Source organism: Dietzia massiliensis (genome assembly GCF_018390595.1).
Classification (GTDB): domain Bacteria; phylum Actinomycetota; class Actinomycetes; order Mycobacteriales; family Mycobacteriaceae; genus Dietzia; species Dietzia massiliensis.
Window position 1 is genome coordinate 1 of sequence record NZ_JAHBAV010000029.1, and the last position, 41,858, is coordinate 41,858.

At 70.5% G+C, this 41,858-nt stretch carries 28 protein-coding genes, 1 tRNA gene and 3 pseudogenes; 17 read left to right on the top strand and 15 right to left on the bottom strand.

Annotated features, from left to right (window positions below; all coding sequences use genetic code 11):
- Positions 1–312: 312 nt before the first annotated feature.
- From KHA85_RS18615 to KHA85_RS09575, 3 genes and pseudogenes are all read right to left on the bottom strand, one after another.
- Complete coding sequence (locus KHA85_RS18615) at positions 313–810, bottom strand: catalase-related domain-containing protein (RefSeq protein WP_368858497.1); 498 nt, start codon at positions 808–810, stop codon at positions 313–315.
- Positions 805–1,952 (bottom strand): annotated as a pseudogene (locus tag KHA85_RS18620) (catalase); the annotation flags it as partial. The gene KHA85_RS18615 and the pseudogene KHA85_RS18620, both read right to left, overlap by 6 nt.
- 210 nt (positions 1,953–2,162) lie before the next feature.
- Entirely contained in the window at positions 2,163–4,001 is a 1,839-nt protein-coding gene (locus KHA85_RS09575; protein ID WP_213185616.1) for an acyl-CoA dehydrogenase, read from the bottom strand.
- 242 nt (positions 4,002–4,243) lie between these two features.
- Here KHA85_RS09575 and KHA85_RS09580 point away from each other — a divergent pair, with 242 nt between their 5' ends.
- Positions 4,244–5,221, top strand: a complete 978-nt coding sequence (locus KHA85_RS09580) for a methyl-accepting chemotaxis protein (protein WP_213185617.1) — start codon at positions 4,244–4,246, stop codon at positions 5,219–5,221.
- 69 nt (positions 5,222–5,290) lie between these two features.
- On the opposite strand, the gene KHA85_RS09585 is transcribed toward KHA85_RS09580, so the two are convergent.
- The 6 genes from KHA85_RS09585 to KHA85_RS09610 all read right to left on the bottom strand — a co-directional run bounded on the left by KHA85_RS09585 (position 5,291) and on the right by KHA85_RS09610 (position 12,129).
- On the bottom strand, positions 5,291–6,586 hold the full coding sequence (locus KHA85_RS09585) for a PucR family transcriptional regulator (RefSeq protein ID WP_213185618.1): 1,296 nt from the start codon (positions 6,584–6,586) through the stop codon (positions 5,291–5,293).
- Between the two features lie 59 nt (positions 6,587–6,645).
- Positions 6,646–8,064 (bottom strand): phytoene desaturase family protein, encoded by a 1,419-nt coding sequence (locus KHA85_RS09590; RefSeq protein ID WP_213185619.1) that lies wholly within the window; start codon positions 8,062–8,064, stop codon positions 6,646–6,648.
- Between the two features lie 4 nt (positions 8,065–8,068).
- On the bottom strand, positions 8,069–9,949 hold the full coding sequence (locus KHA85_RS09595; RefSeq protein WP_213185620.1) for a DUF3556 domain-containing protein: 1,881 nt from the start codon (positions 9,947–9,949) through the stop codon (positions 8,069–8,071).
- An 80-nt stretch (positions 9,950–10,029) separates the two neighbouring features.
- On the bottom strand, positions 10,030–11,487 hold the full coding sequence (locus tag KHA85_RS09600) for a class I adenylate-forming enzyme family protein (protein WP_213185621.1): 1,458 nt from the start codon (positions 11,485–11,487) through the stop codon (positions 10,030–10,032).
- Between the two features lie 253 nt (positions 11,488–11,740).
- Positions 11,741–11,811, bottom strand: a tRNA-Gly gene (locus KHA85_RS09605).
- Between the two features lie 60 nt (positions 11,812–11,871).
- The gene (locus tag KHA85_RS09610) at positions 11,872–12,129 is read right to left on the bottom strand and encodes a hypothetical protein (protein WP_213185622.1); all 258 of its coding nucleotides are present in this window, start codon (positions 12,127–12,129) and stop codon (positions 11,872–11,874) included.
- A 255-nt stretch (positions 12,130–12,384) separates the two neighbouring features.
- Here KHA85_RS09610 and KHA85_RS09615 point away from each other — a divergent pair, with 255 nt between their 5' ends.
- The 4 genes and pseudogenes from KHA85_RS09615 to KHA85_RS09630 form a co-directional block, all read left to right on the top strand.
- Complete coding sequence (locus KHA85_RS09615) at positions 12,385–12,822, top strand: DUF2470 domain-containing protein (protein ID WP_213185623.1); 438 nt, start codon at positions 12,385–12,387, stop codon at positions 12,820–12,822.
- Positions 12,823–12,983: 161 nt separating this feature from the next.
- A complete protein-coding gene (locus tag KHA85_RS09620) occupies positions 12,984–13,748 on the top strand; it encodes a hypothetical protein (protein WP_213185624.1) in 765 nt (254 codons plus the stop codon).
- Positions 13,729–14,292 carry a dCTP deaminase gene (dcd, locus tag KHA85_RS09625; RefSeq protein ID WP_213185625.1) on the top strand — a complete coding sequence of 188 codons (564 nt, stop codon included), beginning with the start codon at positions 13,729–13,731 and terminating at the stop codon, positions 14,290–14,292. Before KHA85_RS09620 ends, dcd begins: the two co-directional genes overlap by 20 nt.
- Positions 14,293–14,410: 118 nt before the next feature.
- Positions 14,411–15,742, top strand: a pseudogene (locus tag KHA85_RS09630) (UDP-glucose dehydrogenase family protein); the annotation flags it as partial.
- A 240-nt stretch (positions 15,743–15,982) separates the two neighbouring features.
- Here the strand turns inward: KHA85_RS09630 and KHA85_RS09635 are convergent.
- Positions 15,983–17,236, bottom strand: coding sequence for a pyridoxal phosphate-dependent aminotransferase (locus KHA85_RS09635; protein ID WP_213185626.1), 1,254 nt, complete (start codon positions 17,234–17,236; stop codon positions 15,983–15,985).
- 89 nt (positions 17,237–17,325) lie between these two features.
- Entirely contained in the window at positions 17,326–18,408 is a 1,083-nt protein-coding gene (locus KHA85_RS09640; protein WP_213185627.1) for a helix-turn-helix domain-containing protein, read from the bottom strand.
- Between the two features lie 69 nt (positions 18,409–18,477).
- On the opposite strand from KHA85_RS09640, the gene KHA85_RS09645 reads away from it, so the two are divergent.
- Positions 18,478–20,295, top strand: a complete 1,818-nt coding sequence (locus KHA85_RS09645; RefSeq protein WP_213185628.1) for an NAD(P)/FAD-dependent oxidoreductase — start codon at positions 18,478–18,480, stop codon at positions 20,293–20,295.
- Between the two features lie 90 nt (positions 20,296–20,385).
- On the opposite strand, the gene KHA85_RS09650 is transcribed toward KHA85_RS09645, so the two are convergent.
- Both KHA85_RS09650 and KHA85_RS09655 read right to left on the bottom strand, forming a co-directional pair.
- Positions 20,386–23,700 carry a (Fe-S)-binding protein gene (locus KHA85_RS09650; protein ID WP_213185629.1) on the bottom strand — a complete coding sequence of 1,105 codons (3,315 nt, stop codon included), beginning with the start codon at positions 23,698–23,700 and terminating at the stop codon, positions 20,386–20,388.
- 175 nt (positions 23,701–23,875) lie between these two features.
- The gene (locus tag KHA85_RS09655; RefSeq protein ID WP_213185630.1) at positions 23,876–25,516 is read right to left on the bottom strand and encodes a S1 family peptidase; all 1,641 of its coding nucleotides are present in this window, start codon (positions 25,514–25,516) and stop codon (positions 23,876–23,878) included.
- Positions 25,517–25,756: 240 nt separating this feature from the next.
- Here KHA85_RS09655 and gdhA point away from each other — a divergent pair, with 240 nt between their 5' ends.
- From gdhA to KHA85_RS09710, 11 genes are all read left to right on the top strand, one after another.
- Complete coding sequence (gdhA, locus tag KHA85_RS09660; RefSeq protein WP_063973830.1) at positions 25,757–27,103, top strand: NADP-specific glutamate dehydrogenase; 1,347 nt, start codon at positions 25,757–25,759, stop codon at positions 27,101–27,103.
- A 377-nt stretch (positions 27,104–27,480) separates the two neighbouring features.
- On the top strand, positions 27,481–29,346 hold the full coding sequence (gene dnaK, locus KHA85_RS09665) for a molecular chaperone DnaK (protein WP_213185631.1): 1,866 nt from the start codon (positions 27,481–27,483) through the stop codon (positions 29,344–29,346).
- Positions 29,343–30,011 carry a nucleotide exchange factor GrpE gene (gene grpE, locus KHA85_RS09670; protein WP_213185632.1) on the top strand — a complete coding sequence of 223 codons (669 nt, stop codon included), beginning with the start codon at positions 29,343–29,345 and terminating at the stop codon, positions 30,009–30,011. The genes dnaK and grpE overlap by 4 nt, the downstream gene beginning before the upstream one ends.
- Positions 30,012–30,144: 133 nt before the next feature.
- Positions 30,145–31,317 carry a molecular chaperone DnaJ gene (gene dnaJ / locus KHA85_RS09675; RefSeq protein WP_213185633.1) on the top strand — a complete coding sequence of 391 codons (1,173 nt, stop codon included), beginning with the start codon at positions 30,145–30,147 and terminating at the stop codon, positions 31,315–31,317.
- Positions 31,314–31,745 carry a heat shock protein transcriptional repressor HspR gene (locus tag KHA85_RS09680; protein ID WP_213185634.1) on the top strand — a complete coding sequence of 144 codons (432 nt, stop codon included), beginning with the start codon at positions 31,314–31,316 and terminating at the stop codon, positions 31,743–31,745. Before dnaJ ends, KHA85_RS09680 begins: the two co-directional genes overlap by 4 nt.
- 140 nt (positions 31,746–31,885) lie before the next feature.
- Complete coding sequence (locus KHA85_RS09685; RefSeq protein WP_213185635.1) at positions 31,886–32,860, top strand: iron ABC transporter substrate-binding protein; 975 nt, start codon at positions 31,886–31,888, stop codon at positions 32,858–32,860.
- A gap of 148 nt (positions 32,861–33,008) precedes the next feature.
- Positions 33,009–34,484, top strand: coding sequence for an ABC transporter permease (locus tag KHA85_RS09690; RefSeq protein WP_213185636.1), 1,476 nt, complete (start codon positions 33,009–33,011; stop codon positions 34,482–34,484).
- Positions 34,481–35,530, top strand: a complete 1,050-nt coding sequence (locus tag KHA85_RS09695; RefSeq protein WP_213185637.1) for an ABC transporter ATP-binding protein — start codon at positions 34,481–34,483, stop codon at positions 35,528–35,530. The genes KHA85_RS09690 and KHA85_RS09695 overlap by 4 nt, the downstream gene beginning before the upstream one ends.
- The gene (locus tag KHA85_RS09700; protein WP_213185638.1) at positions 35,527–38,205 is read left to right on the top strand and encodes an AMP-binding protein; all 2,679 of its coding nucleotides are present in this window, start codon (positions 35,527–35,529) and stop codon (positions 38,203–38,205) included. The genes KHA85_RS09695 and KHA85_RS09700 overlap by 4 nt, the downstream gene beginning before the upstream one ends.
- A gap of 16 nt (positions 38,206–38,221) precedes the next feature.
- Positions 38,222–39,061, top strand: a complete 840-nt coding sequence (locus KHA85_RS09705; RefSeq protein WP_213185639.1) for a carbon-nitrogen hydrolase family protein — start codon at positions 38,222–38,224, stop codon at positions 39,059–39,061.
- A complete protein-coding gene (locus tag KHA85_RS09710; RefSeq protein ID WP_213185640.1) occupies positions 39,058–39,996 on the top strand; it encodes a hypothetical protein in 939 nt (312 codons plus the stop codon). The genes KHA85_RS09705 and KHA85_RS09710 overlap by 4 nt, the downstream gene beginning before the upstream one ends.
- 37 nt (positions 39,997–40,033) lie before the next feature.
- Here the strand turns inward: KHA85_RS09710 and KHA85_RS18030 are convergent, their stop codons facing one another.
- Positions 40,034–41,338 (bottom strand): FAD-binding oxidoreductase, encoded by a 1,305-nt coding sequence (locus KHA85_RS18030; protein ID WP_213185641.1) that lies wholly within the window; start codon positions 41,336–41,338, stop codon positions 40,034–40,036.
- A 60-nt stretch (positions 41,339–41,398) separates the two neighbouring features.
- A pseudogene (locus tag KHA85_RS09720) lies at positions 41,399–41,858 on the bottom strand (hypothetical protein); the annotation flags it as partial.

Below are 41,858 nucleotides of genomic sequence, written 5' to 3' on the forward strand. Positions count from 1 at the left end.
GCCGCCGCCCGGCCCGGGACCGATCCGCATCCCGGGCCTGCCGGAGATCCGCATCCCCGGCCTGCCCGGCAACTGACCGCCGCCCGCCGGGCCGCCCGCACGCACGGCGCCGCCCGCACGCACGGCGCCGCCCGCACGCACGGCGCCGCCCGCACGAACAAAATCCGCTACCCTCCGCCCGGATCCGCTACTCCCACAGGGGTAGCGGATCCAGATTCCGGGTAGCGGATTTCGGTGGGGTGGCCCGGCCGGTGGGGGCCGGCCGGGCCGGTGCCCGACCGTCAGCGCGGGCGCCGGCGGTCGGTGCGACCGTCAGCGCTCGACGACGACCCGCTCGTTGGGCACGCAGTGCGTCATCGTCAGGCCCTCCACGTTGCGGGGGCCGTTCTTGCCGAGATTGGCCATGCGCTCGCGCTCCTCGTCGGTGAGCCGCTGCTTGGGCAGCGGCTCGAGGTGACGGACGTCGTCGGCCGAGATGCCCAGACCGTCGCCGACGCGCTGGCCGAGCTCGTCCTCGCACATGAACAGGTGCCAGACCATACGCTCCTGCACCTCGCGGGTGGCCTGCCCGATGTTGTCGATGAAGTTCTTCACGAGGTCGTCGCGCTCCCAGTCCTCCATGAGGCGGAAGCGCTGGCCCGCCTGCACGTAGTCGTTGGTGCGGGGGTACTCGCTGCGCGTGAGGCGACCCCGCAGCTCGGGACCCACCTCCTCCTCGCCTGTCGGCTCGGACTCGCGCAGGCCGTTCATCGTGGACGGCTCGTAGTTGACGTGGGGGTTCTGCCCCTGCAGATCCACTCCGTACGACATCGAGCCGCCGCGCTGGTTCGTGGCGACCGTGGCGTTCTTGGCGCTGTTGACGGGCAGCTGCAGGTAGTTGGCGCCGACGCGGTAGCGCTGGGTGTCGCTGTAGGAGAACGTGCGGCCGACCAGCATCTTGTCGTCGGAGAACTCCAGGCCGTCGACCAGGACGCCGGTACCGAACGCGATCTGCTCGTTCTCGTTGTGGTGATCGGTGACGTTGCGGTTGAGCGTCAGGGTGCCGACCAGCTTCGGCTCGAAGTCGTTCTCCGGCCACGTCTTGGTGTCGTCCAGCGGGTCGAAGTCCAGCTCGGGATGGTCGTCATCCGACATCATCTGCACGACCAGATCCCACTTGGGGTAGTCGCCGTTCTCGATGGCCTCGTACAGATCCTTTGAGGCGTGACCGGTGTCGTTCGCCTGGATGTTCGCCGCGTCCTCCTCGGTGAGGCTCTTGACGCCCTGGTGGGGCAGCCAGTGGTACTTCACCAGGTGGCTCTCGCCCTCGGCGTTGACCCAGCGGTAGGTGTTCACGCCGAAGCCCTGCATGTGCCGGTAGTCGGCCGGGATGCCGCGGGGGCTGAAGAGGTTGACCAGCATGTGCATCGACTCCGGCGACTGCGACATGAAGTCGTAGATCCGGGCGGGTCCTGGCGGAACGTGATGGGGTCGGGCTTGAGGGAGTGGATGACGTCCGGGAACTTGATGGCGTCGCGGATGAAGAAGACGCCGAGGTTGTTGCCGACGAGGTCCCAGTTGCCGTCCTCCGTGTAGAACTTCACCGCGAAGCCGCGGGGCTCCCGCGCCACATCGGAGGAGTCCCGGCCGCCGATCACCGTTGAGAAGCGGATGGCGACGTCGGTCTTCTTGCCCGCCTCCTGGAACAGCTTGGCCCTGGTGTACTTCGAGATGGGCTCGTCGCCCCACTTCCCGGTCGCCTCGAACTCGCCGTACGCGACGAAGCCGCGCGCGTGCACGACCCGCTCCGGGATCCGCTCGCGGTCGAAGTGGCTGATCTTCTCCAGGAACTGGTAGTTCTCCAGCGTCGCCGGGCCGCGGGCGCCGACGGTGCGGGTGTTCTGATTGTCGTGAACCGGGTGTCCCTGGCGGGTGGTCAGAATGGGGTCGTCGTGCCTGCGCTCCTCGGACATCGATTCGCCTCGGGTAGAAGGCTTCGCCCGTCCGGTGGGGCTGGTCGTGGCCCCGACCCTAGGACTCGGGCCTTCCCGATACCACCGTTCGCGCAGATACGAAATCCGCTCCCGGCCTCCGGATCCGCTACCCGTGGAGAGGGAGCGGATTCGGAGCCGGAGTAGCGGATTCGTCTAGCGGTCGGGGTGGGCCCGCCCGTCAGAGGTGCGTCAGAAGGCGGCCTCGTCCAGCTCCATGAGCTCGTTGCCTAGCCCCGAGACGATTCCCCGGGTGGCGGTGAGGAGGGGCAGTTCGTTCTTCGCGAACCACCGGGCGGCGGCGATCTTGCCGTTGTAGAAGGCCTTGTCGTCGTCAGACGCGCCGTCCACCTTGCCCAGGGCGACCTCGGCGCCGACGAGCAGACGCCAGCCCATCATGAGGTCACCGAACGCCATGAGCACGCGCACCGAGGCGAGCCCGATCGTGTACAGGCGCTTCGGCTCGTCCTGGGAGCCCATGAGGTGCTCGAAGCACGTGCCGATCATGGCCTCGACGTCGGCCAGCGCGGTGGCCAGCAGCTCGCGCTCGGCGGCCAGCTTCCCGCCGCAGGCGTCGTTCTCCAAGAAGTGCTTGATCTGCGCCGAGATGTGGCCGACGGCGGTGCCGCGGTCCCGGGCGATCTTGCGGAAGAAGAAGTCCTGCGCCTGGATGGCCGTCGTGCCCTCGTAGAGGGAGTCGATCTTGGCGTCGCGGATGTACTGCTCGATCGGGTAGTCCTGCAGGAAGCCCGACCCGCCGAACGTCTGCAGCGACTCGGTCAGCAGCTCGTAGGCACGCTCGGAGCCCACGCCCTTGACGATCGGGAGCAGCAGGTCGTTGACGCGGTGGGCCAGCTCGGCGTCCGCGCCCGACGCGCGTACGGCCGTCTCGGGATCCTGGTGAGCGGCGGTGTACATGTACACCGCGCGCAGGCCCTCGGCGAACGCCTTCTGGCGGATGAGTGCCCGACGCACGTCCGGGTGGTGGGTGATCGTCACGCGCGGCGCCGTCTTATCGGCCATCTCGGTCATGTCGCCGCCCTGGACGCGCTCCTTGGCGAACTCGAGGGCGTTGAGGTAACCGGTCGACAGGGTCGAGATGGCCTTGGTGCCGACCATCATGCGAGCGTGTTCGATGATGTCGAACATCTGACGGATGCCCTGGTTCAGCTCGTCGCCGCCGACCATCCAGCCCTTGGCGGGCACACCGTGGCCACCGAAGGTGAGCTCACAGGTGGTCGAGGCCTTGATGCCCATCTTGTGCTCGACGCCCGTGACGAACACGCCGTTGCGCTCACCCAGCTCGCCGGACTCGAAGTCGAAGTGGAACTTCGGCACGAAGAACAGGGACAGGCCCTTGGTGCCCGGCCCGGCGCCCTCGGGGCGCGCCAGAACCAGGTGGAAGATGTTCTCGAACATATCGTCCGAGTCGGCCGAGGTGATGAACCGCTTGACGCCCTCGATGTGCCAGGAGCCGTCGTCCTGCTTGACGGCCTTGGTCCGGCCGGCGCCGACGTCCGAACCGGCGTCGGGCTCGGTGAGGACCATGGTGGCGCCCCAGCCACGCTCGACGCAGGTGGCGGCCCACTTCTTCTGTTCCTCGGTACCGTTCTCATAGAGGACGGCGGCGAAGGCCGGGCCGGCCGAGTACATGAACGCGGGGGCGTTGGAGCCGAGCATCATCTCGCCGACGGCCCACACCATGGCGCGGGGGGCGGGCATGCCGCCGATCTCGTCGGGCAGGCCCATCGACCAGTAGCCGGCGTCGAACCACGCCTTGAACGACTTCTTGAAGTCCTCGGGGATGGAGACCGAGTGGGTCTCCGGGTCGAACACCGGCGGGTTGCGGTCGGCGGAGGCGAAGGACTCGGCAACCGGGCCCTCCGCCAGGGTGGAGACCTCGTCGAGGATGCCCTTGGCGGTCTCGGTGTCCATGTCGCCGAACTCGCCGGCGTCGAGTGCCTCGTTCATGCCAAGGACCTCGAACATGTTGAACTCGAGATCCCGGACGTTGCTCTTGTAGTGACCCATTACGGTCTTCTCCGATCGGAGTGCGTGTCATGGAATTGGTCGCGCCCCGAAGAGTCGGTGCTGCTCGCCCACGGGGCCACTGGAACCTACTCGTCGGTAACAACGCCGATGCTAATGCGTTGTCCGCGAACAGTCCAAGGTGAGGGAAGGCTCTGATTCCGCAGGCCGCGTCCCTCCGCGGGTTCCCGGGCGGGCTCGTCGCGGCGCCCACGGTGAGGGAGACGGTGGGGCAGAATCACCTCATGGCAGAGATCCAGCGGCGGGCGCCCTCCGCCGTCTCCGTGGTGGGGGCGGCGTTCCGTGTGGTCGAGTGGCAACTCGGGCTGGCCAGGGAGCTGATCCTCCTGCCCGCTCGGGTACTCGCGCTGCTCGACGACGTCGAGGTGGTGGTCGAGCGGATCCAGGACCTGCTCGACGAGGTGAACCGGACCGTGCGGGCGATCGACGGGATCGTCGCCTCCGCGACCAGCACTGTCGACGACGTCCGAACCACCGTTGCCAGGGCCGACCGGATGATCGACCAGGTGGCCGGCACGGTGACCGACGCGGAGGGTGTGGTGCGTCGGGTGGACGGCACCATCGATTCGGCCGAGGGTGTGGTGCGTCGGGTGGACGCCACGATCGACTCAGCGGAGGGCGTGGTGCATCGGGTGGACGCCACGATCGACTCGGCGGAGGGCGTGGTGCGTCGGGTGGACGCGACGATCGACTCGGCGGAGGGCGTGGTCTCCCGCGTCGGCGCGACCGTGGACACCGCGGACGAACTGGTCCTCGACGCGGGCACGCTCGTCGAGCGCGTCGTGCCGCTCATCGACTTCGCGGACTCCGCGCTGGCCCCCGTCAAACCTGTTGTCGAGGCGCTCCTCGTCGACGCCGAGCTCGACCCCGGGGTCGCGCGCCGCGTCGCGACGCGCCTCACCGAGGTGCTCGTGTGGGCGGACAAGACCGTCTCGCTGCTGGAGCCGATCGCCGACGAGGTCCTCGAGTCGGTCGACCCGGAGGAGATCAAGGCGGTCGTGAAGTTCATCGACCACCTGCCCGCGCTGGGCGAGAGCCTGGAGACCGACATCATGCCGGTGCTGGCCTCGATGGACACCGTCGCACCGGAAGTCCACCAGATCCTCGAGGTCGCGCAGCAGTGTCTCGAGGCGGTGGCCGGCATCCCGGGCTTCCAACTCCTGCGGCGCCGAGGCGGCGAGAACGGCAGAACCCCGACCTGAACGGCCCCCGCGGTCCTCGGCCCGCGAGTCCACCGAGCCCGGACTTCGTGGCCGCTGGACCGGCTGTGTCTACCGCACGGGACGTGTGCTGTCGGTGGGCGTGAGGACAACGTCTCCCAATACCTCGCAGGTGGCCAGGGCCAACTGGGTGTCCAGCCGTCTGTCCCCAGGTCGACGTCCGAGTTCGTGCTCGGCTTTGGTCAACCGGTATTTGACCGTGTTCCGGTGCAGGAGCAGCCGGGACGCGGTGTCCGAGTAGTTCTCCGCGGAATCGAGGAACACGCGCACCGTCTCGCGCTGGCGTGCGGCGTCCTCGGTGTCCGCGGCGAGGTCGCCGAGCACCTCGCGGACCCATCTCCGCGTGGTGGTGATGTCCTCGGCCAGGCGCGCGATGACGGGTATCCCGTCGTCCGAGTAGGAGACGACGTGCGCCTCGCCGGTGGTGGAGGTCTGGGCGACCGGCACGACCTGTCCTGCCTGCGTCCGGGTGGTACGGAACCCGTCCACCCCGCGACCGGGCGCGCCGAACGTGACACGGGCCCCGCGGGTCGCCGCCACCACCGACGCGACGCGCCGCGTATCGACGGCGTCGGTGCGGACCCCTCGGCCGAACCATGCTTCGGCGGTCGCGCGGCCGGTGGCGACCGTCAACGGCGCCCGGCTCACGTCGAGTGCGCGCCCGAGCTGATCCACGAGGTTGGCCAGTAGCCGGGCCTGATCGGCGACGGCGCCGTAGTCGTCGATCCACACCCGGCAGCCGACGTGGACCTGTCCCAGGCGGTACTTCGTCACCCCTTCAAACTCGGCAGCGTCGACGCTCTCTCCGTTGAGGACGCGATTCACCATCGAGTTGATGGAGCGCGCCGCCTGGCTGTGTGAGTAGCGCACCTCCTCCTCGTGGGCGGCGATGACGGTCCGGGTGATCTCGTCGACGTATTGATAGAGCCATCCGGCGAGGTGGTGGTAGAGGGGGAGCTTCTCGTGGTCGGCGCAGTCGACCTCCTGCACCTGATCGAAGACGTGCGCGAGAAGGCGGTCGGAACCGACGTGATAGGCGCGGCGCAACGCGGCGCTGGACACGTTCCGCCGGGCGAGCGCCACGGCGTAGTGCATCGCGTCGGGGAGCGGAGGCAGGTCGTGTGCGTCCTTGGTGTGGGAGAGCAGGTCGATGATCACCTCCACGTTGTTCGCGACGCTGGCGTGGAGCGCGGCCCGCATGTCCTCGTCGGTGAGCTCGCCGATGGCGTGCTCGATGGCGGCGGTCATACTGACGGCGATGGCGTCGGTCTCGAAGCTGAGCCGCAGACCGATCCGTCGGGTCAGTTCGCGGAGTCGCTCCGGATTCTGTGGCGTGGTGCTGAGCATGAGTGAGGGTGGGTCCGTGTCCCTACGGGACCGATCCGTGCCGTGTCCTTCCTGCGGGATCACCGTCCGGCCAGGTAGGCCAGAGCGGAGCGTGCCGCGTTCCATCCGGCCATCCCGTGGGCCCCGGCGCCGGGTGGGGTGGCGGCCGAGCAGATGTAGACGCCCGGCACCCCGGTCGAGTAGGGATCGAGAGCGACTCTGGGGCGGAAGACCAACTGTCGGGGGTTGTTGGCGCCTGTGACGATATCGCCACCCACGTAGTTGGGGTTGTGTTCTGCGATCTCTCGGGCCGAGCGTGTGTGGACGTGGTGGATGCGGTCGCGGAAGCCGGGCGCGAATCGTTCGATCTGGCTAATGATGGTCTGGGTGGCATCCCCCGTCCATCCCGCCGGTACGTGGGCGTAGGCGTCGACGGGGTGGACACCGTTGCTGGCCCTGCCCGGGTCGGCGACCGACTGCTGACCGACGAGGATGAACGGTCGCTCCGGCATCTCGCCGCGGACGACCTGCCGTTCGGCGGCCGCGATCTCCGCGAGCGTCCCGCCGACGTGGACGGTGCCCGAGCGGCGCGACGGCTCGTACGACCACGGGATCCCGCCCTCCACCGCGAACGCGACCTGGAACGCGGCCGGACCGTGTCGGAAGCGCTGATAGGCCCGCTCGACCCTGCGCGGCAGGGCCCCGGCGAGTATCCCGGCGGCCGCGGACGGGGAGGTGTCGAGCATGACGATGTCCGGGTGGCCCAGTTCGCGATGGTCGCGGACCGTGATGCCGGTCTCGATCCGCCCGCCGCGCGAGAGCAGCATCTTCGCCATGGTGGACGCGATCGACACCGATCCGCCGACGGCGACCGGCCAGCCGTACCGGTGGGCCGCCGTGCCGAGCGCGACTCCGATGGCGGAGGACATGAGCGACCCCAGGGGACGCAAGGCGTGAGCGGCGACGCCGGCGAACAGGGCCCGCGCCTCGTCGGTCCGCCATCGGCGGGCCAGCACTCCGGCGGGCAGGGCGGCGTACGTGCCGAACCGCGCCAGCGCCAGGGGATGCTCCGGGAAGTGGAGCAGGGGTTGGAGGAAATCCTCGGCGATCTGAGGGAACCTCGCGGTGAGGGGGCCGAAGATCCGCTCATAGGACGCGGCGTCCGACCCGAGGTCCGCGGCTGTCCGCTCGACCGACTGCCACACCGCGGCTCCTCGACCGCCGTCCATCGGATGCGAGTACTGCACCTCGGGCAGGGCCCACCGCAGGCCGTTCGACTCGAGGTCGAACTGGCGGCTGAATCCGGTGTCGAGCGCCAGGGGGTGGAAGCCCGAGCACTGGTCGTGCAGCAGGCCGGGAGTGGTCAACTCGCCGGAGCGGGTGCCGCCGCCGACGGCGTCGGATGCTTCCAGAACGGTCACATCGACTCCGTCGGCGGCGAGTGTCAACGCGGCGGCGAGTCCGTTGGGCCCGCTGCCCACGATGATCGCTGTCGGCATGAACTCAGCTCATCTCGACTGTGGACTCGTCGCGTCCCGCGGCGGCGGGGGCGATGGACAGCTCGCCCTCGGCTCCCGGTGACGACGGCACCTCCGCCGAGGCGCGCTCCGCGGCCGGCAGGTATTCCGGGTGACGCCAGGTCACCGTGTACGGGATGGGACCGTCGGGCAGCCACGGTTGTTGCTTCACCACGTCGCGGACGTCGTAGCGCCCCCGCTCGACGACGCCGAGGGCGGCGTCGATCACCCGGTACTCGATGGTCTTCTTGTGCAGTGGCTGGGACTCGGTCCACACGCTGAGGAACTCGCCCGGCGCGAAGTTACAGCGCTTCTGCACAGCGGCGATCGTCCGCTCGTCGAAGAGGTGACCGTCGCCGAACTGCCAGCCGGAGAAGAAGGTGCACATGACCTCGCCCTCCCGGAACCGGTAGTTCTCCATGCTGTCCACGTGATCGGGGAAGATGGACATGTGGCCCCGGCCCTGGGTGTTCATCATCCGGAACGCCGTGGTCTTCTGCAGGAACATCTCCGCCCCCGCCTCGCCGAACAGGCTCGACAGCTGGTGCTTGGGGGAGGTCATCGAGGTGACGAACTCCGGGTTGTCCAGCTTGGCCTCGCACCCGTTGTTCCGGAACGCCATGGTGGAGTTCGCCCAGTTGCCGGCGTACTGCCGCATGGAGATGAGGAACGAGATCTTGTCCGGGCGGAAGTTGCCGACGATCGGGCCGGTCAGCGTGAGCACGGCGGCGGCCACCACGATCCACGGGCTGCTCGCGTCCCACAGTGCGTAACCGTCACCGTTGAAGAAGGCCAGGAACACGATCGGCGTCGCGAAGACGTAGAAGAGGTTCCACTCCTGCGGCATGGCCAGCGCGAACATCGAGTAGATGAAGACGTGGAAGCACATCATGAACGCCGCCGCCAGGACCGCGACGGTCCAGTTGGTGGTGAGCAGGAGGATGAGCGGGACCACGAACTCGACGATCGTGCCCATGACATGCGCGGCGAACCACGCCACCCTGGTGGGCATGAGATCGTTCGGGGCGTCCTTGTAGAGGGACCTGCGCAGCGCCTTGGACTTGACCAGCGGGCCGTTGGTGAGCATCGTCTGAACGGTGGGCGTGAAGTGGACGCCGATCTTCGAGATGAACGCGCCCCACCACACGGCGAACATGGCGATCTTGGCGACGATGATCATGTCCACGTGGCCGCCGCCGTACATCGTGAGGACGCCGAATCCCAGGAGGATGACCGAGTACTGCTCGGGCCGGGAGGCGAGGAACGTCACCCGGTCACGTAGGCCCAGGACGAGCTGCAGCGCGACGTAGGCGATGAACGGCCAGGCCGGGACGAGGCCCGCCTCGCTGTAGGCGGCCGCCGTCTGCTGGCCCGGCAGCACCAGGCCGAGGAAGAGGCTGGCGAGCATCCCGAAGTACAGCGCCACGTCGATGGCCTTGCGCTCGTCCCCCTTGGTCAGCGGCACCTTGTCCGGCCAGGGCGGGAGCCGGAGGGTTCCGGTGCGCATCCAGTAGCGGTAACCGGCCGTGTTGGGCTTGAACTTGAACGCCAGCGGCCCCCAGGACTCATTGAATCCGGTGGCCGACCACAGGACGACCCACAGCATCGCCTTCTGGTAGACGATCAGTTCGCCCCACCAGGCGCCGAGATCCGTCAACGGAAGCCCGGGCGTGGACAGGCCGATGATCAGCCAACCGCCGATGAAGAAGAACAGGCCCTTGACGAGGTAGAGGGAGTGCATGATCTTCGGGGCGCCGAAGCCGTGGTCGACCCAGTGGTGGGCGAGCAGCTTCATCCGCTCCATGACCGGTATCGACTCGAACTTGTCCGGGTCGATATCGGGTACGTCGGCTTGGAGAAATGCCATTGGTACTCCCTGGTGGACGGGATGAGGATGAGGGATCGGGTGGGGACGTCGGAGGGACTGGGGACGTGGGCAGGACCGGGTCAGGCGGCCAGTGACGCCCGGAGGCCGGGTTTGTCGATCTTGCCGACGGGGTTCTTGGGCAGTTCGGGCGTGATCTCGACGTGCACGGGCACCTTCGCCCGTGTGAGGTGCTGGCGGCAGTGGGCGACCACCGCCTCGGCGGTGAGGTCGGCGTCGGGGTAGGGCACCACGAACGCCACTGGGACCTCTCCCATCACGTCGTCGGGCCGACCGACCACGGCGACCTCGAGTACGCCCGGCAGGCTGCCGATAGCGTTCTCGATCTCCTTGGGATAGAGATTCTCGCCGCCGCGGATGATCATGTCCTTGAGGCGGTCGACGATGGTCAGGTAGCCGTCCTCGTCGAGCCTGCCCACGTCGCCCGTTCGCACCCAGCCGTCGACGATGGTCTCGGCGGTGACCTCCGGACGGTTGAGGTAGCCGGCCATCACGGTGGGTCCGGTGATGAGGACCTCGCCGGGTTGCCCGGTGGGGACGTCCTGCAGGTTGTCGTCGACGATCCGGATGCGTTGCCCGGGGAGGGCCGGTCCGACGGTGCCGGGTTTGCGTGGGCCGTCGATGGGGTTGACCGCGGAGGCGCAGGTGGCCTCGGTCAGGCCGTATCCCTCGAGGATGGGGGCGTCGAGGAACTCCTCGGCCGCAGCGAGGAGCTCACGGGTGGCCGGGGCGGCGCCGCAGACGGCGAACCGGAGGGATGACATGTCCGGCTGCCGCCCCTCGGTCTTGCTGAGGAGAAGGGCGTAGATGGTGGGCACGGCGGAGAAGTAGGTGGGGCGCAGCTGTTCGACGGTGTCGATGAACCTGGTCGCGTCGAACCCACCGAGGATCGTGAGCTGCGCCCCGACCTGCAGGGGCGTCAGCAGGCTGACTATCAGCGCGTTGACGTGGAACAACGGCAACACGAGCAGGCAGTGATCGTCCGCCGTGATCCTCATGGACTCGACCATCATCGCGGACATCGCCGTGGCGTTGTCGTGCGTCAGCATCACGCCCTTGGGGCGTCCGGTGGAGCCGCTGGTGTAGATGACCAGCGCGAGATCGTCGCCCGAGAGGTCGACCGGTTCGAGCGGCACGTCGTCGGTCGAGGTCTTTAGGTCATCAACGCTAATTGTCGGTCGGCCGCCTGAGGGGGCCCCGTGACCGGCGTTCACCACGAGCACGGCGCGGGCGTCCTCGATCTGGTGACCGGCCTCGTCGTGGGTGAAGTTCGGGTTGATCGGCGTGGCCGCCGCGCCGAGATGCCAGGCGGCGAAGATCGAGATCACCAGTTCGCTCCGGTTGGGCAGCATCACGCCTACCACGTCGCCCCTGTTCACGCCGTGTTCGCGGAACTGGGCGGCAACGGCGGTCACCCTTTCGTCGAGCTCGCGGAACGACATCTCCGTGGCGTCGTCGCGTACGGCGGGGGCGTCTCCGAACCGATCCGCCAACCCTCTCGGGAGGTACCCGGGCTTCACATCGACTCCTCATCACGGCTGGTGTGATCTCGGACACTACACAGCCGGGCAGGGGTCGATCATCGGCTGATGTCACGAAGTTCACGACACCGTTTGTGCAGCGTGCACTATGTGGGCCGGTGTGCTGCCGGGTTCGGCGGTGTGCCCGGCGAGGGCGCGCGGAGACGACGACACCGCCGGATGGCGCCGAAATGACGAGCGGGGCACCTCTGGTGAGGAGGTGCCCCGCGAACGATGCCCTTTCGGGCGGTTGAGCCGATGACGGGAATCGAACCCGCGCTGTCTGCTTGGGAAGCAGAAGTTCTACCATTGAACTACATCGGCGGTGCCTGCTCGAGGCGGCTTTCAGACTAGCACGGGCCCTGCGTGGCGCAGGGCCCCGGGTCACTTCTTCCGGGCGGCCTTCCGCTTGGCGCCGGGCGTCATGGGACGCCTGGGCTGGGCGAGGGAGGCGCGGGGGACGAACCCGAACGCCACGCCGCCGATCACGGCCACCGCGATCGCGCCGATGATCCACGGGGTGATGGACCCGCCGCTGGTGATCCCCATCATCACGATGAGCACGGCCACGCCGACGCACACCCACGACCACTGGGTCCAGCGCCAGATGTACTTCGAGGGCTCTTCCCTGATCTCGTCCATGGGCCCATTTCACCACGTCAGCGGTGGTCGGCGCATATCGGCGGCAGCTCGAAGGGGGTCGCCGCGGTCGCGGCGGTCGCGCGTTGTGGTGGGTCTAACGCCGATTTCGAGCAGATCCGGGAAGGAGGCGGCCCCGACTCCGCGCCGCGTCCCTCGTTCTCCGTCGACGACCGTCCCGCGCCGTGCGGGGGGCGTGGGCAGGGTCACGACGACGAGTGCGCGGTCGCCCGCGGCATCGTCACGCTCTCGGGAATCGTGACGGCCTCGTCGGCGGCACGACGGCGCAGGTTGGTCGCGGCGGACGGCGGCGGACCGGACGGGAGCGGCGACGTCGGATCGCTCCGGTTGAGCGAGTTGCAGCCGCTGGAGATCAGCTACGTCACGGCGGACGGGGTGCACGTGGTGCCGCGGTCGGACCTCGCCGCCGCGAGCGTCGACCCGATCGCGGTCGACGAGCAGGCGTGGTTGCGCCGGTTGGCCGACGACCCGGGTCTGGCCGCGCGCCTCGCGCTGCGCGCCGGCCGGCAGATCGCCGGCACCCGACCGGTTCTCGCGGGCGTCGACAGCTACGGGGTCGACGTGAACATCGGGTCGGTGCACTCCGGCGTCCGCGACTTCCTCCGGGTGCCGTTCCCGCAGGTCTGCGCCGATTCGGAGGACGTCCACCGGGCGCTCGCCGAGCTGACACGGTGACCTGTCACACAAAAGTTTCCTGAAAACCCTTGCCTTTGAGGTAAGCCTTACCTAAGTTCGTCGCTGCGGGTAGTCACGTCCCCGCACCCGCTTCCCGCTCCGGCACCGTCCCTGAGGCGCCGGAGCGGGGGACGGGAACCGCGACGACGAGAGGCGAAGGCATGCGATCACTGGTGGGACCCGTACCGGAGCCGGCCGAGCGGGCGAGTTCAACGCTACGCCGGTGCCCGCGCGCCACCCTCACGTTCGGCTCCGCCACCCCTGCGGTCGCCCTCGTGCACCACAGCCCCGAGACCGCCGACCTCAGCCTGGTGATCCCGATAGCCGACGCGGCATCCATCGGGTTCGGCGGGGTCACCGCCCGACTCGAGGTACTCGACGAGATCATCGGGGGAGTGGCCCAGGGTCGCTGCCGCCGCATCGTCGTCGTCAAGGGACGCGTCGAACAGACGGGGACGCGCGCCCAACGGATCACCGCCGCCGACATCGCGCGCGACCTCCCCGACTCCGCCCTCCTGGGCGTCGGATCCGACTCCGCCCTCGTCCGGCTCCGTGCCGACAAGATCGTCCTCACCGACGACGAGGGCGTCACCGACATCGCACCCGACGACCTCGCCACCTCCGGCCCCGACCCGTTCACCGACCTCGAGGGCCACTGGCTCGACCACCTCAACGACCCTCGCTGCCAGGTCGTCCCGCGCATCGCGCTCCGCGTCTGCCGGTGCCTGCCCGCCGTGCGGCCCCTGCTCATCGGCATCGACCGCGCCGGCGTGGACATCGAGCTCGTCGACCGCGAGGGCCGGATCCGCCGCGAGCGACTGCCGTTCGCGGAGGCGTGCACGGGCGTCGCCGACCTCGGCACCCAGCTCCGTCTGCTCGCGGGGGGCGCCCGGTACCCTCAGGACCGTGCTGCTCTCCGACCGTGACCTCCGCGCCGAGCTCGCCGACGGGCGACTGGGCATCGACCCCCTCGACCCCGCGCTGATCCAGCCGTCGAGCATCGATGTCCGCATCGACCGGCTGTTCCGTGTCTTCAACAACTCGCGCTACACCCATATCGACCCGGCACTGCAGCAGGACGAGCTGACCGAACTGGTCGAGGTCGCCGAGGGCGATCCCTTCGTGCTGCACCCCGGCGAGTTCGTGCTCGGCGCGACCCTCGAGCGGCTCGCCCTGCCGGACGATCTCGCCGGCCGGCTCGAGGGCAAGTCCTCACTCGGTCGCCTCGGCCTGCTCACCCATTCCACCGCCGGGTTCATCGATCCCGGCTTCGATGGGCACATCACCCTCGAGCTGTCGAACGTCGCGAACCTGCCCATCACCCTGTGGCCCGGGATGAAGATCGGCCAGCTGTGCCTGTTCCGGCTCTCCAGTCCCGCCGAGACCCCGTACGGAAGCGCGAGCGTGGGCTCCAAGTACCAGGGCCAGCGCGGACCGACGGCGTCGAAGGCGTACCTCAACTTCCGCTGAGCCGGGCTCTGCCGCGAGTCGTGCGGCGCGCACCACCCGGGGCGTGCGGCGCGCACTGCTCCACCGTCGTTCACCAGCGCTTTCCCACCGCGACGCGTTGACGCGGTAGAACGGCGCCATGCGTATGACCGTGTTCGGGACCGGATACCTCGGCGCCACCCACGCCGCCTGCATGGCCGAGCTGGGCCACGAGGTGCTGGGGGTGGACGTCGACGAGGCCAAGATCGAGCGGCTGCGCCGCGGCGAGGTGCCGTTCTACGAGCCGGGCCTCCCGGAGATCCTGCTGCAGCACGTCGAGTCGGGTCGGTTGCGGTTCACCACCGACTACGCCGAGGCCGCCGAGTTCGCGGACCTGCACTTCATCGGGGTGGGCACGCCCCAGCGCAAGGGCGAGTTCGCCGCCGACACCACCTATGTCGAGGACGTGGTGACCCGGCTGGTGCCGCTGCTCACCTCTGACGCGGTGCTGGTGGGCAAGTCGACGGTGCCGGTGGGTACGGCGGCGCGGCTGCAGGGGGTCGCGGACTGGCACGCCCGTGACGGGGTGCGCGCGGAGGTGGTGTGGAACCCGGAATTCCTCCGCGAGGGTTTCGCGGTGGCCGACACTCTGACACCGGACCGGATCGTGATCGGGTTGCCCGGCGGGTCGGGCGAGCGGGGGTTCGCCCGTGAGCTGGTCGAGCAGGCCTACGCACCGATCCTCGAGTCGGATCCGTGTCCGGTGATCGTGACGGACCTGGCGACCTCGGAGCTGGTGAAGGTGAGCGCGAACGCGTTCCTGGCGACCAAGATCAGCTTCATCAACGCCGTGTCGGAAGTGTGTGAGGCCGCCGGCGCCGACGTGACTGTGCTGGCGGATGCGATCGGTATGGATCCGCGGATCGGGCGGCGGTTCCTCAACGCCGGGCTCGGGTTCGGTGGAGGCTGCCTGCCCAAGGACATCCGCGCGTTCATGGCGCGTGCCGGGGAGCTGGGCGCGGACGAGGCGATGACGTTCCTGCGTGAGGTCGACTCGATCAACATGCGGCGCCGGGAGCGGATGGTGGACCTGACCGTCGAGGCGTGCGGCGGCACGGTCATCGGCAAGACCGTCGCGGTGCTGGGGGCGGCGTTCAAGCCGAACTCCGACGACGTGCGTGATTCGCCGGCGTTGAATGTGGCGGGGATGCTGTCTCTGAAGGGCGCGAGCGCGGTGGTGTACGACCCGCAGGCGCTGGACAACGCCCGGGCCCTGTTCCCGACCCTGACTTACGCCGAGTCCGCCCTGGCGGCGTGCGAGGGCGCGGACGTGGTGTTGGTGGCCACCGAGTGGGCCGAGTTCGTGGAGCTGGACCCGGTCGCGGTCGCCGAGGTGGCGCGGGGCCGGATCCTGCTGGACGGGCGCAACTGCATGCCCGCCGAGCGTTGGCGCGAGGCCGGCTGGACCTACCGCGCACTGGGCCGCGGCGTCCCCACGGTCGTCGGTCCCGGATTCGGCGGGTCTGCGGGAGCCGCCGGGGCTGCGGGAGCCGGATATGCCGCTGGTGCGGGCCACGCTGCGGGCGCGGGTCCGGCCGGGGGCGCAGTCTCGCGCCCGGGAGGCACCGACGCCCTGCCGCCCGTCGGGCTCGCGGTCGACCCGGCCGCCGCACACCGCGCACCGACCGTCTGACCGACTGGCGGTGGTCCGGCGGTGAGGTCGCCCTGCGGGTTACTGGCGGTAGGACGCCAGGAAGTTGCCGATCCGCTCGATGGCCACACCCAGATCCCGCGCCGCGGGCAGGGTGACCACCCGGAAGTGGTCCGGGTTCGGCCAGTTGAAGCCGGTGCCCTGCGTGACGAGGATCCGCTCACGCTCGAGCAGGTCGAGGGCGAAGAGGCGGTCGTCGTGGATCTCGTGCACCTCGGGGTCCAGCCGCGGGAAGACGTAGAGCGCGCCCATCGGCCGGACGCAGCTCACGCCGGGGATCGAGTTGAGCTTCTCCCACGCGATGCCGCGCTGCTCGTGGAGTCGCCCGCCGGGCTCGATGAGCTCGTTGATCGACTGGTAGCCGCCGAGCGCCACCTGGATGGCGTGCTGTGCGGGCACGTTCGGGCACAGTCGCGTCGAGGCCAGGAGTTCGAGCCCCTCGAGGAACCCCGCGGCGTGCGCCTTCGGCCCGGTGATCGCGACCCAGCCGGCCCGGTACCCCGCCACGCGGTACGTCTTGGACAACCCGTTGAACGTGAGCACCAGCAGGTCGTGCGCCAGCGTCGCGATCGAGGTGTGCTGGGCCTCGTCGTAGACGATCCGGTCGTAGATCTCGTCGGCCAGGATGAGCAGGCTGTGCTCCCGCGCGAGGTCGACGATCCCCTGCAGGACCTCTCGCGAGTAGACCGCGCCGGTCGGGTTGTTGGGGTTGATCACCACGATGGCCTTGGTGCGGGGGGTGATCTTGGAGGCGATGTCCTCCAGCGACGGGTTCCAGTCGTTGTCCTCGTCCGCGAGGTAGTGGACCGGCTTGCCGCCCGCGAGCGAGGTCATCGCGGTCCACAGCGGGTAGTCCGGGGCCGGGATGAGGACCTCGTCTCCGTCGTCGAGAAGCGCCTGCATGGTCATCGTGATGAGCTCGGAGACCCCGTTGCCGAGGTAGATGTCCTCGACGTCCAGGTGGGGGAAGTCGGGGACGAGCTCGTAGCGCGTGAAGATCGCGCGGCGGGCCGAGAGGATGCCCTTGGACTCCGAGTAACCCTGCGCGTGCGGGAGTGCGGCGATCATGTCCCGCATGATCACGTCCGGCGCCTCGAACCCGAACGGCGCGGGGTTGCCGATGTTCAGCTTGAGGATGCGGTGCCCCTCCGCCTCGAGCTGGTTGGCCCGGGCGAGCACCGGCCCGCGGATCTCGTAGAGGACGTCCTTGAGCTTGGAAGACTGGTCGAGCGTGCGCGACTGGCGGAGCGTGCGTCCCGTGGTCTCAGGAGTCATACCTGCTGATTGTGCCACCCGCCTCCTCGTGCCCGGCGCCACATGCCCTGTCGGAGGAGGAGTCGTCGGTCGTAGGCGGATCGCTGCGGTCAGATCCCGTACCGGAGGTCGATGATCGCCGGGATCTCGGAGTCCGGAAGAAGGTCGTCGGGATGTTCCACAGAGAGGAAGTCAACGCACTCGCGCTCGCGCGGACACAGTGAGTAAGGCTGCGAGTCGATCGACAGCCCGGTGAGTTGACGTAGCCGACGGACCTCGCCTCGTACCGTGGTGGTGGCGGTCGGATCCTCGTAGAGGGCTTCAGACAGCGCCCGCGCAGACCACGCCTCGCGGGAGGCCAACAGGGCCAAGAGTTCGGCCCGCCGGGGCGTGAGCGGAATCGAGGTCCCGTCCGCCCGGATCACGGCCGGTTTCCACCCGAGCAGCCGGATCGCGGTGACAGGGTTGGAACGGGCGACCGGGTCGTGGCCGGGTTCGTGGGCGGCGTCGTCGTGCCCCGGGCCGGCGGCCGTGCCGGGGGACGACGGTAGCGCGGCGAGCAGAGACTCGGCGAGTCGCGCGCCGCAGCGCACCAGCGCGGCGGTCTCCATCGACGAGAACCGCAGTGGGTGGGACACGTCGAGGACCCCGATGACCCGCCCCCGCCGATCCCTGATCGGACTCGCGGTGCACGTCCAGCCGTGGTGGGCGCGGACGAAGTGCTCGCCCGCGGTGGCGTGGGTGAGGGCCCCGGATTCGAGAGCCAGCGAGATGCCGTTGGCGCCGATGCCCCTCTCGGACCAGTCCGCGCCCTCCGCGAACGCGATCGAGTCCGCGCGGCGCAACGTCTGTGCGCTGCCCGCGCGCCACAGCACGCGCCCCCGGGTGTCGGAGACGACGACGAGGTGGCGCCCGGCCGCCGAGGCGTCCGCCACCGATGCGACGACCTCCGCCGCGACCGGGTGCAGCGGCGTCATCTCGCGTGCGGTCGCGAGCTCGTCCTGCGACAGAAAGCTGCGGGGGGCCTGCTGGTCGGGGGAGATGCCCGCGTCCCCGCTGCGTTGCCAGGCGCGCAGCACGCGCGCGTCCAGGCCGGGCGGCTTTCCGCCGGACAGCGCGATCTCGTGGGCCTCGATCGACCGGGCCGCGAAGGTCTTCGGGTCGGAGAACCGCAACGTCGGGTGCAACGACATTGCCACCCCCTCGGGAACACAGTGTGATCTACGTCATGAAAAACGCTACAGCACACCGAAGGAGTGGTCATGACACAGACAGCGCAAGCACCCGCCCGAGCCGGCAGCGCCGATCGGGCCGTCGAGACGTGGCTGGCAAAGTTCGGCGAGGCGCTGCGTGCAGGCGACATCGAGCGTGCGGCCGACATGTTCGAGGCCGAGGGCTTCTGGCGTGACTTCGTGTCCTTCACCTGGAACCTGCGGACCCTCGAGGGGCGCGATGAGATCCGGGACATGCTCGAAACCCAACTGGCCGCCGTCGCGCCGGACGGATGGGCGCTGGCCGAGCCGGCGACCGAGGCCGACGGGGTGACCGAGGCGTGGATCACTTTCGAGACCGCGGCGGGCCGCGGCTGGGGTCATCTCCGGCTGCGCGACGGCCGCGCGTGGACCCTTCTCACCACGCTGCAGGAACTCAAGGGGCACGAAGAGAAGAAGGGCCGCGACCGTGACAAGGGCGTCGAGCACGTCATCCGCCGTGGACGCCGGACCTGGCTCGAGCAACAGACCGAGCGGAGGGAATCGCTCGGTTACACCGAGCAGCCCTACGCGGTGATCATCGGCGGCGGACAGGGCGGTATCGGCCTCGCGGCCCGGCTCAAGCGGCTCGGTGTGCCGACGATCGTGGTCGAGAAGAACGAGCGCGCCGGCGACTCGTGGCGCAAGCGCTACAAGTCGCTGCACCTGCACGACCCGGTCTGGTACGACCACCTGCCCTACATCCCGTTCCCGGACGACTGGCCGGTGTTCCCCGCCAAGGACAAGGTGGGCGACTGGCTGGAGCACTACACGGCGATCATGGACCTCGACTACTGGTCCGGTACGCAGTGCCTGGGCGCCGAGTTCGACGAGCAGGACGGGACCTGGCGCGTCCGGGTCGACCGGCGGGGCGAGGAGATCGAGCTCAGGCCGACCCAGCTGATCTTTGCGCTCGGGGTGTCCGGCTACCCCAACATCCCGCACTTCGCCGGCGCCGAGGAGTTCACCGGCGACCAGTGGCACTCGTCCGAGTTCACCGGCGAGGACGACGTCGAGGGCAAGCGGGCCGTGGTGATCGGCTCGAACAATTCCGCCCACGACATCTGCGCTGCCCTCTGGGATCACGGTGCGGACGTGACGATGGTCCAGCGCTCGTCCACCCACATCTCACGGAGCGAGTCCCTGATGTCGCTCGCGCTCGGGCCGCTCTACTCGGAGGAGGCGCTCGAGGCCGGCGTGACCACCGAGAAGGCGGACATGTTGTTCGCCTCCTGGCCATACCGGCTGCTGCCGGACGCGCAGATCCCCGTCTACGACCAGATGGCGGAGAAGGACGCGGAGTTCTACGGCAAGCTCCGGGACATAGGGTTCGATCTCGACTTCGGCGAGGACGGGTCGGGCCTGTTCCTGAAGTACCTCCGGCGCGGCTCCGGGTACTACATTGACGTGGGTGCCAGCCAGCTCCTGATCGACGGGGAGGTGGCTCTCGAACGCGGGCAGGTGACGCGGATCCTTCCTGACGGCGTCGAGCTCGACGGCGAGCGCGTGCTGCCCGCCGACCTGATCGTCTACGCCACCGGGTACGGCTCGATGAACCAGTGGCTGGTGGACCTGGTGTCCCAGGAGGTCGCGGATCAGGTCGGAAAGGTGTGGGGCTACGGCTCCGACACCACGCGCGATCCGGGTCCGTGGGAGGGGGAGCTGCGCAACATGTGGAAGCCGACCAACGTGAAGCAGTTGTGGATCCATGGCGGGAATCTGCACCAGTCGCGCCACTACTCCAAGTACCTCGCGCTGCAGCTCAAGGCGCGGATGGAGGGCATCCCGACGCCGGTGTACCGGGTCCAGGAGACGCACCTCACCTGCTGACCGGCAATTGGTCTCTTCCGCGCGAGGCGAAATAGACCGCGGCCCGTGATCAGCTCTGTGATCACGGGCCGCGAGGGCTTTCGGCGGGGGTCAGCCCAGGGACAGGCCGTAGCCGCCGGACTTCTTCGCCTTGGGGATGGCACCGCCCTTGGCGGGCGCCGACGCGTCGGCACCGGAATCGGTGCCCTGCCCCTCGGCGTTGTCGGTCGCCGACGGCTCGGTCGCGGACGCCTCAGTCGCCTCGGTGAGGGCGTCCTCGGCAGCCGTCTCCTCGGCGGCCGGCTTCTCGGCAGCGGGCTCCGCGTCAGCCGGTGCCGCGGCCGGGGCCTGCGCGTCAGCCGGGGACTTCGCGGCGGTCTTCGGCGCGCCGGGCGCCTTGGGCGCACCCGGGGCCTTGGCGCCGCCCTTGAGCCCGAGGCCGACCGTCGGCTTGGCGGGAGCGGTCGTCTCGGCCTCGGCGGTGGACGCGGTGTCGCCCGTCGCGGATCCGGCGGGGGCGGACTCGACCGGAGCGGTCTGCGCTGCCGCCGACTCGCCCGCGGACGGCTCAGCGGCCGCGGCCTTGGCACCACCGGGGGCCTTGGCCCCGCCCGGAGCCTTGGCGCCGCCGGGGGCCTTCGCCTTGCCTCCGCCGAGCGTGAGCCCGCCCGACCTGGGAGCGCCGGCGCTGGCCTTGGGCGCGCCCGAGGTGGCCGGAGCCGAACCCTGGGCGGCCTCGCGCGTCTCCTCGGTGCGCTCGGCGTCCTTCACCGCGGACTGCTCCTCGACCGCGGCGGCGCCGGCCGTCGCGGTACCGGGTGCCTTGGCTCCGCCCGGCGCCTTCGCCCCACCGGGGGCCTTCGCGCCGCCCGGGGCCTTGCCGCCACCAAGCTTGAGGCCACCCGACTTGGGCGCGCCCTTCGAGTCGGCGGCCGACGGCCCGGCCTCCGCGGCGCTGACCGTGCCACCGGAACCGGCGGCCGCGACCTCCGCGCCCTCGCCCTCGTCGATGACGGCGTTGTCGGGGGCGGCCTCGGCGGTCTTCGGCTCGGCGGGAGCAGCAGCCGACGCACGCTCGGCTTCGGCGGCGTCGCGCTCGGCCTGCTCGGCCTCCTTCTCCGCGGTCGTCTTCTCCCGCTTGGGCTGCTCGAGCCACTGGGGCTCGCGGGGATCGGGCAGACCGCCGTCACGGGAGATGGACTCCAGCAGCAGCTGGGAGACGTCCACGACCTCGACCTGGCCCTCGAGATCGGTGCCGTCGGTCTGGGCGGTGGCACCGTCGGAGAGCATCACGCGGCAGAACGGGCAGCCCGTGGCGATCTTCGAGGGCGAGGTCGACAGCGCCTCGTCGACGCGGTCGATGTTGATGCGCTTGCCGACCGTCTCCTCCATCCACATGCGCGCGCCACCGGCGCCACAGCACATGGAGCGCTGGCCGTGACGCGGCATCTCCTTGAGGGTCACGCCCGAGCCGTCCATGAGCTCACGCGGGGCCTCGTACACCTGGTTGTGGCGGCCGAGGTAGCACGGGTCGTGGTAGGTCACGTTGCCGTCGATCGGCGCGACCGGGATGAGGCGCTTCTCCCGCACGAGGCGGTTGAGCAGCTGGGTGTGGTGGACCACCTGGTACTCGCCGCCGAGCGGTCCGTACTCGTTCTTCAGCGTGTTGAGGCAGTGCGCACAGGTCACGACGACCTTGCGGTGCGACGTGGGCACGCCGTCGAACGCGTTGTTCAGCGTCTCGATGTTCTGCTCGGCGAGCATCTGGAACAGGAACTCGTTGCCCGCGCGGCGGGCCGAGTCACCGTTACAGGTCTCGCCCTGACCGAGCACCGCGAACTTCACGCCGGCGGTGTGCAGCAGGGTGGCGACGGCCTGGGTGGTCTTCTTGGCGCGGTCCTCGAAGGCGCCGGCGCAGCCGACCCAGAACAGGTACTCGGTGTCGCCGAAGTCCTCGACGTCCTTGCCGATCACCGGGATGTCGAAGTCGAGGGCGTTCATCCACTCGTCACGACCGGAGTTGTTCTGGCCCCAGGGGTTGCCCTTGTTCTCGAGGTTCTTGAACAGGCCGGCGAGCTCGGTCGGGAACTCCGACTCGATGAGCACCTGGTAGCGGCGCATGTCGATGAAGTGGTCGACGTGCTCGATGTCCACCGGGCACTGCTCGACGCAGGCGCCACAGGTGGTGCAGGACCACAGGGCCTCGGGATCGATGATGCCCGCCGCCATCGGGTCGTCGGAGACGTCGGCGGTGGTGTGGCCGACCAGCGGGCGCTGCGCCTCGAGGCGGGCGGCCTCGGGGATCTTGGCGAGCTTGGCCTCGTCCGGGTTGCCGTCGGCGTCGACGAGCCCGGTCTCCTCACCCATGGTGGTCTGACCACCGGCGAGCAGGTAGGGGGCTTTCGCCGTCGCGTGATCACGCAGCGACATGATCATGAGCTTCGGGCTCAGGGGCTTACCGGTGTTCCAGGCGGGGCACTGCTCCTGGCAGCGGCCACACTCGGTGCAGGTGGTGAAGTCCAACCAGCCTTTCCACGAGAAGTCCTCGATGGCGCCCGCGCCGAGCTTGGGCTCGAAGTCCTCGTCCTCCTCGGTGAGCTCCTCGACCTTCTCCATGGTCAGCGGGACGCCGTCCATGGTCATGGGCTTGAGGGCGCCCAGCGCGGTGCGGCCGTCCGCCTCGCGCTTGAAGTAGATGTTGAAGAAGGCGGAGAAGCGGTGCCAGGCGACGCCCCACGTGATGTTCCGGCCCACGACGTACAGCCAGATCATGCCGGTGAGCAGCTTGATCAGCGCGAAGATCGAGACCATGAGCTCGTTGGCGGGCAGGATGGTCGAGAGCGGGCCGGTGACCCAGTCGGTGGCCCAGTGGAAGTCCTGGCCGTCGGCGCGGTACAGCGCGAGCTTGCCGGCCTTGACGAAGAGCATGCCCAGGCCCTCGAGGAGCACGACGGTCTCGACGAAGTAGGCGGCCTTGCGGTCGGAGCCGACGAAGCGGTTGAGGCCGCGGCGCTGGTTGACCTGGCGGATGATGATCAGAACGGTGATGCCGATGACGGTGCCGAGGCCCAGGAACTCGTCGATGACGTGGTACCAGGACTGCTCGGACAGCCAGGGCCAGCCGCCGCGTGGGTTGAACGTCTGGATGTACGCCTCGAACCAGACGATCGATCCGAGCAGGAAGCCCACCATGACGAACCAGTGGAAGAAGCCCACCGAGCGCTTACGCGCCATCCGGGTGTGGGCGCCCACCTCGACGATGACATTCTTGAGCCGGGGCAGGATCGGCCGGAAACGGTCGAATCCGTCCTTCTGTCCCAGGAAGAGGCCGCGCACCATGCGGGTGACGCCGCCGATGAACGAGGCCCAGCAGAAAAGACTGAGCAGGACGCCGATCGTCCCGAGAGTGATGGTCACGCCTGACATGGTTCGCGGCCTTTCGTCGCACTTCTCGACGCACGAGCACTCATAGACCCCTGTGGGCGCCCGTCGACTGTGTCGAGGTCAAAGGTAAGCCACGCGGGCCCCGCATGCCGAGTTGAGGCTGCCCTAACCGGAGCAGGCTCCACTCGCAGGCGGGGCCCGCGTGTCGTATTAATGGTCAGTTGGTGCGCAGCGTCAGCCCGGGATGGGCGGCCAGGACGTCCGCGATCGGGACCGCCGACAACCGCGGGGTGAACCCGGCGGCGTGGGCGACGGTGTCCGCGTTGGCGCACGTGCCGGTGTCGGCGACGTTGGACGCGCTCGAGATACCCAGGGCGCGGTCGCCGGAGAAGACGACTCCGCCGCTGTCGCCGGGCAGGGCGCACAGGTCGACGGTGAAAGCCCCCTCGATCGTGCGGGTGCCGGCCACGTCGATCTGGGCCCCGACCTGGGAGATGGTGCCGCAGGAGAAGCCGGTGCGGAATCCGGTCTTGCAGGCCTTCTGGCCCACGACCGGCGCCGCCGTGCCGACGATCGCCTGGGTGCTGTCGTCGCCGGTGCCGACGAGGTTGGTACGGAACCGGTCCGCGGCGTCCTCGTCGACAGCGATCAGGGCGGTGTCGACGCCCTCGCGCTGCGTAGCGGTCATCGTGCCGAACTCCTCGCCGTCGGCCAGGGCCGCGCGGGTGCCGTCGGTGCCGGCGCAGTGGGCGGCGGTCACGACGACGGGCTTGCCGTCGAGCTCCCCGTTGAATCCGGTGGAGCACTCGAGGATCCCGTCCGGGACGCGCACCTGGTAGGCCGTACCGCCCACGACCGGACCCGCGGGGGCGGGCACGGACTGGATGGCGCGGCGTCGGTCCTCCGGCACCGGGGTCGCCTGGGCGGGCACGGTCTCGTTCATGCCGTCGATGATCGAGCCGGTGCCCGGCGTGAGTCCGGCGAGGAGGTCGACGACCGTGCGCAGCGGCCCCTCGGGGATGAGGCCGGCCTCGTTGAGGAGGCCGAGGCTCCCGAGCGATCCCGAGGCGCCGGCCCCGCTGCCCGGCGCAGACTGGGCGTCGAGCCGCTCGCCGGTGGCGGCACCCGTGCGGGTGGTGGCGGGCTCGAGTCCGTCGACGGTGGGCGTCCCCTCGGACTGCCCGCCGCCCTCGCTGCCGAACGGCGCGGTGTCCCACCGGGGGTCGGGCGCCTCGATCATGTCGATCTCGGCGAGATCGCGGAGTCGGGCGTCGAGGTTGCCCAGCTGGGCCGCCTCGCCGCCGCGGGTGGTGACGACCACGGCGTTGCGGGTGGGGTCGACGCGCACGGCGGTGACGAGCTCCTGCAGGTCCTCGGGCATGCCCTCGACGACCTTGCGGACCTGTCGTTCGCGGGCATCGAGCTCAGCTGTGGTGAGCGCCACGTCCTGCACGGTGAACCCGGCCTCGGTGGCCTCCGACCGGAGGCGGTCGCCGGCCGGGCCGGCGACGACGCCGACCAGGCCGGTGCCCTCGTCATCCAGCCAGACGCCGCCGAAGGCGTCGCGGAACCGCTGCTCCCAGTGGGGCCGCGCCTCGGCGAGGCGCTCGCCGATGCCGGCCTGGGCCAGGAACTGCTCAGGGGTGAGGCCGAGATCGCGGCGCAGTGCCTCGACGAGCGAGGTCAGCTGCGGCGCGAGGGCGTCGGCCAGGACGGGGAGCGCCTCCGCCGCGGCGGGCTGCGCGGCGGAGGGAACGGGTGCGGGGGGCGTGGCGGAGGGGTCCGCGCCGGCGGGCGACGCGGTGACCACCAGCGCCGCTGCGGCGGCGACGGCGGCGATTCTCGAGGTGATGCGCATGATGGCCTTCCGTGATGCACAGATGGACGACCGCTGGTCGACCGATCGCGGCTCGGGATGATGCCGGTGAGATTACGGACCTGTGATTAGTGAGTCCAGTGTGACACGTGTGATTAGTGAGAATCGCCTGGCGGTTTCCGGGAGGGGAGGGGAGTCGGAGAATCGCCGCCCCTGCCGCTAGGCTGCCTCTTCGGCAACGACGCATGCGTCATCACCAAAGACTTATCGACCGGAGGTCCCATGTCCGACGCTGACGCCGCACTACATGACGCGCTGGAGACCGTGGTGCGACGCAATCCCGGACAGCACCTCTTCCGGCAGGCGGTCCACGAGGTGCTGGAGTCGCTCGCACCCGTGGTCAAGCAGCACCCCGAGTACGTCGAGGGCGGGATCCTCAAGCGGATCATCGAGCCCGAGCGCGTGATCTCCTTCCGTGTCCCGTGGGTCGACGACAACGGGGTCGTCCAGGTCAACCGCGGTTTCCGCGTGCAGTTCAGCTCCGACCTCGGCCCGTACAAGGGCGGCCTGCGCTTCCACCGGTCCGTGGACGAGGACACCCTGAAGTTTCTCGGCTTCGAGCAGGTCTTCAAGAACGCCCTCACCGGCCTCGGCCTGGGTGGCGGCAAGGGCGGGTCGGACTTCGACCCCCACGACAGGAGCGACGCCGAGGTCATGCGCTTCTGTCAGTCGTTCATGGCCGAGCTCGCGCACCACATCGGCGCCGACCTCGACGTGCCGGCGGGCGACATCGGCGTGGGCGGACGCGAGATCGGCTACCTGTACGGGCAGTACCGCAGGATCACCGGCCGCAACGAGGCGGGCGTCCTCACCGGCAAGGGTGTCGGGTACGGCGGGTCGTGGGCCCGCACCGAGGCGACCGGTTACGGGCTCGTCTACTTCGTGCGCGAGATGCTCCGCGACACCGAGTACAGCCTCGAGGGCTCACGCGTGGTGGTCTCCGGTTCCGGCAACGTGGCGATCTACGCCGCCAAGAAGGCCGCCCAGCTCGGCGCGACCGTCGTGGCCTGCTCGGACAGCCAGGGCTACATCCTCGACGAGGACGGGCTGGATCTGGACCTGCTCTCCGACATCAAGGACGTGCGTCGCGCACGCCTCACGGCGTACGCCGAGGAGCGCGGCAACTGCACGTACGTCGAGGGGCGGTCGGTGTGGGAGGTCGAGTGCGACATCGCGCTGCCCTGCGCCACCCAGAACGAGCTCGACGGCGACGCGGCCCGGACGCTGGCGGACAACGGGTGCCGGGTGATCGCGGAGGGTGCCAACATGCCGTGCACCGAGGAGGCCGTGGAGGTGATCCACGAGCGGGGCATCCTGTTCGGGCCCGCCAAGGCCGCCAACGCGGGCGGTGTGGCCACCAGCGGTCTCGAGATGCGGCAGAACGCCGGTCGTCTGCAGTGGGACTTCGAGCGCGTGGACTCCGAGCTCGACCGGATCATGACCACCATCCACGCCACCGCGGCCGCGACCGCCGAGGAGTACGGCGTCCCGGGTGACCTCGTCGCCGGCGCCAACATCGCCGCGTTCCGCAAGGTCGCCGACGCGATGCTCGCCCAGGGCGTGATCTAGACCGGGGAGTGCGCCGGCACAGGGGGTGATCGCCCGGTGCCGGCGGACGGCGCACCTCGTCGTCGTCATCCTTATCCCTTCTCTTTTCCTTCTTCTCTCCGACGACCGAGCGTTCCGGACGCCTCCGCCCACCGCGGGGTGCCGGGACGCTCTCGTCGTTGAGTCCGACCGACTCATCTTCTTCTGTGAGTTGACTCACTTCGGGAATGGATCCCGCAGACCGCCGGTTGTACCGGGCGAGAAACCTCAGCGCACCAGACTCAAGTCGGGTTGACTCCGCCGGTGGCCGGAAGGCAGGGTGGAGTCAGACGGCCCGGCCCTTGAGCCGGGTCCACTAAAGACGAGTTCGCGCTCGCGAAGCAGAAAAGGAGATCACCATGGGACGTGCAGTCGGTATCGACCTCGGCACCACCAACTCGTGCGTCGCCGTCCTCGAGGGCGGCGAGGCCAACGTCATCGCCAACGCCGAGGGGTCACGCACGACCCCCTCGGTGGTCGCGTTCGCCAAGAACGGCGAGGTCCTCGTGGGCCAGCCCGCGAAGAACCAGGCCGTCACCAACGTCGACCGCACCATCCGCTCGGTCAAGCGCCACATCGGCACCGAGTGGAAGTCCAGCGACATCGACGGCAAGACCTACACCCCGCAAGAGATCAGCGCCCGCATTCTTCAGAAGCTCAAGCGGGACGCCGAGTCCTACCTCGGTGAGGACGTCACCGACGCCGTCATCACCGTGCCGGCCTACTTCAACGACGCCCAGCGTCAGGCCACCAAGGACGCCGGCCAGATCGCCGGTCTCAACGTCCTGCGCATCGTCAACGAGCCCACCGCGGCCGCCCTGGCCTACGGCCTCGACAAGGGCGATAAGGAGCAGACCATCCTGGTCTTCGACCTCGGTGGCGGCACCTTCGACGTCTCCCTGCTCGACATCGGCGACGGCGTCGTCGAGGTCCGCGCGACCTCCGGCGACAACCACCTCGGTGGCGACGACTGGGACCAGCGGATCGTCGACTGGCTGGTCGACAAGTTCAAGGCGCAGAACGGCATCGACCTGACCAAGGACAAGATGGCGCTGCAGCGTCTGCGTGAGGCCGCCGAGAAGGCCAAGATCGAACTGTCCTCGGGCCAGTCCACCTCGATCAACCTGCCGTACATCACCGTGGACGCGGACAAGAACCCGCTGTTCCTCGACGAGACCCTCTCGCGCGCCGAGTTCCAGCGCATCACGCAGGACCTGCTCGACCGCTGCCGCCAGCCGTTCCAGGCCGTCATCAAGGACGCCGGCATCTCGGTCTCGCAGATCGACCACGTCGTGCTCGTCGGCGGCTCGACCCGTATGCCGGCCGTGTCCGACCTGGTCAAGGAGCTCACCGGCGGCAAGGAGCCCAACAAGGGTGTCAACCCGGACGAGGTCGTCGCCGTGGGCGCCGCCCTCCAGGCCGGCGTGCTCCGCGGTGAGGTCAAGGACGTGCTCCTGCTCGACGTGACCCCGCTGTCGCTGGGCATCGAGACCAAGGGTGGCGTCATGACCAAGCTCATCGAGCGCAACACCACCATCCCGACCAAGCGGTCCGAGACCTTCACCACGGCCGACGACAACCAGCCGTCCGTGCAGATCCAGGTCTTCCAGGGTGAGCGCGAGATGGCCGCGCAGAACAAGCTGCTCGGCTCGTTCGAGCTCGCCGGCATCGCCCCGGCGCCGCGCGGCGTGCCGCAGATCGAGGTCACCTTCGACATCGACGCCAACGGCATCGTCCACGTCACCGCGAAGGACAAGGGCACCGGCAAGGAGAACACGATCATCATCCAGGAGGGCTCCGGCCTCTCCAAGGAGGAGATCGACCAGATGATCAAGGACGCCGAGGAGCACGCCGCCGAGGACGCCAAGCGTCGCGAGGAGGCGGACGCCCGCAACCAGGCGGAGTCCACGATCTACCAGACGGAGAAGTTCGTCTCGGAGAACGAGGACAAGATCCCGGCCGACAAGAAGGAGTCCCTCCAGGCCGCGATCGCCGACGCCAAGACCGCGCTCGAGGGCTCGGACGTCGACGCGATCAAGTCCGCGGTGGAGAAGGTCAACACCGAGGCCCAGGCCGTCGGACAGGCGATCTACGAGGCCTCCGCGGCCGAGGGTGCAGAGGCCGGCGACGCCACGACCGGTGACGCGGCCGACGACGACGTCGTCGACGCCGAGGTGGTAGATGAGGATGGGCCCGCCGGGCCGAATGCAGGTGAGTCCAAGTGACCCGCCCCGAGGAGAGCGACGCCGCCGAGACCGCCGCGTGGGCCGGCGCTGACGACGAGACGCAGCACGCCGCGGAGACCGTGGAGGCCGAGGTCGTCGACGAGGGCACCGCTCCCGCCGACGGCCCGGCCGCGGCAGACGGCGCCGCCCCTGCCGACGGCACCGCCGCCGACGCCACCGCCGCCGCCGCCGACGCCACCGCCGCCGACGCGGACGGCGCCCAGGCCGGTGACGGCGGGGACGACGATCCGACATCGGCGCTGCAGGCGCAGCTCGACGAGCGGACCGCGGACCTGCAGCGGGTGTCGGCGGAGTTCGCCAACTACCGCCGCCGCGTCGAGCGTGACCGCCAGTCGATCATCGACACCGCCAAGGGCTCGGTGCTCACCGAGCTCCTGACGATCGTCGACGACCTCGACCGGGCCCGCGAGCACGGTGACCTGGAGGAGGGGCCGCTCAAGGTCTTCGCCGACAAGGTCCACGCCTTGCTGGCCTCGCAGGGGGTCGAGGCCTTCGGCGAGGAGGGCGACGCGTTCGACCCGGCCATCCACGAGGCCGTGCAGGACGAGTCCGACGGCTCCGAGCCCGTCCTCGGCACGATCCTGCGCAAGGGCTACCGCCACGGTGAGCGGACCCTGCGGACGGCGATGGTGATCGTCCGCTGAGCCACCCGGCTCTCACCCCGGCGTGCGGGCGCGGACCGACCACAGGTCTTTAGACCGTGCCCGCACGCCGACCCGACCCCGGCCGCGCCGGGGAACCTGAGAGAATACGAGATCTGAGGAAAGGAGGCGTCTGGTGAGTCAGCGCGAATGGGTCGAGAAGGATTACTACGCCGAACTGGGCGTCTCCAAGACCGCGAGCCAGGACGAGATCCGCAGGGCCTACCGCAAGCTCGCCCGCGAGAACCACCCGGACTCCAACCCCGGGAACGCGGCCGCAGAGGACAAGTTCAAGCGGATCAGCGAGGCCAACGACGTCATCGGCGACCCTGCGAAACGCAAGGAGTACGACGCGTTCCGTGCGCAGGTCTCCTCCGGCGGGTTCAGCGGCTTCGCCCCGGGTGGCGGCAGCTACACCACCACGAGTGACTTCGACCTCGGTGACCTGTTCGGTGGCGGCGGGCCCGGCGGCGCCGGCGGATTCTCCGATCTCTTCGGCGGCCTGTTCAACCAGGCCCGAGCGGGCGGCGGCGCAGGCGGTCGGAGCCGAGCGCAGCGCCCGCGCGGCGGCCAGGACGTCGAGACCGCTCTGACCCTGTCGTTCCGCGAGGCCGCTCTCGGTGAGACGGTTCAGATCAAGCTGTCCTCGCCGTCGCCGTGTCTGACCTGCCACGGCAGCGGCGCGCGGCCCGGTACCAGCCCCAGGGTCTGCGGCACCTGCCACGGCGCGGGCGTCACCCAGCGCAACCAGGGGGCGTTCGGGTTCGCCGAGCCCTGCACCGACTGCGGCGGCACCGGATCCAAGATCGACGACCCGTGCCCCGAGTGCTCGGGCAGCGGCGTCACCAACCGCACCCGCACCATCAACGTCAAGGTCCCGGCCGGCGTCCAGGACGGTCAACGCATCCGGCTCTCCGGCCAGGGCGAGGCCGGTTTCCGCGGCGCCCCGTCCGGCGACCTCTACGTCACCGTCACCGTCCAGAAGGACGCGGTGTTCGACCGCGACGGCTCCGACCTGCTGGTGGACCTGCCCGTCTCCTATCCGGAACTGGTCCGCGGCGCTCAGGTGTCCGTGCCCACGCTCACCGGGCGGGTGACCGTGAAGATCCCCGCCGGCTCGCGCGACGGTCAGATCCTGCGCGTGCGCGGCCGGGGCATTGCGAGCAAGTCCGGAACCGGTGACCTCAAGGTCACCCTCCGGGTGGCCACGCCCCCCGCCGGGATGGCCGAAGCCGAACTGGCCGCCTACGACGACGCGTTGCGTGCGGCGGGCTTCGATCCCCGGTCGGGCTGGGCCGGGGCGACATGAGCCCCCGCCGGGGCGTCGGGGAGCTGGGCCCCGACGACAGCGTCCTGGTGATCTCGGTGGCCGCCGAACTATCCGGCCTGCACGCCCAGACCCTGCGCACCTACGACCGCCTGGGCATCGTCACACCCGAACGCACCAGCGGCGGCGGGCGACGCTACTCCCTGCGGGACGTGGCCATGCTCCGCGAGGTGCAGCGGCTGAGCCAGGAGGAGGGCGTCAACCTCGCCGGCATCAAGCGGATCATGGAACTGACCAATCAGGTCGACGCCCTGCGCAGCCGCGTGTCCGAGCTGGTCGAGGAGAACGCCGAACTCCGCCGTCGCGCCGGCACCGGCGGCCGGGCCGGTGGCGAGCTGGTCCACGTGCCGCGCTCGACCTCGGTCGTCGTGTGGCGCCCGCGCCACCAGCGCGGCGACCGCGAGGACTAGGCCCCTCACGGCAAGTGAGGGAAGGCTAACCACATGCTAGTGTCTCGGTACTATCGACTCTGATCTCCGAGAGGCCACCCGTGACCCTGCGCGCCCGAACGTCTCGCACCCGATCCCTCGCGGCGGCTCTCGTGTCCGTCATGGCGATCTCGATGTCCGCATGCGGTCTGGACAGTGGCGATGACGCGGTCATCGTCTACAACGCGCAGCACGAGTCGCTCACCCGCGAGCTGGCGGACGCGTTCACCCGGGAAACCGGCATCGAGGTCGAGCTGCGCAATGGCAGCGACTTCGACCTCGGCAACCAGCTCGTCGCGGAGGGCGACGCCTCCCGCGCGGACGTGTACCTGACCGAGAACTCTCCGGCCATCTCCATGGTGGCTCGCGAGGGCCTGCTCGCACCGGTGGCAGACGAGACCGTCGGCCAGGTGCCTCCGGAGTATCGGCCGTCCACTGGGGACTGGGTCGGTATCGCCGCCCGGTCGACCGTGTTCGTCTACAACACCACGGCGGTCACCGAGGACGAGCTGCCCACCTCGTTCTCGGACCTGTCGAGCCCGCGCTGGGCGGGCCGGTGGGGGGCCGCTCCGGCGGGAGCGGACTTCCAGGCGATTGTGTCCGCCGCCCTCGAGATGTCCGGGGAGCAGGAGACTCGTCGGTGGCTCGAGTCCCTCCGGCGTCCGGACGGTGGCTTCTCGACGTACAAGGGGAACAAACCCGTCCTCGCCGCGGTGAACAACGGCGAAATCGACGGCGGGGTGATCTACCACTACTACTTCTTCGGAGATCGGGCCGGGACCGGCGAGTCCTCGCAGAACGTGGGGCAGCACTACTTCCGGAACGGCGGCCCGGAATCGTTCGTCTCCCTCTCCGGGGGTGGCGTGCTCGCGAACGCCCCTCACGCGGAGGACGCACAGCGGTTCCTCGCCTTCATCACGTCCGCGGCGGGGCAGGAGATCATCCGGGACTCCTCGTTCGAGTACCCGGTGGCCTCGGGCGTCGGGGCGAACGAGGACCTGGTTCCCCTCGCGGAGCTCGGCGCACCCGTCGTGGACCCGGCAGGACTGAACGGGCCGGCGGTGACCGACCTGTTGACCTCGGTCGGACTGGCCTGAGCCCGTGGACGTGATCACGCCGCCCCGCGTCGTCGCGGGTGGCTCGCATGACGGGTCGGGGTCCGCGGCGGCCCGGACGCGGCCACCCGGGCCGGTCCCGCCCCGGCGTCGCCACCCACCGCTGCCGCTGCTTCTCGTCGCGGGGGCGGTGACACTTCTCCTGCTCCTGCCGGTGGTGTACGTCGCGTGGCTCGCGGCGGACCTCGGTCCGGCGCGCCTGGCGGAGTTGGTGCTCCGCGAGCGCGTGGCCCGCCTCTTCTGGTCGACCGTCGGGCTCGTCGTGGTGACCGTCCCCCTCACGGTGGTGATCGGGGTCGCCGCGGCATGGGTCGTCGAACGTACGGACCTCCCGGGTCGTCGCGTGTGGGGTGTGCTCCTGGCCGCTCCGCTCGCGGTGCCCGCGTTCGTCACCAGCTACGCGTGGCTCGGGGTGGACCCTTCGCTCGGCGGCCTGGGAGGAGGCGTGCTCATCGCCGTCTCCGCGTATTTCCCGCTGGTCTACCTCCCGGCCGCGGCCACCCTGAGATGGATCGACCCGGCCGAGGAGGAGGTGGCGCGCTCGCTGGGCCTGTCCGGTGTGGCGGTGGCCCTGCGGGTGGTCGTTCCCCAGCTCAGACTGGCCGTGCTCGGGGGCGCGCTGCTGGTCGCGCTGCATCTGTTGGCCGAGTATGGCGCGTTCTCGATGATCCGGTTCGACACCTTCACCACCGCGATCGTGGAGCAGTACCAGTCGACCTACGCCTCGGCCGCAGGGGGCGCCCTGGCCGGTGTCCTGGTGATCCTGTGCCTGTTCCTGCTGGCCGCGGAGGCGGGTGCCCGCGGCCGTGCCCGCTACGCCCGGGTCGGCGCGGGGGCGGCGAGGCGCCGGAACCGGGTCCGACTCGGGTGGTGGACGCCGCTGGCGCTCGCGGCGTGCGCGGGGGTGGTCGGCGCCTCCCTCGGCGTGCCGCTCGTCGTGGTGATGCGGTGGCTGCTCGTGGGCGGGGCCGAGGCCTGGGTCGACGCGGGACTGGGCGAGGCGCTCGCGCAGTCGGTCGGGTACGGGGTGTACGGCGCCGCCGGATGTGTCCTCCTCGCTCTGCCCGTGGCGTGGCTGACGGTACGTCACCCCGGCGCGTTCTCCCGTGTGGCGGACGCCGCGAACTACGTCGCCAGCTCGATACCCGGCATCGTCGTCGCGCTCGCGCTGACGACGGTCGTCATCCGTGTGCTGCCGCAGGTGTACCAGACGGTGGCCCTGGTGCTGGCGGCCTACGTCGTCCTGTTCATCCCGCGTGCGCTCGTGACACTGCGCGCGGGGCTCGCCCAGGCTCCGGAGCGACTCGAGGAGGCCGCCCGGGCTCTCGGTCGGCCGCCGCTGAACGCAGTGGTCACGATCACCCTGCGGCGCGCCGCGCCCTCGATGCTCGCCGCGTTCGCGTTGGTCTTCCTGGCCGTCGTCAACGAGTTGACCGCGACACTGTTGCTCTCGCCGGCGGGAACCGGCACCCTCGCGACCCGTTTCTGGAGTTTGAGCCTTGATCTTGACTATGCGGGGGCCGCGCCGTTCGCGGCGATCATGATCGTGATGTCGGCGCCCGTCACGTACCTCCTCCTGAGGCAGGCGACGGCGGGTGGGCGATGACCACGCAGGGGAGCCCGGGGGATCTCGCGGTGCGCGGTGTGGCGAAGTCGTTCGGCGGACGTCGGGTTCTCCGTGATCTGGACCTCGACGTCCCCGCGGGTGGTTCGGTGGCGGTGGTGGGGCCGTCCGGGTGCGGGAAGACGACCCTGTTGCGGGTGATCGCCGGCTTCGAACACCCGGACAGCGGGTCCGTCCGGTTGGGCGGACGTGAACTCGTCGGGCGGCGGTCGGTCCCCGCCCACCGGCGCCGCATCGGCTACGTGCCCCAGGACGGTGCGCTCTTCCCGCACCTCACGGTGGGCGCGAACATCGGGTTCGGGCTGAAGCGGCGTGAACGGACCGCGGAGCGGGTGTCCGGCCTGATGCGACGGGTGTCCCTCGATCCCGGTATGGCGTCGTTGCGACCTGACCAGCTGTCGGGGGGTCAGCAGCAGCGCGTGGCGGTGGCGCGGGCGCTGGCGCAGTCCCCGGACGTCGTGCTGCTCGACGAGTCCTTCTCCGCGCTCGACGCCGGACTGCGGTCCGCGATCCGTACCGGGGTGGCGGAGGTCCTCCGGGCGGGCGGGGTGACCACCCTGCTGGTGACGCACGACCATGAGGAGGCGCTGTCCTTCGCCGACCGTGTCGCCGTGATGCGGGAGGGTGCGTTCGTCCAGGTCGACCGACCCCGTGAGGTCTACCTGCGCCCCGCCGACGACGCGACGGCCGAGTTCTTCGGGGAGGTCGTCCATCTGTCGGGTCACGGCCGGGCGGGCATCGTCTCCACGGAACTGGGTGGGGTCCGTGTCCCGGACCCCACGGTGAACGGGCTCGTCTCGCTGACGGTCCGGACCGAGCAGGTCGTCCTGGGGCCGGTGGGGGCCGGCGGGGTCGAGGGCGTGGTCAGTGATGCACGCTTCCTCGGGTCGGCGGTGCGGTGTGAGGTCGAGGTGCGCGGTGAGCGCCGGATCGTCGCGCGGTGCCGGCCTCAGGACGCTCCCGAGATCGGCGACGAGGTGAGTCTCGCCGTGGTCGGGGTGGGCCGGGTGTCCGGGGCCCCGTCGTGACGGCCACACCGACGGATCGGCGCCCGGCACCGCTCGGGGTGGTCTCCACGTTCGCGCGGCGAGCGAGCGCGGTCGCCGTGGTGGCGGACGGGACCGAGATCACCTACTCGGCGCTGGCGCGGATGTGCGCAGCGCGAGCGGCCGACTACCCGCAGGTCTCCGGCGGGCGCAGGCTGATCGGCCTGATGGCGGCCAACACGCTCGCCTTCCTCGTGGACTACCTCGCCGCCCACGACGCCGGCCACGTGGTGATGCTCCTGCCCCCGGAGGGGCCCGCCGCCGACGCGATCCTCGCCGCGTGGCCGCCGGATCTCGTGGCGGGGGACGGTGCCCCGGTGCCGCGCGGCGTGCACACCGCGCCGCCGCGGTACGACCTCCACGACGACCTCGCACTGCTGATGAGCACCTCGGGGTCGACCGGCACGCCCAAGCTGGTACGCCAGTCCCGCGCGGCGGTGCTGGCCAATGCGGCGTCGATCGTCGAGTACCTGCGCATCCGGCCGACGGATCGGGCCATCACGACCCTGCCACCGCACTACTGCTACGGCTTGTCCGTGCTGCACAGTCACCTGCTCGCCGGCGCCGGGGTGATCCTCAACACCGACTCGGTCGCGAGGCCGGCGTTCTGGGAGCGCGCGGCCGCCCACGGGGCGACGACGTTCGCGGCGGTCCCGCACACCGTGGAGCTCCTGGAACGGGTGGGCCTGGGGCGACTCGACGGTCTCACCCGCCTGCGCTATCTCACCCAGGCCGGCGGTCGGCTGGCGCCGGACGCGGTGCGTCGGGTGGCCTCGTATCTGGAGGCCCGGGGCGCCGAGCTCGTGGTGATGTACGGCCAGACCGAGGCCACGGCGCGGATGGGATACCTGCCCGCCCACCTCGCGCGGACGCGCCCGGAGGCGGTCGGCATCGCGATCCCCGGCGGTGAGTTCCGCGTGGACCGTCCGCGCGGAGCCGGGATCGACGAGCCGGGCGAGCTCGTCTACCGCGGACCCAATGTGATGATGGGGTATGCCACGACGCCCGCCGATCTCGGCCGGGGCCCCGAGCTCGAGGAGCTCCGGACGGGAGACCTCGCCCGGATCGCCGAGGACGGCCTCGTGGAGATCGTCGGGCGGATGGGTCGCGAGACCAAGATCTTCGGTCACCGCATCGACCTGGGACGGGTCGAATCGATCCTCGCCGACCGGGGGTTCGACGTCTCGTGCGTCGGTGAGCCGGACCGCTTGGTGGTGGTCACCCGCGAGCGGCCGGACGCCTCGGCGGCGGTCGCGGCGCCGGTCGCGGCCGCGGCCGCAACCGCGTCGGGGCTCCCCCCGTCGGCGGTGGACGTCCTCGTCGTGGCCGACTACCCCCGCACCGCCGCCGGCAAGGTCGACCAGGCGGCCCTGCGCGCGCTCGTCGCGCAGCGGTCCCGAGCTCCCGGCGGGTCCGAGACCGAACCACCGAGTGCGCTGGTGGCGGACGCTCTCGGGTTGGACGCATGCCCGCCCGACGCGACGTTCGTGGACCTCGGGGGCGATTCTCTGACCTATGTGGTGCTCTCGGCGCGACTCGAGCAGCGCGTCCCCGGGCTACCGCGGGACTGGCATCTGCGTCCGCTCGCGGACCTCGACGGCCTCACTGTCGCACGAATACCGGAGCCGCCGTCGCGTCGGCGACCGTGGCGGTCGTGGGCACGCATGGACACCTCGATCGTCCTCCGCGCGGTGTTCATCCTGACGATCGTCGGCGGGCACACGCGGGCGATGGAGGTCTACGGCGGCGCGCACGTCCTCATCGCGCTGGTCGGATACTCACTGGCACGTTTCCGTCTGAACCCGGGCGGCGCGGGGGAGCGGGCCCGCGGCGTACTCCGGACCGCGTCGAGGATCGCGCTTCCCGCCGTCGTGTGGCTGCTGATCGTCACCCCGTTCACCAGCCGCTACCACTGGTACTCGCCGCTGCTGGCCACGCACGTCCTGGGACCGCGGTCCTGGTCCGACGACCGGTGGTGGAATCCCTGGCAGATGTGGTTCGTCGAGGCCTCCGTCTACCTGCTGCTGCTCGTGGCCGCGGTCATGGCCGTGCCCGCGGTGAGTCGTCTCGACTGCCGCCGCCCCTTCGCCGTCCCGGCTGCTCTGATCGCCCTCGGTCTGCTCGTGCGCTACGGCGTGGTCGACCTGGGTGGCGGTCCGCACGTGTGGTACTCCGCGCCGGCGGTGCTCTGGCTGTTCGGGCTCGGGTGGGTCGTGGCGCGCGCCGAGCACGCCGGTGCGGCCCGGGGGTCGCGCGGCGCGGCGGTGTGGGCGCGCGTGGTCTGCGCGGCGGTGGTGGTCGTCTGCGTGCCGGGCTGGTTCGGGCATCCCGCCCGGGAACTGGTGATCATCGCGGGGGTCCTCGCCCTGATCTGGATCCCTGCCGTCCGGTTGCCGCGGCCGGTGGCACGGATGGTCACGCCCCTCGCGGCGGCGTCGTTGTTCATCTATCTCACCCACTTCCTGGTGTACCCGCCGATCCGGGACGCGGGGCACCCGTGGCTGTCCTGGGCGGCGTCGCTCGCGGTCGGACTGGCGGCGTGGTGGGCGTGGGAGCGTGCGGCGACGGCCTGTCGCCGTCTCGGGCGAGGGGCACCGCGGGCCGCGGGTAGCGTCGGAGGCCACCGGTACCGTCGTGCTCGTACCACCAGCCCTTAGCCAGAGGAGGACCGCCGTGCGTATCGCCGCCGCCCAGATCCTGACCGGACGCGACCCGCAGGACAACCTCCGACTGGTCCGCGAGTCGGTGGCCGAAGCCGCAGCGCAGTCGGCCCGCATCGTGGTGTTCCCCGAGGCCACCATGCGCGCGTTCGGGGCCGGTCGACTCGACGAGATCGCCGAACCCCTCGACGGCCCGTGGGCGACCGCGGTGGCCGAATCCGCACGCGAGCACGATGTCCTCGTCGTCGTCGGCATGTTCACGCCCGGTCAGGGCGGCCGCGTCCGCAACACCCTCCTGGTCACGGGCCCCACCGGCGGCGGCGACGAGATCCACACGGGCTACGACAAGATCCACCTGTTCGACGCGTTCGGATTCGCGGAGTCCGACACCGTCGAGCCCGGCGACGCGACGCGCGTGGTGACGGTCGACGGCGTGGGGGTCGGCCTGAGCGTCTGCTACGACATCCGGTTCCCCGGCCAGTACACAGCGCTCGCGTCCGCCGGCGCGCGCCTCACCCTGTGCAGCGCCTCCTGGGGCGCCGGGCCGGGCAAGGTCGACCAGTGGCGGCTGCTCGCCCGGGCTCGCGCGCTCGACTCGACGACCTTCCTGCTCGCCGTGGGCCAGGCCGACCCGGCCGTCGAGGGTGTCGAGGTCAAGCGCGGCGCACCCACCGGCGTCGGGCATTCGCTGCTCGTCGGACCGGACGGGACCGTGCGCTCCGAGGCCGGCCCCGGAGCGGGGCTGATGGTAGTGGAGGTCGACGACGACGAGGTCACCGACATCCGGAAGGTCATCCCCGTGCTCGCGAACGGGCGTGTCACGGAGGAGTCGCACGGGAAGATCCCGCGGTGAGCGGACCGGGCGGCCCACGCCGGGGCGACGATCCCGCGACTCCGGACCCGGACGACCGCGACGCGCCCACCGAGCGGTTGTCGCCGGTCGACCCGCCGACGGAGCAGCTCCCGCCCGCGGACCCGGCCACCGAACACCTCCCGCCCGTCCCCGGCGGCACGTCGAGCGCGGCCTGGTCGCAGTACCCCGCGGGCCCCGGGCCGACGCCTCACCCCTACCCGACCGGGGACGTGCCCCCGCCCGGCGATGTCCCGCCCGACGACGGTGATCCCTGGGACGACGGGGACGGCGGCGGGCCGACGCCGTGGATGATCGCCGCCGTCCTGTTGGCGATCGCCCTGGTGGCGGCGCTGGTGGTCTGGCTGCTCACCGCGACCGGCGGTGACGAGGAGCCGGTCGCGGTGCCCACCACCTCGACCCAGACCACCACTCCGACGACGTCGCGGACGACGACGTCGACCACGCCCACAACCACGGGCCCGCCCAGCGCCACCGAGCGCTGCACTTCGGAGTTCATCGCCGGCGAGCTCGGCCGCGGCACGACCGTCCGCGAGTGCGACGAGCGCTTCCTGCTGGTCACCCGCGAGAGCGGCGAGCTGGAGTTGTTCTCGTGGCGGGACGACTCATGGCAGTTCCTCGCGGAGCCGGCATCCGACGTGTGCCGTGAGCAGCTGCAGCAGCTCGGCGTGCCGGACCGCTTCCGGCGCGTGTTCGAGTCCTGCGACGCGACGACCAGCGCGACCTCGTCGCCGAGGTCCACGAGTCGGACGAGCCAGACCACCACCACCGGCACCACGACCGCGGTCACCTCGCCGACCACCGCGACGTCGACGGCGACCGCGACGGCGACCACCGACCAGGCCGACGGCGGAGACGCGGCGGGCGGCGACACGTCCGGGGACGAGACGACCGACGCAGCCATGGCGGCCGGCTGACCCGGGCGACGGGCCTCTTCGGTCGCCCGCGCGTCTCTCAGGGCCGGTCGAAGCTGATGTTCTCCCGCGGGGTGCCCGCCGCGACCAGGCCGCGGACGGTCGCGCGCAGCATCTCCGGTGACCCCGACACGATCACCTGCCGGTCGGCCCACGATCCCCACTGCGTGACCGCCTCGACCAGCGTCCCGGTCTGCCGACGGTGCAGCGTGCGGGGTAATTCCTGGCGGGGCCCGGCCCACCAGGGATCCTCGTCCTCCTCGGAGACGGGCTGGATGGTCAGCCACGGGGCGGTCGCGGCGAGGTCGACGAGCGTGGGCAGGTCGTAGAGGTCGCCGGGGAAGCGGGCCCCGTAGAACAGGTGCACGCGCGGGTTGTGGCCGTGGCGCATCATGTCGAGCAGCAGGCAGCGCAGCGGGGCGATGCCGGTGCCGCCGCCGATCATGAGCACGTCCCGGAACGGCTCGGAGCGGTCCACCTCGAGCAGGCCGAGCGGTCTGGCGAGCACCCAGCGGTCGCCCACGCCGACGCCGCGGACGAGCGAGCCGCTGAGGGCGCCGCCGGGCACGTCGCGGATGTGGAACTCGATCTGCCCGGCCGGGTTCGAGGGGATCGACGGGCTGAGCCGCCGCCACACGCCGGGGGAGTAGGGCGTGAGCACGCTGAGGTACTGGCCCGGGTGGTAGTCGACCATCACGTCGCTGATGAGCCGCACCACCACGACGTCGCGGGTGGGGCGCAGCACCTCCACGACGGTGGCGCCGACGCGCGCGGGCCCCTCGCCGGCGGCCGCGCCCTGTTGGAGGGCGGTCGACAGCACCCGGTACGCGGTGGCGAGCGTGGTCTCGAGCCGGTCGTCCCAGCCGCGTCCGGCGAGGTGACGCAGCGTGTGGGTCAGCGCCTCGCCGAAGCGTTGGTGGTGGCGGGGCGCGAGGTCGAGTTTGCGGTGGTCGGCGCCGAGGTGCCGGGCGAACTCGACGACCTCCTCGACCTTCGACCGGTCACCGTGGGCGTACTCGGTGGTCTCGAACGCCCAGGTCATGGCGCGGACGAACTCGCGGAGCACAGGCGTGGCGTCGCGGGGGAACAGCTCGCGGAAGTCGGGGTCGGAGGCGCGGAGCGCGCGGGCGAACAGGTCGGGGAAGCGGTCGTCGGCGAGCAGGTCGCGCAGCGCGAGCAGCGGCGGTGCCTGCGCGCCCACCTGGACGGGCTCGTCGAGCGGCTCGGCCAACGGGTCGTGTCGCCGACCGAGGAACGGGTCGAGGTCGATGTCCGAGACGAGGCGTTCCACGTCGTAGCCACCGAACGGCTCGTCGGCAGGCTCCGGTCCGGGGTCGTCGCTCACGTTCCGGGCACCTCCCGTCTCGTCGTCGTCACCGTCCCCACCCTATCCGCGCGGCGCCGCTCACCTGCCCAGGGTGATGTCGACGCCCGCGCGCAGCTCGTCCTCCGTGTAGGTCAGCTGGCCGCGGCCGGGCAGTTCCACCACGTAATAGGAGCCGCCGGCGGGGACGTCGGGGAACCCGAACGTGAACGTGCACGAGGCCAGGTCGCCGCCGGAGTAGGTGAGCCGGGCGGTGGCGATGACGGACGTCGAGCCCTCGAGGAGCGTGATGGTGGTGCCCTCGCCGATGTCGGACAGGGAGACGGGCAGGTCGCAGCCGGTGTCGTCGCCGGAGACGGGGTCGGCGGGCGTGGAGACGACGGTGAAGGAGCCGTCGACGGCGAACGTCGCGGATCCGGGCGCCCGTTCGGGGGGTGGGAGGAGCTGGGGGATCGGTCCGCGCGCGGCGTCGGTGCCGCGGCCGGTGTCGGAGCCGGTGTCCGACCACGGGCCGGGGATCACGCCGGAGAGGAGGACACCC

Coding starts and splice junctions, on each gene's coding strand:
- KHA85_RS18615 (WP_368858497.1), bottom strand. CDS start 810: ATGTCGTACGGAGTGGATCTGCAGGGGCAGAACCCCCACGTCAACTAC.
- KHA85_RS09575 (WP_213185616.1), bottom strand. CDS start 4,001: ATGGGTCACTACAAGAGCAACGTCCGGGATCTCGAGTTCAACATGTTC.
- KHA85_RS09580 (WP_213185617.1), top strand. CDS start 4,244: ATGGCAGAGATCCAGCGGCGGGCGCCCTCCGCCGTCTCCGTGGTGGGG.
- KHA85_RS09585 (WP_213185618.1), bottom strand. CDS start 6,586: ATGCTCAGCACCACGCCACAGAATCCGGAGCGACTCCGCGAACTGACC.
- KHA85_RS09590 (WP_213185619.1), bottom strand. CDS start 8,064: ATGCCGACAGCGATCATCGTGGGCAGCGGGCCCAACGGACTCGCCGCC.
- KHA85_RS09595 (WP_213185620.1), bottom strand. CDS start 9,949: ATGGCATTTCTCCAAGCCGACGTACCCGATATCGACCCGGACAAGTTC.
- KHA85_RS09610 (WP_213185622.1), bottom strand. CDS start 12,129: ATGGACGAGATCAGGGAAGAGCCCTCGAAGTACATCTGGCGCTGGACC.
- KHA85_RS09620 (WP_213185624.1), top strand. CDS start 12,984: ATGCGATCACTGGTGGGACCCGTACCGGAGCCGGCCGAGCGGGCGAGT.
- KHA85_RS09635 (WP_213185626.1), bottom strand. CDS start 17,236: ATGACTCCTGAGACCACGGGACGCACGCTCCGCCAGTCGCGCACGCTC.
- KHA85_RS09640 (WP_213185627.1), bottom strand. CDS start 18,408: ATGTCGTTGCACCCGACGTTGCGGTTCTCCGACCCGAAGACCTTCGCG.
- KHA85_RS09645 (WP_213185628.1), top strand. CDS start 18,478: ATGACACAGACAGCGCAAGCACCCGCCCGAGCCGGCAGCGCCGATCGG.
- KHA85_RS09650 (WP_213185629.1), bottom strand. CDS start 23,700: ATGTCAGGCGTGACCATCACTCTCGGGACGATCGGCGTCCTGCTCAGT.
- KHA85_RS09655 (WP_213185630.1), bottom strand. CDS start 25,516: ATGCGCATCACCTCGAGAATCGCCGCCGTCGCCGCCGCAGCGGCGCTG.
- gdhA (WP_063973830.1), top strand. CDS start 25,757: ATGTCCGACGCTGACGCCGCACTACATGACGCGCTGGAGACCGTGGTG.
- dnaK (WP_213185631.1), top strand. CDS start 27,481: ATGGGACGTGCAGTCGGTATCGACCTCGGCACCACCAACTCGTGCGTC.
- KHA85_RS09680 (WP_213185634.1), top strand. CDS start 31,314: ATGAGCCCCCGCCGGGGCGTCGGGGAGCTGGGCCCCGACGACAGCGTC.
- KHA85_RS09685 (WP_213185635.1), top strand. CDS start 31,886: ATGGCGATCTCGATGTCCGCATGCGGTCTGGACAGTGGCGATGACGCG.
- KHA85_RS09695 (WP_213185637.1), top strand. CDS start 34,481: ATGACCACGCAGGGGAGCCCGGGGGATCTCGCGGTGCGCGGTGTGGCG.